The organism is Gordonia aquimaris (assembly GCF_026262595.1).
Taxonomy (GTDB): Bacteria; Actinomycetota; Actinomycetes; order Mycobacteriales; family Mycobacteriaceae; genus Gordonia; species Gordonia tangerina.
The window spans coordinates 114321-155207 of the sequence record NZ_JAPKFM010000010.1 but is presented as its reverse complement, the minus strand read 5'-3'; the positions used below and the strand labels follow the sequence as shown (position 1 = coordinate 155207).

At 67.9% G+C, this 40887-nt stretch carries 43 protein-coding genes and 3 pseudogenes (1 of these 46 cut by a window edge); 24 read left to right on the top strand and 22 right to left on the bottom strand.

The genetic code is table 11. The annotated features are described in order from the left end of the window. From OSB52_RS11910 to OSB52_RS11900, 3 genes and pseudogenes are all read right to left on the bottom strand, one after another. A partial coding sequence (locus OSB52_RS11910) for a recombinase family protein (RefSeq protein ID WP_266061815.1) occupies positions 1–211 on the bottom strand: 211 nt, incomplete at its 3' end. Between the two features lie 131 nt (positions 212–342). Continuing rightward, positions 343–768 (bottom strand): annotated as a pseudogene (locus OSB52_RS11905) (ABC transporter permease); the annotation flags it as partial. Continuing rightward, a pseudogene (locus OSB52_RS11900) lies at positions 765–1598 on the bottom strand (ABC transporter ATP-binding protein); the annotation flags it as partial. The pseudogenes OSB52_RS11900 and OSB52_RS11905, both read right to left, overlap by 4 nt. 14 nt (positions 1599–1612) lie before the next feature. Here OSB52_RS11900 and OSB52_RS11895 point away from each other — a divergent pair. After that, positions 1613–1804, top strand: a pseudogene (locus OSB52_RS11895) (response regulator transcription factor); the annotation flags it as partial. Positions 1805–1905: 101 nt separating this feature from the next. After that, positions 1906–2289, top strand: a complete 384-nt coding sequence (locus OSB52_RS11890; protein ID WP_235722396.1) for an Rv0313 family protein — start codon at positions 1906–1908, stop codon at positions 2287–2289. 43 nt (positions 2290–2332) lie between these two features. Here OSB52_RS11890 and OSB52_RS11885 read toward each other — a convergent pair whose 3' ends face one another. Both OSB52_RS11885 and OSB52_RS11880 read right to left on the bottom strand, forming a co-directional pair. Then, positions 2333–2827, bottom strand: a complete 495-nt coding sequence (locus tag OSB52_RS11885) for an acyl-CoA thioesterase (RefSeq protein WP_266061813.1) — start codon at positions 2825–2827, stop codon at positions 2333–2335. 95 nt (positions 2828–2922) lie between these two features. Further along, a complete protein-coding gene (locus tag OSB52_RS11880; RefSeq protein ID WP_266061811.1) occupies positions 2923–3690 on the bottom strand; it encodes a hypothetical protein in 768 nt (255 codons plus the stop codon). A 105-nt stretch (positions 3691–3795) separates the two neighbouring features. On the opposite strand from OSB52_RS11880, the gene OSB52_RS11875 reads away from it, so the two are divergent. Beyond that, positions 3796–4998 (top strand): cation:proton antiporter, encoded by a 1203-nt coding sequence (locus tag OSB52_RS11875; protein WP_235722773.1) that lies wholly within the window; start codon positions 3796–3798, stop codon positions 4996–4998. A 50-nt stretch (positions 4999–5048) separates the two neighbouring features. On the opposite strand, the gene OSB52_RS11870 is transcribed toward OSB52_RS11875, so the two are convergent. The 3 genes from OSB52_RS11870 to OSB52_RS11860 form a co-directional block, all read right to left on the bottom strand. After that, complete coding sequence (locus OSB52_RS11870; protein WP_235722399.1) at positions 5049–5369, bottom strand: transglycosylase family protein; 321 nt, start codon at positions 5367–5369, stop codon at positions 5049–5051. A 279-nt stretch (positions 5370–5648) separates the two neighbouring features. Further along, positions 5649–6278, bottom strand: coding sequence for an HhH-GDP family DNA glycosylase (locus tag OSB52_RS11865; RefSeq protein ID WP_266061810.1), 630 nt, complete (start codon positions 6276–6278; stop codon positions 5649–5651). 135 nt (positions 6279–6413) lie between these two features. Continuing rightward, a complete protein-coding gene (locus tag OSB52_RS11860) occupies positions 6414–7730 on the bottom strand; it encodes a cytochrome P450 (protein WP_266061808.1) in 1317 nt (438 codons plus the stop codon). A 95-nt stretch (positions 7731–7825) separates the two neighbouring features. On the opposite strand from OSB52_RS11860, the gene OSB52_RS11855 reads away from it, so the two are divergent. Then, entirely contained in the window at positions 7826–8437 is a 612-nt protein-coding gene (locus tag OSB52_RS11855; protein ID WP_266061807.1) for a TetR/AcrR family transcriptional regulator, read from the top strand. A 57-nt stretch (positions 8438–8494) separates the two neighbouring features. Here the strand turns inward: OSB52_RS11855 and OSB52_RS11850 are convergent, their stop codons facing one another. The 4 genes from OSB52_RS11850 to OSB52_RS11835 all read right to left on the bottom strand — a co-directional run bounded on the left by OSB52_RS11850 (position 8495) and on the right by OSB52_RS11835 (position 14774). Further along, positions 8495–9640, bottom strand: a complete 1146-nt coding sequence (locus tag OSB52_RS11850) for an acyl-CoA dehydrogenase family protein (RefSeq protein WP_235722403.1) — start codon at positions 9638–9640, stop codon at positions 8495–8497. Positions 9641–9690: 50 nt separating this feature from the next. Further along, a complete protein-coding gene (locus OSB52_RS11845) occupies positions 9691–10926 on the bottom strand; it encodes an acyl-CoA dehydrogenase family protein (RefSeq protein ID WP_266061805.1) in 1236 nt (411 codons plus the stop codon). Positions 10927–11114: 188 nt separating this feature from the next. Beyond that, positions 11115–12293: an AI-2E family transporter gene (locus OSB52_RS11840; RefSeq protein ID WP_235722405.1), complete on the bottom strand. Its 1179-nt coding sequence runs from the start codon at positions 12291–12293 to the stop codon at positions 11115–11117. A gap of 93 nt (positions 12294–12386) precedes the next feature. Beyond that, positions 12387–14774, bottom strand: coding sequence for an acetyl-CoA acetyltransferase (locus tag OSB52_RS11835; protein WP_266061803.1), 2388 nt, complete (start codon positions 14772–14774; stop codon positions 12387–12389). A gap of 141 nt (positions 14775–14915) precedes the next feature. Between OSB52_RS11835 and abmR the strand changes: the two genes are divergently transcribed. Beyond that, entirely contained in the window at positions 14916–15434 is a 519-nt protein-coding gene (gene abmR / locus OSB52_RS11830; protein ID WP_235722407.1) for an ATP-binding transcription factor AbmR, read from the top strand. Between the two features lie 22 nt (positions 15435–15456). Here abmR and OSB52_RS11825 read toward each other — a convergent pair whose 3' ends face one another. Beyond that, positions 15457–15747 carry a hypothetical protein gene (locus tag OSB52_RS11825; protein WP_235722408.1) on the bottom strand — a complete coding sequence of 97 codons (291 nt, stop codon included), beginning with the start codon at positions 15745–15747 and terminating at the stop codon, positions 15457–15459. Then, the gene (locus tag OSB52_RS11820; protein ID WP_235722774.1) at positions 15740–16429 is read right to left on the bottom strand and encodes an RNA polymerase sigma factor; all 690 of its coding nucleotides are present in this window, start codon (positions 16427–16429) and stop codon (positions 15740–15742) included. The genes OSB52_RS11825 and OSB52_RS11820 overlap by 8 nt, the downstream gene beginning before the upstream one ends. A 167-nt stretch (positions 16430–16596) precedes the next feature. Between OSB52_RS11820 and OSB52_RS11815 the strand changes: the two genes are divergently transcribed. From OSB52_RS11815 to OSB52_RS11785, 7 genes are read left to right on the top strand one after another with little or no spacing between them, the layout of a single operon-like run. After that, the gene (locus OSB52_RS11815) at positions 16597–17088 is read left to right on the top strand and encodes an Asp23/Gls24 family envelope stress response protein (RefSeq protein ID WP_235722409.1); all 492 of its coding nucleotides are present in this window, start codon (positions 16597–16599) and stop codon (positions 17086–17088) included. Further along, complete coding sequence (locus OSB52_RS11810) at positions 17085–17405, top strand: Asp23/Gls24 family envelope stress response protein (RefSeq protein ID WP_266061801.1); 321 nt, start codon at positions 17085–17087, stop codon at positions 17403–17405. The genes OSB52_RS11815 and OSB52_RS11810 overlap by 4 nt, the downstream gene beginning before the upstream one ends. Positions 17406–17422: 17 nt before the next feature. Continuing rightward, entirely contained in the window at positions 17423–17605 is a 183-nt protein-coding gene (locus OSB52_RS11805) for a DUF2273 domain-containing protein (protein ID WP_266061799.1), read from the top strand. After that, positions 17598–18101 carry an Asp23/Gls24 family envelope stress response protein gene (locus OSB52_RS11800; RefSeq protein ID WP_266061797.1) on the top strand — a complete coding sequence of 168 codons (504 nt, stop codon included), beginning with the start codon at positions 17598–17600 and terminating at the stop codon, positions 18099–18101. The genes OSB52_RS11805 and OSB52_RS11800 overlap by 8 nt, the downstream gene beginning before the upstream one ends. After that, positions 18098–18700: a DUF6286 domain-containing protein gene (locus OSB52_RS11795; RefSeq protein ID WP_235722413.1), complete on the top strand. Its 603-nt coding sequence runs from the start codon at positions 18098–18100 to the stop codon at positions 18698–18700. The genes OSB52_RS11800 and OSB52_RS11795 overlap by 4 nt, the downstream gene beginning before the upstream one ends. Beyond that, positions 18697–19254, top strand: a complete 558-nt coding sequence (locus OSB52_RS11790) for an Asp23/Gls24 family envelope stress response protein (RefSeq protein WP_235722414.1) — start codon at positions 18697–18699, stop codon at positions 19252–19254. Before OSB52_RS11795 ends, OSB52_RS11790 begins: the two co-directional genes overlap by 4 nt. A 28-nt stretch (positions 19255–19282) precedes the next feature. Beyond that, a complete protein-coding gene (locus OSB52_RS11785) occupies positions 19283–20635 on the top strand; it encodes a WS/DGAT domain-containing protein (protein ID WP_266061794.1) in 1353 nt (450 codons plus the stop codon). On the opposite strand, the gene OSB52_RS11780 is transcribed toward OSB52_RS11785, so the two are convergent. Both OSB52_RS11780 and OSB52_RS11775 read right to left on the bottom strand, forming a co-directional pair. Further along, positions 20602–21525, bottom strand: a complete 924-nt coding sequence (locus OSB52_RS11780) for a hypothetical protein (protein WP_235722416.1) — start codon at positions 21523–21525, stop codon at positions 20602–20604. The genes OSB52_RS11785 and OSB52_RS11780 overlap by 34 nt on opposite strands. Before the next feature lie 64 nt (positions 21526–21589). Beyond that, positions 21590–22156, bottom strand: a complete 567-nt coding sequence (locus OSB52_RS11775; RefSeq protein WP_235722417.1) for an HhH-GPD-type base excision DNA repair protein — start codon at positions 22154–22156, stop codon at positions 21590–21592. 34 nt (positions 22157–22190) lie between these two features. On the opposite strand from OSB52_RS11775, the gene OSB52_RS11770 reads away from it, so the two are divergent. Together OSB52_RS11770 and OSB52_RS11765 are read left to right on the top strand one after the other, a co-directional pair. After that, on the top strand, positions 22191–22733 hold the full coding sequence (locus OSB52_RS11770; RefSeq protein WP_266061791.1) for a hypothetical protein: 543 nt from the start codon (positions 22191–22193) through the stop codon (positions 22731–22733). Between the two features lie 121 nt (positions 22734–22854). Next, positions 22855–24375, top strand: a complete 1521-nt coding sequence (locus tag OSB52_RS11765) for a sugar porter family MFS transporter (RefSeq protein ID WP_235722419.1) — start codon at positions 22855–22857, stop codon at positions 24373–24375. Here OSB52_RS11765 and OSB52_RS11760 read toward each other — a convergent pair whose 3' ends face one another. The 4 genes from OSB52_RS11760 to OSB52_RS11745 form a co-directional block, all read right to left on the bottom strand. Then, positions 24376–25083: a lysoplasmalogenase family protein gene (locus tag OSB52_RS11760; RefSeq protein ID WP_372512403.1), complete on the bottom strand. Its 708-nt coding sequence runs from the start codon at positions 25081–25083 to the stop codon at positions 24376–24378. Continuing rightward, positions 25080–26279, bottom strand: a complete 1200-nt coding sequence (locus OSB52_RS11755) for a lipase family protein (RefSeq protein WP_266061789.1) — start codon at positions 26277–26279, stop codon at positions 25080–25082. Before OSB52_RS11755 ends, OSB52_RS11760 begins: the two co-directional genes overlap by 4 nt. Before the next feature lie 49 nt (positions 26280–26328). Further along, positions 26329–27165 (bottom strand): hypothetical protein, encoded by an 837-nt coding sequence (locus tag OSB52_RS11750; RefSeq protein WP_372474967.1) that lies wholly within the window; start codon positions 27163–27165, stop codon positions 26329–26331. 299 nt (positions 27166–27464) lie between these two features. After that, entirely contained in the window at positions 27465–28241 is a 777-nt protein-coding gene (locus OSB52_RS11745) for an Rv1157c family protein (RefSeq protein ID WP_266061787.1), read from the bottom strand. A 382-nt stretch (positions 28242–28623) separates the two neighbouring features. Between OSB52_RS11745 and OSB52_RS11740 the strand changes: the two genes are divergently transcribed. From OSB52_RS11740 to OSB52_RS11725, 4 genes are read left to right on the top strand one after another with little or no spacing between them, the layout of a single operon-like run. Then, a complete protein-coding gene (locus OSB52_RS11740; protein WP_235722425.1) occupies positions 28624–29640 on the top strand; it encodes a thiamine ABC transporter substrate-binding protein in 1017 nt (338 codons plus the stop codon). After that, positions 29616–31241, top strand: coding sequence for an ABC transporter permease (locus OSB52_RS11735; RefSeq protein ID WP_266061826.1), 1626 nt, complete (start codon positions 29616–29618; stop codon positions 31239–31241). The genes OSB52_RS11740 and OSB52_RS11735 overlap by 25 nt, the downstream gene beginning before the upstream one ends. Before the next feature lie 17 nt (positions 31242–31258). Further along, positions 31259–32275: an ABC transporter ATP-binding protein gene (locus OSB52_RS11730; RefSeq protein ID WP_235722427.1), complete on the top strand. Its 1017-nt coding sequence runs from the start codon at positions 31259–31261 to the stop codon at positions 32273–32275. Then, entirely contained in the window at positions 32272–32676 is a 405-nt protein-coding gene (locus tag OSB52_RS11725; protein ID WP_266061784.1) for a (deoxy)nucleoside triphosphate pyrophosphohydrolase, read from the top strand. Before OSB52_RS11730 ends, OSB52_RS11725 begins: the two co-directional genes overlap by 4 nt. Positions 32677–32699: 23 nt before the next feature. Here OSB52_RS11725 and OSB52_RS11720 read toward each other — a convergent pair whose 3' ends face one another. Together OSB52_RS11720 and OSB52_RS11715 are read right to left on the bottom strand one after the other, a co-directional pair. Continuing rightward, on the bottom strand, positions 32700–33137 hold the full coding sequence (locus OSB52_RS11720) for a VOC family protein (protein ID WP_266061783.1): 438 nt from the start codon (positions 33135–33137) through the stop codon (positions 32700–32702). A gap of 113 nt (positions 33138–33250) precedes the next feature. Beyond that, a complete protein-coding gene (locus OSB52_RS11715; protein ID WP_235722432.1) occupies positions 33251–33427 on the bottom strand; it encodes a hypothetical protein in 177 nt (58 codons plus the stop codon). Positions 33428–33566: 139 nt separating this feature from the next. Here OSB52_RS11715 and typA point away from each other — a divergent pair, with 139 nt between their 5' ends. From typA to OSB52_RS11685, 6 genes are all read left to right on the top strand, one after another. After that, positions 33567–35477 carry a translational GTPase TypA gene (gene typA, locus OSB52_RS11710; RefSeq protein WP_235722433.1) on the top strand — a complete coding sequence of 637 codons (1911 nt, stop codon included), beginning with the start codon at positions 33567–33569 and terminating at the stop codon, positions 35475–35477. A 44-nt stretch (positions 35478–35521) separates the two neighbouring features. Then, complete coding sequence (locus OSB52_RS11705) at positions 35522–37447, top strand: ABC transporter family substrate-binding protein (protein WP_372512402.1); 1926 nt, start codon at positions 35522–35524, stop codon at positions 37445–37447. Further along, positions 37444–38340, top strand: a complete 897-nt coding sequence (gene mshB / locus OSB52_RS11700; RefSeq protein WP_266061781.1) for an N-acetyl-1-D-myo-inositol-2-amino-2-deoxy-alpha-D-glucopyranoside deacetylase — start codon at positions 37444–37446, stop codon at positions 38338–38340. The genes OSB52_RS11705 and mshB overlap by 4 nt, the downstream gene beginning before the upstream one ends. Then, on the top strand, positions 38340–38714 hold the full coding sequence (locus OSB52_RS11695) for a facilitated glucose transporter (protein ID WP_235722437.1): 375 nt from the start codon (positions 38340–38342) through the stop codon (positions 38712–38714). The genes mshB and OSB52_RS11695 overlap by 1 nt, the downstream gene beginning before the upstream one ends. A 66-nt stretch (positions 38715–38780) precedes the next feature. Next, positions 38781–39902 (top strand): FO synthase, encoded by a 1122-nt coding sequence (locus OSB52_RS11690; RefSeq protein WP_266061779.1) that lies wholly within the window; start codon positions 38781–38783, stop codon positions 39900–39902. After that, positions 39899–40887, top strand: partial view of a flavin-containing monooxygenase gene (locus tag OSB52_RS11685; protein ID WP_266061778.1) — the 5' portion only. Its footprint extends 517 nt past the window's final position; 989 of the gene's 1506 nt are visible here — the first part of the coding sequence; the start codon lies at positions 39899–39901; its stop codon lies beyond the right edge, outside the window. The genes OSB52_RS11690 and OSB52_RS11685 overlap by 4 nt, the downstream gene beginning before the upstream one ends.

Here is a 40887-nt window from a genome sequence, read left to right as displayed (position 1 = left end):
TCAACCCGGACCCGACCTCACACACCACCTCACCAACCTCGTGGCCATTCGCAGTCGCCCACTCGGTGAGCCGGGCAACCTGACGATCCAAGTCCGCGCGCTGATCATGCGAGGACACCCGCGCATACACCACCACCCGGCCGCCACCACCGACCTCAGCAACGTCGACCCAGACCGTGCCCGACTCCAGACGACGAGCAGACACCGGCATCCGATCCTCCCGAAACCACCGATACGCAGTCTGCGGATGCACCCCCTCCGACCGCGCCCACTCAGCCAACTTCACCCACTCAACAAAACACACATTCGATCACGTTTACTCACAACGAAAGGAACAGTTCACAACCCCAGCGAGATGATCACGGCGGTGACCCCCGCGATGAGCGCTGCGGCCAATTTGGTGAGCACCACCCGTTCTCGGCGCGGTTCCATCGTGAACGTGGTCAGCGCGGTGCGTTGACTCCGTTCGCCGGTGACCAGCAGGATGGCGAGGACCGGCAGGATGATGCCGGTCGGAATGTTCATCATGCCGAAGAACTGTCCGAAGTTCAGGTTCTCGGGGCTGTTGCGGTCCGCGATCAGCATCGCGACCGCGACCACCACCGAGATGACACCGATGGATGAGGCGAGCCAGAATCCGGCGCGGGTGTCGACCAGCTTGCGTAGTTCGACGCGGGTCAATCGGGTCAGCGGGATCGCGGTGTCGCGGATCCCACCGGCGTCGTCGGGCGCTGGAGTTGTTGGGCGAGTGGGAATCTGGACGGTCATGACGGCACTCCTGACAGGGCGGGCTGTTCGCGCTGAGTCTGTTGGGTGAGTTCGAGGAACATCTCCTCGAGTTGGGCTCCGTCGGCGGGCCGCAGTTCCACCAGCGCGATGGCCGCGGTGGCCGCGACCCGACCGACGTCTTCCGGTGCGGCGTCGGTGCGCAGACCGCCGCCGTCGGCGGCCCGCACCTCGATGCCGGTGATGCCCAGCGCGGTGGCCAGCGCCGCGTCGTCGAGCGACCGGACCAGGGTTCCCTGGGCGGCCAGCAGCTCGGATGTGGTGCCTTGCGCGACGATTCGGCCGTGGCCGATGACGAGGATTTCGTCGGCGATGATCTCGATCTCGTGCAACAGATGTGAGGACAGCAGCACCGTCCCGCCACGGTCGGCGTAGTCGCGCAACAGCGTGCGCACCCAGTGGATGCCCGCGGGGTCGAGCCCGTTGGCGGGTTCATCGAGAATCAGGATGTTCGGATCGCCGAGCAGCGCGTTGGCGATGCCCAGACGTTGACGCATGCCCAGCGAGTAGTTGCGTACCCGGCGGTCGGCTTCATCGGGCGTCAGACTCACCAGCTCGAGAATCTCGTCGACGCGTGCCCGCGGGACTCCCAGGGTCATCGCGCTGAGTCGCAGGATCTCGGCCCCGGTGCGACCCGCGTGTTGCGCGGACGCGTCGAGCAACACCCCCACGTGCGTTGCCGGGTTGGGGATGTCGCGGTAGACGCGTCCGACGACCGTCGCCGAACCCGACGTCGGCGGGGTCAGCCCGGCGATGATCCGCATGGTCGTCGATTTCCCGGCACCGTTGGGTCCGAGAAAACCGGTGACCTGCTCGCGAGTCGTTGGCGGCGCTCACCGAACGAGAACATGCCGTCGCGGTGTGCGTGGCCACGGGTGCCTCGAACTCGGAGATCGCCGCGCAGCTGTTCATGAGTGTCGCGACCGTGAAGGCGCACATCTCGCACATCTTCGCCAAACTGGGCGTCACCAACCGCGTGCAGGTCGCGATTGCGCTGCATGACGCCGGCCTGGCCTGATGTCGGCGCGCCTGATCTGGGACGTGGCGTAGACGTGTGTTCCGGTGGACACTGGACAGCACACGGCCACGGCGCCGACCCGCTGCAGTAGGAGGTCTCCCATGGCGGAGAACAACGGTCCGTTCGGGATGAGTCCCGAGGACTTCGATCGCTTTGCCCGCGAGGCCACCGACGGTGTGCGCGACATGGTCGGCAAGTTCTTGTCCGGCTCCGGGGCCCAGGGCGCGGCGTGGTCGACCTTGTTCACCGACGCCGGACGCCCGCGCCGTCGTGAACCCGAGACGGCGGGGGAGACCGGCACCGGAGTCTGGGCTGTCTTCGTCGTCAGCGACGACGGCGGTGCACGGGTCGAACAGGTCTACGCCTCCGAGATCGACGCGCTGCGGGCCAACAAACACAACACCGATCCGCGGCGTAAGGTCCGGTTTCTGCCCTACGGCATCACCGTCAGCGCGCTCGACGAGGATGACGCCTCCGACGAATGAGGCGACCATCGGCGTCCCTGGGCTGATCGTCACCGGGTCACTTTCACTGGGCTGATCGAAGTGCCGCTCGGCGTTCCTCGGCCTCGGTGAACCGTCGGCGCGCGACTGCGGTGCGCGGTACCAGCTGGGGCACCGGGTGTGGTCGGCCGGCGTCATCGGTGGCGACCATCGTGAAGTAGCAGCTGTTCGTATGGCGGCGTTCGCCGGTGAGCACGTTCTCGGTGTCCACGCGGATACCGACCTCCATCGACGTCCGGCCGGTGTAGTTGATCGACGCCGAGAGGGTCAGCACTTCGCCCACCCGGATCGGTTCGCGGAAGATCACCCGGTCCACCGACAATGTCACGGCGTACCGACGGGAGTACCTGCTCGCACAGGCGTAGGCGACCTGGTCCAGCAATTTGAGCAAGGTCCCGCCGTGCACTTTGCCGGTGAAGTTGGCCATGTCCGGTGTCATCAACAACGACATCGACAAGCTGATCCGGTCGTCGTCGGCCTCGGGTTCGTCGGCGTCGGTTCGGTCGGTGACAGTCTCCATCCATGGCTCCCATCGGGCTGCGGCGTCTGACCTGACCAGCCTTTCATCTACCGGCTGGTCAGGTCGGCAACGCAGTGATATCCCGACGGGGTGCCTCAGGGATGTGCGGGTTCGGCCAGCCCCTGGGCGAGGCCCACGCCGCCGCCCATGGCTGCGCCGGCCGCAGCGAACGGCGCCGCAGTGGCGGCTGCGCCGATGGCCGCCCCGACCGGCGGTCCCACCACCAGGCCGGCGGGCAAAAATGGCACCCCCGCCACCAGTCCGGCGACACCACCGACGACCCCGCCGGCGACCGCGAGCGGGGCACCGACCGTCGCAGTGGCGACGGCTGCGCCGGTGGCCGCGCCGGCGATGGTGGTCGCCGCGACCCGGTCCGAGCGTGCGGAATCGAGGCCCACTGCGTCGCCCGCGGTGGCGATCTGCGCCTCGCCGGTCGCGGCGGCGGTATTGACCTCTTCGGTCTGCTCGGGCGGCAGCCACTGCGGCGCCGGTGCGGTGATGTCTCCGATCCGTACGGTGTCCGGTGGCGCGGTGATCGGCCGGACCGGTGCGGTGGGTGCCGGGGCGTGCAACGTGCTCGGATCGAAAGTGGGCAACGGCCGGTCGGGTAGCGCGCGACTGCCGGGCCCGGTCCGGGTACCCGCGTCGTCATCGACGATGTGGTGCGGTCCGATGTCGGCCGTGAGATGTGCGGGAGCCGGTTGGGCCGAAGCGATCGCGCCCCCGGTGAAGACGAGTATCGCCGGTGCCGATCCGGCCGCCACCCAGGCGGCGAGTCTGGCCGGGCGGCGCCGGTCGACGGCTTGCGGGGTGCGGCTGTCGCGTCGATCTAGCCGGTGCCGGCCGTGTGTGCGTGTACCCATACGAATCTCCGAAACGTCGTCGTCTGTGTTCTGGCACACGTGATTCGCCCGGTGGGAGTGTGCGGATGGGTTGGTTGCCCGGCGATGTGCCAGGATGACCGGATGATGGTGATCGCCGAGGCGTCTTCGTCAGCCGATACCTCCGCGATCGAATCATTGTTCTGGATCACCGTCGCCGCGGCAGCGTCGCCGATCCTGTCGCGGATCACGCGCGGCTACGTGCCGGATGTGGTGATCCTGTTGGTGTGCGGCATGGCGATCGGCCCCCATCTGCTGGGGTGGGCCGACGTCGACAGCGTGCAGATCCTGAGCGAACTGGGCCTGGGCATGCTGTTCCTGCTGGCCGGCTACGAACTGGATCCGAAACTGCTCGGCGGTAGGTCGGGCAGGGTGGCGCGAATGACGTGGCTGGCGGGTCTGGCGATCGCCCTGATCGCGGTCACCTTCGCGATCCCGGACGAGAACTTCAGCGCGCACATCGCGGTGGCCATCGCGCTGACCTCGACCGCATTGGGCACGCTGCTGCCCATCATCAAGCAGGACGGACTGCTCGACACCCCGCTGGGTCGGTCGGTGATGGCCCACGGGGCGGTGGGGGAGTTGGCGCCGATCATCGCGATGTCGCTACTGCTCACCAGTCGCAGCGTGGGCGGTGCGCTGGTGGTGTTGATCCTCTTCGGGGTCGCCGCGGTGCTCATCGGTGCGGTACCCCAACGCATCGTGGAGCGCATCCCAGGCGTGCGATACGCGGTGTCGGAGATGAGCGAGGGCACAGCACAGTTGCCGGTCCGGGTGGTGTTCCTGCTGCTGGTCACCCTGATGACGGTGGCCGCCGTCTTCGACCTCGATGTGGTGCTCGGCGCTTTCGCCGCCGGACTGATCCTGCAGCGGCTCATCGGGCCACAGAACCACGAGGTCGGGAAGTCGCTGGAGGTCGTCGGCTTCGGTGTGCTCATCCCCGTCTTCTTCGTCGTCTCGGGGATGAACATCGATGTGACGGCCGTGCTCGGGCAACCGGTGCTGTGGCTCGGGCTGGTCGTCGCGATCGCGGTCGCCCGCGGACTGCCGGTGTGGCTCAGCGAGCGCTACGTGCAGCATGGCAACAATCTGGTGAACCAGCGAGAACGAACTCAGCTCGCCTTGTATGCGGCCACCGGCCTGCCGATCATCGTGGCGGTCACCGGAGTGGCCACTGCGGCCGATCTGATGTCGGTGCAACTGGCATCGGTGCTCGTCGCAGCCGGCGCCACCACGGTGTTGGTGTTCCCACTCATCGCACGCCTGATCACGCCCCGAGAACGGGTGTAGCCGCCGCCCCGGTCAGGGGCGACGGCCACAACACGGTCACACGCGCGGTGTCAGAGGTAGGCACCGCAGGTCGGCCATGCGCCGGCGCCCTGAGTGGCCAGCACGTTCTCGGCCACCCGGATCTGCTCGGCCTTCGAGGCGTTGGCCGGGTTCCCGACACCGCCGTTGGCTTCCCAGGTGCTCTGCGAGAACTGCAGGCCGCCGTAGTAGCCGTTGCCGGTGTTGATTCCCCAGTTGCCGCCGCTCTCGCACTGGGCGACTGCGTCCCAGTTGTTCGCCGACGCGGTGCCGGCGACTGCAGCGAACGGGGCCAGGGACAGGGCGCCGACGATTCCGGCGCGCACAGCAAGCTTCTTCATGCTCATGGTCATCGTTCCTCCTATCGCCACCCCGTAGCTGGCTGGGCGGCTGATCTCGGACCGGTGGCGACGGTACAAGCGGATAACAGAAAGGTCACATCGACTCGGTGACCTGCAGGATTTTGATCACGCGTCGATAACGTAGAGTCGAATCCTGTGAATTCCCTGCGCATCGCGGCGTTTTGCGGGCCGCGGATCACGATCTGACATCCGCTTCACTGTGACGGATCGCACAGCCAGATTGTGGTGTCGGTCACCGACCTCGACGCGCGGAGCGGGTCCCGTGTGGCGTCAGGTCAACTCCGCCCGGAGGTCGTCGTCGAGCGATACGCGCACCAGAGCCGCTGCCAGCAGCGCCGAATGACCGTCCGCGAGCCGGTGCAGTTCGACGGGGTCGTCGGGCAACCCTAGTTCGCCGGCCGCCGACAATGCCCGCTCGTCAAAGTAAGGGGTGACCCAGTCCCACACGTCCTGTACCTCGCGTAGGAACACCGATGCGCCGGTGGGGCCGATCCCGGTGAACGTCTGCAGCTCCTTGGCGGCGCGACCGACGTCTCCGTCGGCGCGGTCGGCCAGCGTGCGTAGGTCGCCCTGGTAGTCGTCGCCGACCTTGCGTGCGGCCTCGCCCAGTCGGGTGGCGGTGCTCTCGTCGTAGCGCACGTAGTGTCCGCGCCCGAGTGCATCGACTAGGTCCTGCCAGTCGGCGTCGGCCATCTTCGCCGGCGTCCGATAGCCCGCGGCGAACAACTCGCGTGCGGCCGCGACCGCGATGTCGGCCGAGATGCGCGCGCTCAGCAACAGCGACAGGACCAGCAGTCGGAACAGGGGTGCCGGCGTGTTCTTCAGGGTGATGCCGGCCTCGTCGGCGTAGGTGCGCCCGGCGCGTTCGATGAGCGCCGAGACGACGCGCTGGTGTGACACGGTGATCCCTCTCGTCGACTCGTGAGGTCTCACGGGTCGACGGCGCCACGCGCCCGCCCCCGCGAGCTGTCGCTGAGGTGTTACCCGGACGGCGGGTCAGGTAATCGTCCATCCCGTCCCGGGGAGCATGACGCGCTACCGACGGCGGTGCAGTACGACACGTCCGCCGCGGGCGGGTGCGTACGCGACGCCGCGAGAGTGCCAGCGTTCATCCGGCGATGTCGACGGTTCGATGGTGAAATCGCGTAACAGTGCGCGCAGAACGACGTCCATCTCCATCTGTGCAAACGCGGCGCCGATGCATCGGCGCGTACCGCCGCCGAACGGCAGCCATGCGGGCCCGGCTGTGGTCCCCACGAAGCGTTCCGGATCGAACCGCTCGGGATCACGGAACTGGCGGCTGTCGTCGTGCAAGAGGGATATCGACACCATGATGTTGTGGCCCTTGGGTATTCGATACGGGCCGAGCTCGACGAGGTCGTCGATCACATGGCGGCCGGCGAGGTCGATCACCGGCCGGCTGCGCTGGATCTCGGTGATCGTGGCCGTGAGGTAATCGCTGCCACCCGCGTCCAGCTCGGCGACGAGTGTGTCGAGCGCCCTGCGATGACGCTGGAGGCGTTCGATCGCCCAGGCGAGTGTCGTCGCGGTGGTCTCGTGTCCGGCGGCCAGCAAGGTGAGCAGTTCGTCGGCGATCTCCGCATCGGTCATCGCCGAGCCGTCCTCGTGTCGGCTGAGGATCATCAGCGCCAGGATGTCGGTGCGGTGGGCGAGGTCGTGCTCGGCGCGGGCGGAGGCGATCAGCGATCCGACGACGCGGTCATAGGTCTCGCGCTGTGCAGCGAATCGGCGACGCGGATCGAGTGGGCCGAAGGTCAGCGGCAGGTCGGGAATCGTCGCCAGCCGCGATCCGGTCGTCACCATGGGCGGAATGATCTGACGCAGGACGTCGAGGTCGGCGTCGCGCGCACCGAACACCGTGCGCAGGATGACGTTGAGGGTGATCCGCATCATCGGCTCGAGGGTGGCGAACGGGCGTCCGGTCGGCCACGTGACCGCCTCGGCGGCGAACTCCTCGGCGACCACCGCCTCGTAATACCGAATCCGCTTGCCGTGCAGCGGCGGTGTCAATAGCTTCCGGCGTCGCCGATGCTCGGCGCCGTCGAGTGAGAACATCGACCCGGCGCCGAGGACGCGGCCGAGGTTGGGGCGGATGTTGGCGACGCGATCGGTCGAGGTGGTGAAGAGTTGCCGTGCCAGAGTGGGATCGGCGACCACTACCACGTCGCCGAACACGGGCAGCCCGATCGTGAACGTGGAACCGTATCGCCGCGTCAGTTGCGTCATCGTCTGGCGCCTGCGGAGGGCGAAGCCGAGACCGGTCGCGACCCTCGGCAGGCGCGGGCGCGGGGGGAGGATCGGTTCGACCTCGCTGATCTGTCCGGTCGTCATCCCGCGGTCCTCTCGTGTGCCCGGTACGCTTCCGTACCACCCGACGGTACGCGTGCGTACCGCGACTGACAAGGGCGGGGTCGTATCGTTGGGGCATGTTGCCCGAAGCTGTCGTCTCGTCGGAGGGCGCCGCATCCCCGGTGCGGGAACGGCTTCTGCAGGCCATGGCCACCTGCGTGATGGAACGCGGCTATCGGGAGACCACGGTCGCCGACGTGGTCCGGGTCGCGCGGACCTCGCGCCGTTCCTTCTATCAGGAGTTCGCCGACAAACAGGCCTGCTTCGTCGATCTCCTGCGCACCACCAACGACGCGATGATCCAGGCGATCTCCGAGGATGTCGATCCTGCCGCGGAGTGGACCATGCAGATCCGGCAGGCGGTCGAGGCGTATGTGTCGGTCACCGAACAGAACCCGGCGATCGCCTGGAGCTGGATTCGTGAACTGCCGGCACTCGGGGACTCGGCGCGCCGCGTCCAGGTGGACGCGATGGAATCGCTCATCGCGGTTCTGGTGCCGCTCACCGACTCGCCGCGTATGCAGGAAGCGGGCATCTCTCCGATGACGCATGAGACGGCGGTGATGATCTGGGGTGGTATCCGCGAACTGGCGGCGTCGGCGATGGAACAGGACCGGTCCCTCTACAGCATCGTCGAACCCGTGGTCGCGGCATGTATCGCCCTGATCGGAGCGAACATCCGGAGTTGACGACCAACGTCCCGGTGCGACGGTGCGCACCGGGATGTTGGTCGCATCGGTGGTCGCTCAGGCGTCGGCCAGTTTGGCGAAGCGCGCGAGATGAGCGTCGGCTGAGCCGAATTCGTACTCGACAGCGGTCAATCGGCGGAAGTAGTGGCCGATGGCCAGTTCCTCGGTCATACCCATGCCGCCGTGCAGTTGGACTGCATTCTGGCCGATGAACCTGGCCGCGCGGCTGGCAGTGGCCTTTGCTGCCGACACTGCAGCGGCTCGTGCTGCGGGTTCGGCGTCGAGGGTCAGGATGGCGTAATACTGTGCGGCAACCGCCTGCTCGAGTTCGATGTGCATGTCCACCATGCGGTGTTGCAGAGCCTGGAAGCTACCGATGGGCTGACCGAACTGCTGTCGCTGCTTGGCGTACTCGACGGTGTCGTCGAGCACCTTGCGCATCGCCCCGACCGCCTCGGAGACCACGGCCGCGGTCGCCTCATCCCATGCGTACTCGAGCACGGGGAGAGCCTGCCCCTCGTTGCCGATCAGTGCGTCGGCGTCGACCCGCAGGTCGGTGAAGGTCAGGTCCGCGGCTCGGCGGTCGTCGATGGTGCGCACCGCGTGCATGGTCAGGCCCTCGGGCACGGTCTCGGTGAGGTCCACCAGGAACATCGACACCCCGTCGCGTTCACGGGTCTCACCGCCGGTCCGCGCCGTGATGATCAGGTGATCGGCGAGTGGCGCGGTGGTGACAACGGCCTTGGCACCGTTGATGATCCACGAGTCGCCCGACTTCTCGGCCCGGGTGCCGACGTGGTGAAGCATGCCGCCCGAGCCGTCTTCGATCGCGGCGAGTGCGGTCAGTGCGTTGCCGCTGACGATCTGCTCACCGATGGCCAGCGCCCGCGGGTGACCGGTGCGGGCCAGCAGACGCGCGCCCAGCACCACGGTGTCGACGAACGGCTCGACGACGAGCGCATGTCCGAGGGCCTCGGTGACCACCATCAGTTCTTCGGGTCCGCCGTCGTCGCCGCCGATGGATTCGGGTAGGCAGGCGCCGATCACGCCGAGCTCCTCGGCGAACGAGCGCCAGATCTCGGGTTGCCATCCGGCGCCCACCTTGGCCACCTCGCGGCTGGCCTCCAGGTCGTAGCGTGCGCCCAGGAACTTGGTGAGTCCGTCGCGCAGCAATTGTTGTTCCGGGGTGAGGGTGAAGTCCATTGTTCTGTGTGCTCCGTTTGTGTGCCGGGTTGATGTGGGACCGCGGTTGTCTACCCGAGTCCCAGCGCGGCCTTGGCCAGGATGTTCCGCTGGATCTCGTTGCTGCCCGCATAGATCGATCCGGCACGATCGTTCATGTAGTGCAGCGGGGCGACGGCCTGCCATGCCGCGCCGCTGACATACCCGTCGGTCGGCGGGGTGTACCGGTTGATCGGACCGCCGGGGGCAGCGGCGTGCGGCTGGTACACGCGCCCGTGCACTCCTGCGGCCTCGAGGTCGAGTTCGGTGATCTTCTGGCTCAGTTCGGTGCCGAGGATCTTGAGCATCGAGGCGAGCGACCCGGCATCTCCGCCGGAACTCATCGCGGCCAGCGCACGGTACTCGAGGACCTCGAGGATCTTCGCGCGCACACGTACGTCGGCCAGCTTGGCCGCGAACGCCGGTTCCTCGATCAGGGGTACACCCGACGGCCCGGTCATCGCGGCGGCTTCGGCTGCGATGTTCTCGGCCATCACCTGCAGGGCGGGGGCCGCGGCGCCGCCACCACGTTCAAAGATCAGCAGGTACTTGGCGACGGTCCAACCCTCGTCGACCTTGCCGAGCACGTTGCGCTTCGGGACCCGGACGCCGTCGAAGAAGACCTGTGCCTGGACCTGCTCGCCGGAGGCCATCACAAGTGGCTGGACCTCGATGCCCGGTGAGTTCATGTCGATCAGCAAGAAGGTGATGCCCTGCTGCTTGCGCTCCTGGCGAGACGTCCGGACCAGGCAGAAGATCCAGTTGGCCTCCGCGGCATGCGTCGTCCAAATCTTGCTACCGGTGACCACGAAGTCGTCGCCATCGCTGACCGCGGCCATCGACAGCGACGCCAGGTCCGAACCTGCCTCGGGCTCGGAGTAGCCCTGGCAAAAGAACACGCTGCCGTCAAGGATGCCGGGCAGGTAGAAGTCCTTCTGCTCCTGCGTACCGAATGCCATGATCGCGTGGGACACCATCCGGATGCCCATCGGCGACAGCGCCGGTGCGCCGGCCAGGATCGATTCGCGGCTGAACAGGTAGTGCTGCCCGAGGGTCCAATCGCAGCCGCCGTATTCGACCGGCCACGCGGGCGCGGCCCAGCCGCGCTCGTGCAGGATCGCCTGCCACGTCATAGACGCCTCGTGATCTGCGTACACGCTGGTCCGCAGGCGGCCCGCGGCGCGCAGATCGGGGGTCAGTTTGGCCTCGAGGAACTCCCGTACCTCATCGCGGAACGCGATGTCGGCGTCCGACCATGTCATGTCCATTTCGAGTTGCCACCTCTGTCTTCACTGAAGCTGTGCGCTCACGTCGTTGCCATCTACGTATCAAATATATGTGACACGCCGAATGTACTCCGACGTCGCCGCGTGGGGAAGCAGATGCGGGTTTTGCCGGTGGCGAATTCGCGCGACGGTCGCTGTCGCGGTGTGAAGTTCGTGCGGGGTAAGTGCCCTCAGCTCGGCTGCGGGGACGCTCCGGTCTCGCCGGGGCTGTCCGGTCCGGCGTCGCCGTCGGCGTCCGGGGAGGCCTCGTCGGTGGGTGGCCCGGTGCCCGCGTCGGGTTCGGACTTCGGTGCCGACGACGACAGCAGGATGTCGGCCCACCGCGTGGACGGATCGATGTCGATGAGCAGGGCCTTGGACATCAGCGTCAGCGGCACCGCGAGGATCGCACCCAACGGTCCGATGACCCACGCCCAGAACACGAGTGAAAGGAAGGTCAACGTTGTGGACAACCCCACGGCGTCGCCGACGAATTTTGGTTGGATCACCGATTGGATCACCACGTTGATGACGCTGTAGATGGCGATCACCAACAGCATCTGACCCCAGCCGCCGTCGAGCAGGGCCAGCAGGGCCGGGGGGATCAGGCCGATGACGAACCCGATGTTCGGGATGTAGTTGGTGATGAACGAGAGCAGTCCCCAGAGGATCGGCAGAGGGATGCCGACGATCCACAGCGCCACCGAATCGAAGACGGCGACGATGAGGCCGAAGACGGTGGACACCAGCAGGTAACTGCGGGTGCCCTGGGCGAAGCTGCGGAACGCCATGGCGATGTCGGGTCGGATGCCGCGCAGCACATCGATGCGCTTGTCGAAGGACATCGCGTCGGCGGCCATGAACAGCAGGAGCGTGACCACCAGGATGAGCGCCGACGCCACCGACAACGTGCTCTCGAGGACGTCCGACATGTATCCGAGCGCCTTGCCCGGGTCGACGTGGGAGATCATGTTGTGCACGTTGTCCGGGCTCACGCCGTGACTGGTCAAGAACTCCTGGAAGTTGTCGATGAGGCCTTGGAACTTGTCGGCGTACTCGGGCAGGATCGTCGCGAGCCGGGCGATCGAGAAGGCCAGCGACCCGAAGAGTGTCAACAAGATGCCATAGACGGCCACCAGGGTGGCGACGAAGGCGAGCCACGTAGGCATTCCCTTGCGGCGCAGCCACACCGGGATCGGCTGGACGGCCACCGTGAGCATCAGGGCGAGGAAGATCGGCCCCACGAGGCCGGACACCGCCTTCATGCCGCCGACGGTGACGATCAAGCCGGTGACCGAGAGCAACACGATCGTGCCCCGCGGCATCGACCAGCCCTTCGGCTCCTCGGTGCCTGCCTGCTCCAGCGTCATGTCCGAGCCCCTCGTCGTGTGGCTGTGGCGAATGGCTCGCCGATGGTCGGACGAATGGTAACCCTCCGGCCGCCGAATTCACCGACGATGCGGTCAGCGACCGGTCCAGCGTGGTGGTCGCTTGGCGACGAACGCGGTGATCCCTTCAATCGTGTCCTGGCTGACCAGCAGGCTGTCCATGGCGGCCGAAGTCGCCTCGATGGCCTCGATCTCATCGGGGATGGCAGCCGCGGTGTCCATGGCGCGTAGCGATTCCCGCACCGACGTGGGTGACGCCGCGAGTACTTCGGCGGCCACGGTGCGCGCGAGGTCCATCACCTCGCCGGGTGGCGCGATGCGGCTGATGAGTCCTGCGGCCAGCGCCTCGGCGGCGTCGAGTCGTCGTCCGGTGAGAATCATGTCGCGGGCCAGCGCCCCACCGACGGCGGCCGGCAGGCGCACCAGCCCGCCGGCCAGCGCCGCCAGACCCACCCTGACCTCCGGGAGGCCGAAGGTGGCGCGTTCGTCGGCGACGACGATGTGACAGGCCATCGCGATCTCACAGCCGCCGCCCAGGGCGAAGCCGTTGACCGCGGCGATGACGGGTTTGGGCATCGATCGGCGGGAGGTGAGCCCGGCGAAGCCGTTGCCCGGAATCTCCAGGCCGGCACCGGTGGTCTGCGCGAGATCGTTGCCGGCGGAGAACGCCTTGTCGCCGGCACCCGTCAGGATCGCCACCCAGAGGTCTGCGTCGGCGAAGTACGCGTCGAAGATCTCATCGAGTTCGGCGTTCGCGGCAGGGTGCAGTGCGTTGCGCGCCTCGGGGCGATTGATCGTCACCTCCAACAGGTGGCCGTCGCGGCGGACCTCGACGTGCTCGTAGGAGGAACGGAAGGTGGGCGCAACCGGTGGGTGGTGACGGAGCATCGATGCCCGATCGGTGAACACGCGGTTGCCCTTCGCGCTCGACCGGACGTAGATGTCGGCGCCCACCGGGTCGTCGGTGGCCAGTAGTTCGAACATCGACTCGTCGTCGGTGGCCACTGTGGCGATGAACCGTCGACCGGAGTCGAGACGGCCGATGACGATGCCGGTTCGTGAGCCGTCGCGGCCGGGCATGACCGTGAATCCCTCGATTGTCGCCGGACCGTCGGCGTAATCCGAGGTCTGTACGCGGGGAGCGGCGTCGAGCACCTCCTGTACACCGCTCGAGTCGTCCGGCGACCATGCGGTCGGTCGGGTGCTGTAGATCCCCACCGACGTCTTGCTGAGGATGCCGCCGTTGGCCGCAACGAGTGCAAACGAGTCGCGCTCGCCACGACACCGGTCGACGGCCTCGGCGATCGCGTGCATCGAGTAGTTGTTGCCCGGGCCGCCGAAGAACGGCAGACCGCCGGTCAGGGTCAATCCGCGGGGGTCGTCGGCATCGATGCCGAGTGGATCGATCACGTTGGACACCGCGATCGGGAAGCAACTGTAGATGTCCAGGTGCGCGACGTCGTCGAGGCCGATCTGGGCCACCGCGAGCGCGTGCTGCACGGCCGCGGCGGCCGCCGGCCCGCGGCTGAGGTCTGGGCGCTGCATCAGTGGGCGCTCGCGGGTGTCGGCGTGGCCGTGCAGGAACACCCACTGTGACGGGTCGATCCCGAGTTGTCGGGCGACCCGCACGGACATCACCAGGGTGGCGGCCGCCTGGTTGACCTGGTCGCGCGCGACCATGAACCTGGTGAACGGGTCGGCCACAACGCGATTGGCCTCCGACACGGTGGCCAGTTCGGATGCAGATCGCACCGTGGGGGCTGCCGCATGCGGGTTGGCGGCCGCGACCTCCGACATCGGGGCGAACAGTTCGCCCATGGTCTCGGTATAGCGTCCGCGGGGCAGGCCGACCCGGTGGCGACGGGCGTTTTCCAGGACCGCGTACTGGGCCACCGGCGACAGCAGTCCGTGTTTGGCCTCCTGGTGGGTCGTGAGACCGGCGATCGCGAAGCCACGATCCTCGAGTTGACCTCCGACCTGCTCGGTGAAATCGGGTCGATCGCGCTCAGTGGTGGTCGACATCAGGTGGCGCACCGTCGACATCACCTCGGCGCCGAAGATCATTGCCGCCGAACGACGCCCCGCGACGATCTCGCCGGCGAACTCGGTCAGCAGGCTCTGTGGACTCTGCCCGCCGGTCACCCCGAGCACGGCGTGTTCGGGGTCCATCCCGATCCGTTTGGCCACCGCCCGCGGCATGTTGTCCGGTCTGCCCAGCGGCGAGGATGACATCGGAGTGGATTGTTCGAACGTGCGCACAGCGACGACGGTGTCGATCTCGGCGGCGACCGCAGGTGCGACCACGCCGGTGTCGGCCAGCGCCGCCTCGACGGCGCGCGATGCGAGGTCGGATTCGCAGAGGCCTCGGTAGTCGTCGTCGGTGAGGCGTTCGGACGACTGGCCGACCCCGACGATGACCGGAGTGTTCGGATCGAGCGCGTGGATAGAGACAGATCTCGGCATGTGTCCATTTATGCACTCCGGTCACCGCTCGCGCTGACCTACCCCTGATTCTTCGGGCGATGAGGCGCTGGCTCCGAACCATGGATCGAGCTACTCTGAATGCAAGTAATACTGATTACAAGTAATCACCTGGAGGTTGCCATGTCCGATACCGCGGCAGAAGTGAGCGGATGGTTGGCCGGACGCCTGCCCGACGAATTGTTCGTCGGCGCACCCGAGGTATCGGTTGATCGTGAGGAGATCACCATCGTCGGCACCATTGCTGCGCCCGATACCGAATCCGGGGCCGATCCGGCGACGGTCGCGCAGGCCGAGGCCGGCCGGATCGCGCGCTTCCGGGAAACCACGCGCGATCAACGCATAGAGGTTGCGCGGGAGGCGGAACATCGATTCGACCGCAAGGTCGCCTGGGGCGTGCGATGCGGCGAATCCGCGCAGTTGTTCACCCACCTCGCCGTGCCCGTCATGACGCGACTGCGTCAACCGCAACGCCAGGTACTCGACACACTGGTCTCGGCCGGGGTTGCACGCAGTCGCGCCGATGCGCTGGCCTGGTGTGTGAAACTCGTCGGGCAGCACACGGATTCGTGGCTCACCGAGCTTCGCACGGCGATGGACCGGGTCGACGAGGTGCGCAGCACGGGTCCCGTCGTGGACTGAGGCTGCCGACCGAACGCGCCCGTCAGGTCAGCCGGGTGTACACATCCTGCCATCGGACCGTGATGGCTTGTCGCGCAGCCGCGCTGCTCCAGTCTCCGAGGGTTGCGCTCAACACTGCTTCGGCGACGTCGCGCACCTCGTTGGACAACGCGAGGAGGTCGTCGCGGTAGCGCGCGATCAGTCCGATCCGCAGACCGGCGACGTCGATCAGACGGGTCACGTCCTCGTCGGGTTCGTCGAGGTCTCGACTCGCCTCCACCAGCCACGCGTCCGTCTCGTCGGAGTGCCCACCGTCGACGAATATGTCATTCACGGTTGCGCTCCTTCCCGGATGTTGTCGATCGGTCTGTGTTCCGTGGCGGTCTGGTTGTCGGGGGTTTCTCCGCATCGGGTGGGCCGCCGGGGCGCCAGGGTCGCAGCCGGATGGACAGATACCTCCTGCTGCGCTGCAGATGACCGCGGACGGACCCGGTGCTGGTCTGCAACACCCGGGCGATCTCGTCGAGCGACATCCCCTCGTTCTCGCGCAGCCACCACGCCGTGCGCGAGGTGGGCGGCAGGTTGCCGAGTTCGGTGCGCAATGCCTCGACCAACGAGGAGTGTTCGGCGACATCTGCGGGGAGGGGGCATGGGTCGGCGAGCGCCGCGAACTGCTCGTCGGCGGTGGGCAACTCGCGACGCCTGCGTCGGTAATCGGTGGTCCGACGGTGAGCGATGGCGAACATCCAGGTGCGAAAGGAACTGCGGAATGCGAAATCCGGCAGGCTCTTCCACGCATGCATCAAGGTCTCCTGGGCGAGATCCTCGGCGGTCTGGGGGTCGGGCACCATGCGTCTCAGATAGCGCAGCAGGCCGGGAGGGACGCGCGCCACCAACAGGCCGAAGGCCTCACGATCACCGACCGCGGCGGCTGCCGCCAACTCGTCGTCGGACATCGCCGTCAGTTCCAGCGGCGACGATGCGGGCCGGTGTGCCGTCGGCCCATGGCCATCCATGCCGGCCACTCGTGGGAACCTTGAACCATTCATGTGACCGGCATCACCAGAACTCGTGCGTGCACTTTCCGTTTCCACTGCGACTGACTCTATACACGGGCCACCGCCCGGGTACGCAGGTCGCGCACCGAAGAACGTGGTGGCCCCCGGAGAACGAAGGAGTTCGCATGTCCGACACGACCAGCCGCACCCAGTCCGCCACCATCGAGCGGGAGCGGCCGTCGGCCGCCACCGGCGGTGTCGGCACCAGCCTGGTGCACAAGGACCCGGCCGGCGATCGCGGGAGGACATCGATCTCCGACATCGTCGTGGCGAAAATCGCGGGTATCGCCACCCGCGAGATCGACGGCGTCCAAGATGTCGGCGGCGCTGCTGAGCGGGTGGTCGGCCGGGTCCGGGAAGCTTTGCCGGGCGCGACCACCAGCACCACTCAGGGGATTGCCGTGGAGGTGGGGGAACGGCAGGCAGCCGTCGACGTGTCGATCGTGGCCGACTACGGCGTGGCGATCCACCAGCTGGCCGCCGCCATTCGGCGCAACGTCATCACCGCCATCGAGCAGATGACCGGACTCGAGGTGACCGAGGTGAACGTCACGGTGCACGACATCCGCTTCGAGGACGACGACGAGGGCGTCGACGAGACCCCGCGCGTCCAGTGAGCACACCGGACGCGCAGGCGACAACCGCGGCCGGTGTGGTGGATGCCGTGACCGCCGTGCCCGGGGTCGCCGGATTGTACGGCGGGATCTTCGGCGAGATCGCCACCTATCTGCCCGGTCGACGGGTGAACGGCATTGTGCTGGAAGATGATTCGGCAGAGGTGCATATCCTTGTCGACGCGACCCACGACCTTCGTGAGGTCGCGTCGGCGGTGCGCGAGACGGTGCACGACCTGACCGGCGTCCCCACCGTCGTGACGGTCGAGGACATCAGCGTCAGGACCGAGCCGATCGATGCAGCCGATGGTGGGTTGTGATGGGGAAGGAGAACCAGATGCCACAGAACGCGGTGGTCGGCATGATCGCCGGCCTGCTGCTGGCGATAGCGGCGATCACCGGTGGTTTCGGTGGCTTCGTGCTCGCGCTGGTGCTCGGTGCGATCGGGGTGCTGGCGGGTCTGCAGCGCGACGGAGTGATCGATGTGCGGGACGTGGTACGGAGCCGCAACCGTGGTTGACCATGCCACCGCCCGCGGTGGCCTGGTCATCGCCGATCGCGTCGGTGAGAAGACCGCGGTCCGTGCGGCCCTCGGAGTCCACGGCGTCATCACCCACCGGACGACGCTCGGGTCGATGCTGTCCGGCTCGACGCCGGGCCGGGCCATCGCCGGTGGCGACTACCCGCAGGTCTCGGTGGACATGTCGGCGGCGACGCCGCGGGTGCAGGTGACGATCGCGGTGCGGTGGCCGTGCCGGCTCACCGATGTGTGCCTGATGGTGCGCGATGCGGTGACCCGCGATCTCGATCGGCTGACCGGACATCGACCGTCACGAGTGGACGTCTCCGTCGCGGCGGTGGTGAACGCCGCCGACATCGCCGCCACCGGTGACCCTCGTCGCGGCTACACCGAGCTGCCTCCGGTGCCTCCGGCGCCGAGGGAACCCGACCCGGCCCTCGACGATGCGGACGCAGACGCAAGGCCCGATGCCGAACGTCAGGAGGTACAGCGGTGACGACGCAGATGTCGGTTCCCGGCGAGCACAACCGCACGACCGCGGCCAAGACCGCCGACACTCACGACGCGAAGGTGTTCGCGCCGGCCGCGAATCCCACCGCGGTGGTGCCCGGTGTCCTGATCGGCGTCGCAATGCTCAGCCTCGCCGTGGTCGCCGTGCGCGACCTGCTCGTGGCGGCCGGCTGGATCTCCGGGCCCGGTTGGTTGACCACGGCCGCACTGTGGGTGGCCGACATCGACTGGTGGGACTGGATGTGGCCGGCGGCGGTCGCGTCGATCATCGTAGGCGGCGTGTTGCTCTGGCTCGCCGTGCGGCCCCGTCGGCGCACCCATCTGAGCGTCGCCGAGCACGAAGTGTTGTGGACCCGACGCGGTGATGTCGCACGGCGCTGCAGTGCTGCGGTCTCCGCGCTCGGCGGTGTGTCGCATGCGACGACCGTGGTGGGCCGTCGCACCGTGAAAGTGTCGGTCACGGTGCACGATTCGGTGGACCGATCGGTCATCGACCAGGTCGTGGGCGAGGTGTTGTCGACCATCGCCGCGCCGCTGCGTCGCAAGGTCAGAATCGTGAGCGCGCGCGGAGGTGATGAACGATGAACCGAAGGCCGGCGGTGTGGCACCGGCTCACAGTGGCGGTGATCGGTGCGCTGCTCGTAGCCGTCGGTGCGGGTGCGTTGCTGTGGCGAGCCGAGGTTGGTCCCGTACGGGACTGGATCGACCGGATCGATGCGGGATGGGCGGCGCGGACCGCCGAGACCGCCTGGTGGCCGGCGATCCTGGGCGCGGTGGCCATCGTCGCCGCACTGTGGGGTCTGCGGCTGCTCACGGCCACGGTCCGCCCCGGAAAGGTCGACGACCTCGTCCTCGACGGCAGCAATCGCTCCGGGGTGCTCACGGTGCCACCGAAACTGGTCGCGACCGCGGTCGGCGCCCAACTCGCCGCGAATCCGCTTCTCGACGGGGCGAAGGCCACGGCGACCGACGACCGCGGCCGAAAGATAATCCGGCTCACGGTCACGGCGCAACCGACGCGTTCCTATGACGAACTCGCCGGCGTCGTGGGCGATGCGGTGGACGAGATCCGCGACGCCCTCGAGGGTGCGCAGGTCCACGTGCAGGCCTTCATCCATCTGGAACCACACTCGAAGTGATCGGCGGCGGCCGTGAAGCTGCACGCCGATGAGCTACCGTGCGGGCATGCAGCGGATGGCACCGGCCGACGCTCGGACCTACTGGATGTCCGAGGCGATCCCCAACGATCAGTTCCTGGTGTATTCCTTTGCCGACCAGGGTGTCCCGCTCGACCGGTGGGCCGACGAGCTGCGCCGGCGATCGCGTGATGTGGCGGATCTGACCCGGCGCGTGCGCGATGTTCCGGCGGTACTGGATCGCCCGTTGTGGGTGACCTGCGGCGTGGACGACTCCCAGGTGCGACTCCATCGCGACGTCACGTCCTGGCCGGAGTGTCTGGACCGGATCGCGACCCTGATGTCGGCTCAACTGTCACCGACGAGGCATGCCTGGCGTGCCCACCTCTTGGGGCCGGTGACCACGCCGCGTGGGCGCGGTGTGGTGGTGGTCCTGCAGATCTGTCACGCGCTCGGCGATGGCAGACGTGCGGCCGACATCGCGCGAAAGTTGTTCGCTCCCGATGTTTTTCGTCCGAACGCGACGAGCCATACCGACGGTATGCCGCCTGCGGTCGCCGCCGGGGCGGCCGCCGCGATCGGTGGTGTGCTGCTGCCTGTGCGACTCGGCCGGATGATCTGGCGTGGCGGGTGCGCCTACCGGGCGGCTCGTCGTCGCCGGCCTACCGGGACGGCCGGATACCCGCCGACCGTGCTGAACCGTCCACCCGGCGACCGACGGAGCCTGCGGGTGATCGTTGTCGATCGGGATGCACTCCCGCGTGAGCACACCGTCACCGTCGGTGCCCTGACGGTGATCTCGATCGCCCTCGCGCGTCATCTCGGGATGCCCCGAGGTGGCATCGGGGCCGAACTGACCGTCGGCCGCAGCCGGCCGACGGCTGCGCGCAACAACTTCCGCAACGTCGGTGTCGACCTGCACCTCGAGATCGCGGACCCCGTCCGACGGTCGACGGCGATCGCCGCCGAGATCGCTCTCGCCCGCGACGCCGACGATGAACCCGCGCGGATCGCGCAGCGGCGCGCCGACGATGCGGTGCCGTCGATACTGACCCACTGGGGTGTCAGGCATTTCGACGTCGATCGCCGACCGGATCGGGTCACCGGGGTGACCGTGGTGTCCTCGGTCTACCGCGGCGCCGACGACCTCGCGCTCGGTGGTGGACGGGTTCAGTTCACCACCGGCTTCCCGACACTGTCCCCGGCGCAGGGACTCACCCACGGCGTGCACGGGATCGGTGACACGGTGGCCATCTCGGTCACGACCAGTCCGGAGATCATGCCCGATGTCGACGGGTACATGGGCCTGCTCGACGAGGCGCTGACCCAGGTCGGCGGTGGCCGCGCTGGTCAGGACTCGTCGGGTTCGCCGCCGCGCGAGTAGCCGTTGCGCTCTGATCCGTCGGTGATCGCCGGATCGCCGTGTGGTGTCGAACCTCGTGAACCGCGCGTCAATCGCTTCGGCAGGCGGTCGGCCAGCCCACCGAGGGGTGCGACGGTCTGATTGAGCAGATCGACGGTCTGCGCCAACTCGTGCACGGTGTCCTGCATGGCCAGCAGGTTGGGGGCGAGCTGACCGATCACTTCAGTGAGTTCGGTGATCCGGTCCAGCGGACCATCGGGCGCGATCGCGCGTTCGACCGCGCCGTTCTCGCCGACCAGTTGATCGAGCAGGCCGCCGTCGGCGGCCATCCGGTCGAGCACCCCACCGTCGGCGGTCACTTTCTCCATCACTCCGTCCGGCGCGGTCAGCTTGTCGACGATGCCGCCCTGCGATGTCAGCCGTTCGAGGATGCCCTCGTTCTCGGTGAACTGATCGACCACACCGCCGGGCCGGGTGAGTCGGTCGAGCGGTCCGTCCTTGGCGGTCAGCCGGACCAGGATGCCGCCCTCCTCGGTCATCTGCTCCAACAGACCGCCCTTGGCGGTGAGCTTCTCGAGTAACCCATCGGGGGCGGTCAGTCGGTCGATCACACCGTCGGGGTTCAACAGTCGTTCCAGGGGGCCGCCCGCGGCGAGGATCCGTCCGAACGGCCGGTCCGGCCCGAGAAGTTCGGCGAGTTGGTTGAGCAGCGCGATCGGTGTCCGTGAGCTGCCCAGTTCATCGCCGGACATCCCCAGCGCCGTGTTGACCTCGTGCTGGACGCTGTTGGCGGTCAGTCGGGCGATGGTGACAGCGGATTCAGCGGCGGTCAGTACCACGCCGGTCACGGCAAAGCCGAGTCGGAACGGCAACTCGATGACGCCGGGCGAACCGCCGTTGTTCTCAACCATGACCCTGACATTATGTGATGTCAGGTTCTGGCGGGAGGGGGCTTGGCAGATCCGGCGCGCCGATTCAGCCCTTCTTGGCTGCGGCCTTGGCTGCCTTCTTGAAATCGCGGACCTTCTGCAGCGACACCGGATCGGTGACGTCGGCCACCGATCGGAAACCGGCCTTGCCGTAGTCACCAACGACCTTGGTCCAGCCCGTCGGTTTCACGCCGAGCTGCTTGGCCAGCAGAGCGGTGAAGATCTTCGCCTTCTGATCGCCGAAACCGGGCAGGGCGCGGATGCGGTCGAACAGGTCGGCGCCCGAGGACGCCTCGGTCCAGATGCGTTCGGTGTCTGAGCCGTATTCGTCGACGACGACCTGTGCAAGGGCCTGGACGCGACCGGCCATCGACCGGCCGTAGCGGTGGATCGCTGGTGGGGTCGCACACAGATCGGCGAAGGACTCCGGGTCGGCGGCCGCGATCGCATCGGGCTCCATGGTGCCGAACCGATCGCGGATCTTGGCCGGCCCGGCGAAGGCGCGTTCCATCGGGAACTGCTGATCGAGCAACATCCCGGTCAGCAGCGCGAAGGCGTCGGTGGACAGCAGGGCATCGGCGGCCGGGTCCTGCGCAATCTGGAGATTCGCCATGGGGTCATCGTAGTTGGCCCTAGACTCTGGCCTCATGGGGATTGTGCGCAGGGGGCCGGGCAGCAGGGGTTGTGCACAGCGTGGGCGAACCCGCCGCTTCGCTGCTGCGGTGCTCGCCGTGGCCGCGGTGGTCGGCGGGGTCATCACCAACGGATCGGGAGCCGCGCGGGCGATTCCCGAATACACCGATCCCAATCTCGTGACCACCCTGCGCTGCGACAGCGCGAACCCGCTGCCGGGCCCGACCATCCCCATTCACGTCGATGTGTTCAACCAGATCCCGTTTCCGGCCGATGGTCTGCCCGGACCGGCGATCTCGCTGATCGCGTCGAACCGGGCACAGCCGGCGATCCTCGACTACACCATCGAGGTCCGGGTGTCCTGGCGCAACCTCGCCAGCGGCCGCAGCGGGACGGTCACCGTGCCGACCCGTGCGCGCACGGTCACCTGGCAGGTCGATCTCCACCCGGGTCCGGGGCCGGTCGCATTCACCATCCGGCAGAAGATCGGTGTGATGGCATTCGTGCCGATGGTCGGCGCGACCACGTCGACCTGCGCGGGCCGCGCCACGGCCTGAGAGAACGGATTTCGATACCATATAGTGCGCGTAAATGCCCCGGCGCCGCGGGCTCGGACTAGTAGCCTGACAATCGCACTCCGCCTCGACGTGGCGGAATTCGATGGTGAGGACACGGCAAATGGCGCAGTCGCACAACCCCGAGGCCGCTGAGCAACATACCGCGAAGGTCATCGGTGTCACGGTCGCCGCGGCGGTCGGCGGGTTCCTGTTCGGTTTCGACAGTTCGGTCGTCAACGGAGCGGTGGAGTCCATCGAGGACACCTTCGGCATGGCCGAACTGCTGACCGGTTTCGCCGTGGCCATCGCACTGCTCGGTTGTGCCCTCGGCGCCTGGTTCGCAGGTCGGCTCGCCGACGTGTGGGGACGCAAGCGCGTCATGCTGCTGGGATCGGCGCTGTTCATCATCAACTCGATCGGTACCGCATACACCCAGACGGTTCCGGACCTGTTGCTGTGGCGCGTCCTGGGCGGCATCGGCATCGGCATCGCCTCGGTGATCGCGCCGGCCTACATCGCCGAGATCGCACCCGCGCGCTACCGCGGCGCCCTCGGATCGCTGCAGCAACTCGCGATCACACTCGGCATCTTCGCGGCGCTGCTGTCGGACACGTTGCTGCAAAACGCCGCCGGAGGCCCGGAGAACGACCTCTGGTGGGGCCTGGAGGCGTGGCGCTGGATGTTCCTCGTCGGCGTCGTCCCGGCCGCCATCTATGGCCTGCTGGCACTGATGATTCCGGAGTCCCCGCGCTACCTCGTCGGGCGGCACCGCGACGAAGAGGCCGCGCGAATCCTCCAGGAGGTGACCGGCGAGCCCAATCCGCTCGACCGGGTCAAGGAGATCCGGATAACCGTCAAACGGGAGGCGCGGACGTCGCTGAAGGACATCCGCGGTCCGTCGTTCGGTCTGCATCCGCTTCTCTGGGTGGGTATTTGGCTGGCGATCTTCCAGCAGTTCGTCGGTATCAATGCGATCTTCTACTACTCGACCACGCTGTGGCAGTCGGTCGGCTTCAGCACCGACGAGGCATTCGTGACATCGGTGATCACCGCCGCCATCAACGTCGGGATGACGTTCGTGGCGATCCTGTTCGTCGATCGCATCGGTCGCCGCAAACTGTTGCTCAGCGGCTCGATCGGTATGTTCATCGGCCTCGTCATGGCCTGTATCGCATTCACCCAGGCGTCCTATCTCGACTCCGGCACCGTGGGTGACACGACCTGTACGCCGGGCAACACCAACGCCGATTGCCTTGCCCTGCCGGACCCGTGGGGCCCGGTCGCGCTGGTCGGGGCCAACGTGTTCGTGATCTTCTTCGCCGCCACCTGGGGACCGGTCATGTGGGTGATGCTGGGTGAGATGTTCCCCAACAGCATCCGCGGAGTCGCACTCGGTGTGTGCACCGCCGCCAACTGGTTGGCCAACTTCACGATCTCGATGCTGTTCCCGGAGATGAGCAAGACCCTTGGCCTGGGGTGGATCTACGGGTTCTTCGCCTTCTGCGCGGCGGCGTCGTTCTTCTTCGTGCGGTCCAAGGTGGAGGAGACCAAGGGGATGGAGCTCGAGGACATGGACGCGGCTGCCGCATCGCGCCTGTCCCAACTCGAGGCGATCCGGTCGGCCAAGGGCGGCGGTCGCTGATCAGTCGTCGTCGTTGTCCGGCTCGGAGCCGAGGCCGGTCAACAGCAGCCACTGTGCGGCGAAATAGCTTGCGAGCACCCAGGCCTCACCGGCTGCCGCGAGGCGCGGATTGTTGATGAGGTGACGTCGGTTGATGATCGTCAGGTCCGAGGCCAGAAAGAGCAGACCCCCGGTACGCATCGCCGATCGAGACGGGCGCATACCGGCGGCGGTCGCCGACATCAGCGCCAGGGAGTTGCCGTAACCGCCGAGTATCGGCAGCAGCCGCGGACGGTGCACCGCGAGGACGGTCGCGGATTCGGCGAGGACAGCGGTGCGGACGAGGAGCCCCCGTCCAGATGGCCGCGCGCCGCGCCGCATCATCGCTGCCGTCAGGCACAACTGCGCGCCCGCGAACAGTGAGGCACCGAGCTGCAGCCGTCGATCCTTGTCGGCCGGTTCGTCGGCGAACTCCTCGAGCAACATGGCGCGATCGCCGGCGGCGGAGAAGGCCACCGCCCCGGCGAGTAGCGCATTGTCGGTTCCCGACCGAGTGCCCGCGTGCCGAGCGACGTCGACCCCGAGAAACAGCAGGGGAAGCGGTTTGGTGAGCGCTGCCGGCCGACGACGGTGCGCTGCGCCGGCCACCGTGGCGGCGGTGGCCAGCGCCAGATAGGTGAGGGCGCGCCCGTCCGGCCGCCGAGTGCGACGCGGTTGGGAGGCCCTCACCGACCGGCCACGCGAGCGACGAACCATCGCATGTCGTTGTCGGACAACGCTTCGGACTGTTGTTGGTTGACCGCGAGATACGTGCGTGCGGTCACCCGGCGGTCGGCGTGCTGTGCGTCGTTGAGATACCGCAGCGACAGTGGCACGACGACATCCTGGTCGAACAGACTCTGCGTCATCATCACCGGCCGGGTGAATCCCTTGATCGGGATCATGTGGGTGCGGGAGACGACATCGAGCAGCTGGCCATTGCCCGACAACGGCTGGCGGAACAGCGATCCGAGGGTGGTGCCGGAGAACTCCGCGGTCAGGTCGTCGGCGCAGACCGCAGCAGCGCGATCGAGCCAGTGCCTACCGGAGTCGGTCAGGAACGCATCGAGATCGACCGATTCACGGGCGTTGCGGATCGCGCTGAGGGTGAACAGCACGGCGGACTCGACACCACTGGGCATGGTGCCGGTCTCAGGTCCGAGGCCGCCGATCAGTGTGTCGAACTCGACCGGGATGGACGACACGGCCGACCCGCGATAATCCAGCTTCGGCCCCTGCATGCGGGTGGCGGTGCGTGCGAGCTCGATGGCCGCGGCGGCGCCCTGGCCCTCACCGACCACAACCCAACGGCGACCGAGGTTCTCGGCGACATCGCGACTGGCCCGGACGGCATCGACGATGTTGCGCGAGGTGGTGTCTGTGTCGAAGTACTCCGGTGTGCCCTGCGTGCCCAATCCGGCGTAGTCCGGGGTCACCACGGCGTATCCGCGGTCGAGCCAGCGTGCGATCTCGTCGCTGTCGGCGCGGGTCGGTTGCGCTGACGGCGCACACCGGTCGGCGATGCCGCGGCTGCCGTGCGCCCACACCAGGATCGGCCAGCCGCCCGCTGGTGCTTTTCCGGCCGGCACCTCCACCGAACCGGTGGACAACCGTGGTTCCCGGTCGGTGCCGGTGCTCCAGTAGGTGAACACGGCTCCGGAACCGGCCGTCGACGTCAGTCGGTGTTTGGGCAGGTCCCGGTTGGCGAACACCGACCCGGCGGCTCCCGCGGCCGGGGTGGCGCCGGGCGCACCCGCGGCGGTCGTCGGGGTGAGGACCGACGTCGCACCCAGCAGGAGGGCGGCGGCCGCGATGGGCAGTGCGGCGCGGGCGCTGCGAGTGGATCTCCGTCGGCGGATGGCGCGGCGGGGGTGAGGCGAGGACATGATGTGGCGGCTTCTCGTTGTCAAGGGGTGTGATCGTCCGAAGGGCCCGTCAGGCCTCGACTATGCCCACGGCGGGTAGGAAGTAGCAGGTGCGCCCGGCATGGTCGGCGGTTCCGTAGACGGCCGACAAGACGGTGCCGTTGCCGGTCTGCACCGGTGCCAGGCGGACCCCGGACAGCAGTGGCAGCGCCTTGAGGATCGGTGCGTCGCTGATCGGCTCGAGATCGGCGAATCCGCCCTGCAGGGTGGCCACGTTGAACCAGGCGATCTGCATCTTGGCGTCGGTTGTGCCGGCCGATGCCGGGACAAAGGCATACGCGGTCTGACCGTCATCGACGAGGTTCAGCTTTGGCAGGGTGATCCCGAACAGTTCCTCGAGCGGGGTCAGGGGTTCGGATGCCAGGGGCCATGGCCCTGGGACCGCGCCGGCGCCGGCGGTGACCAGCCCCAGCGGGTTGTCGTCGGTGGGAGTGGTGCAGAACGGCGCCACCGACGGGGTGAGTGGCTGTATGCCGAGGGTGCGCAGCAGCGCCATGGGGTCGGAGTCGGCGACCGGTGTCGCGGCACCGCGGACGGCGATCTGGTCGCTGGAGAGCTGGCCGACACTGGTCATGATGGCCTGCGCGGCGTCGAGTGCCATCCGGTCGACCCCGGCATCCTTCAGCAACCGCACGGCCGCCGCGAGTTCACTGTCGAACGGGATGTCGGGCAGCGTCAGGGAATTCGGCTCTACCAGTGGCGCGGCTGCTGCGGGGGTCGCCAGAGCCGGTACACACAGTCCGGCAGCAGCTGCGACGGCAACGCCGAGCGCACCCGCTCGCAGACGGTACGGGCGACGACGGCGGCGTGTCCGCGCGCCGGCTCCCACCATGTCGCTGCCCACCATGTTCTCTCCTTCAACGATGCACGCCGCCGGGTCTCACCGGCGGTGTTACGAATGTGACAGATGTTGCTCAAGTTAAAAGAGAGCACGATTGACGGCGACGGAGCAAGTCGTGAGTCCGACCTGTGACATGGTCGCGATCATGGGGCGATCATCTGGCGGAGCGGATCGAACCCGCAGGTGGTGGACGTGTGGCGGTGATCACATGGTCCGCTGGGCACTGCGACGACACCCCCGAGGACGTGAGTCCCGGGGGTGTCGAATGGTCGGGGTCGGTGACTAAATGTGTCGCCGCCCGTGGGTCAGATGATGGCGAGGCCGATCGTCGGCACGATGGTGCAGCTGTTGATGCGTCCGTCGCTCTTGGTGGTGACGTCACCGTAGATCGTCGACACGATCCGACCCCTGCCGGTCTTGGCGATCCTGGTGAAGGTGCCCGGGCCGTCGGTCACATTGATCTTCGGGTTGCGCTTGAGCGGCTGCTGGCCGGTTCGGCCGTTGTCGATGTTGAGCCAGGTCACCCACAGCTTGCGATCGGGGTTGTTGATGGCCGGGCCGGTGCCGAGACTGGTGTAGACGTAACCGGCCTCACCGCGCTTGGGCCCCGGCGCGGGCGCATCCTGCGGACCGGCGGTGACCAACGCCCGGCCCAGCGAGTTGCCGCCGTCGGGACTGCCGTTGCCCTCCATGCAGCCGAATCCCAGCGTCGGATAAAGGAATTCCTGGATCTTCGGTGCATTGGGTCCCTGTGGGATCTCGGGCTCGCCGGGTTTGCGTTCCGCGGCCAGATGTCGCTGCGCTGCCACCCGTCCCGGCTCGCCGAGGAAGTCGATCACGTCCTGCCAGATCTCTTTGACCTTCGGCGGCAGACCGGGGGCGGCCGCGAGGGCTTTGGCCTGGTCGAGAAGTTGCGGGCTGATCTTGCCGTCCGGCCCCTTGGTGGCGACAGCGCCGATGATGGCGGGGGCGAAGGCGCCGAGCGAGTCGAGGACGCGCTGATCGACCTTGGGCTGTGCGGGTGCCGGCGCGGCATCGGCGACGGCGGGTACGGCCAGCGAGGTCGCCGCGACGAGGCTCATCGCCGCAACCGTGATCCGGCGTGCCGGGCGGCCGGCGTGGCTACGGGTGCGGGAGGAGCGCGGGCTCAGGAGTGCAGGCAAACGCACTGTTTCCGGTCCAATCGGTCGTCGGTGCGGGCCGGTTGTGGCCTGCACTCCGCGGTCAGTGATGGACGACGCAGATCGCGTCGCGCGTCATTCTATGCACCCGCCGACGACGGGCACCGTCCAGGGAGCCTAACGCCAAAGAATGTGACCAATGGTGTTGTTGATGCAATTGTTACTGATGGGGTTCGCTGTGGCAACGGTCGTGTAGTCGTGGAGTTACTGGTTAGATCGAGCAGTGGCCAGACGACGAGAGAGGTGGCCGTTCATCGTGATCGGTGTCCACAGACGCAGATACGTGACCAGGGCAGTCGCCGCAGTGGCAGCGGTGCTGACCGGTGCGACCGTGGTGGCCGGATGCGCCGACGACGCGGAGCCCGGCGCCGAGGTCACGTTGCTGACACACGATTCGTTCACCCTGCCGGATTCGGTGTTCGACACCTTCCGCCAGGAGACCGGATTGACCCTGAAGGTGGTCAAATCCGGAGATGCCGGCCAGCTCGCCTCGACCGTGTCGCTGACCCCCGGATCGCCCAAAGCGGATGCGGTGTTCGGCATCGACAACACCTTTGCCTCGCGTCCGATCGAGGCGGGTGCGCTCGAGCCCTACCAGTCGCCGATGGCGGCCGGCGGCGCCGCCGATTACGCGCTGCCCGATTCCGACAACGAACTGACCGCGGTGGACCGTGGCGATGTCTGCCTCAACGTCGACGACGACTGGTATGCCTCACGCGGTGAGGAACCGCCGACGAGTCTGCGTGACCTGCGTGACCCGAAATACGCGTCGCAGGCCGCCTTGCTCGATCCCGGTACCTCGTCGCCCGGACTCGCCTTCCTGCTGACCACCATCGGGGTGTTTCCGCAGGGATGGCAGGACTACTGGAAGACGGTGACCGCAGGCGGTGCGACCGTGGTCTCCGGTTGGGAGATCGCCTACAACCAGCTGTTCTCCGCCGGTGAGGCGCAAGGCGACAAACCCATCGTGCTGTCCTACGCATCGTCGCCGGCCGCCACCCCGGGGACCTCGGCGCTCCTCGACAGCTGCTGGCGGCAGGTCGAATACGTCGGAATCCTCAAAGGGACCGACAATCTCACCGGCGCGCGAAAACTGGTCGACTTCATGCTCTCGCCGACGGTGCAGGAGGCCCTGCCGTCATCGATGTATGTCTATCCGGTGCAGCAGGGGACACCGCTGCCCGACGGATGGGTCCAGCGGGCCCCGGTGCCGTCCTGGACTGTCAGCCTCCCACCTGCCTACGTCGCGCAGAATCGGGAGGCGTGGCTGCAGGAATGGCGCGACGCCGTCGGGCGGTGACGGGCCGGCGTCTGGGCGTGTTCGCGCTGAGGTTGGTGCCCGCGGCTTTCATCCTGGTGTTCTTCCTGTGGCCGCTCGGTGCGCTCGTGCGACGCGCGGTCGAGGTGCGTTCGGGCGAGGGTATCGGCGCCTTGCTGCGTCGCACCAACGCCGTGGACCTGTTGGGCTTCACCCTGTTTCAGGCTGCCGCGTCCACCGTGCTGGCGCTGGTGGTCGCTGCGCCGATGGTGTGGCTGATCGCCCGTATCGACATCCCCGGCTCGCTGTTGCTGACGGTCGTGGTGACGGTGCCCTTCGTGTTGCCGACGGTCGTCGTCGGGGTCGCGTTCCGGGCCTTGCTCGATGGCCCGCTGGCCTTCGCTGACATCTCGTCGGGACTCTGGCCGATCCTGCTCGCCCACGCCTTCCTGAACGTCGCGGTGATCGCACGGGTGGTCGGGGCGGCGTGGCGGTCGGTGGATCCCCGGCTCGCCCAGGTCGCCCAGACGCTCGGCGCCTCCCGGGCGCGCGCTTTCGTCGACGTGACCCTCCCACGCCTGCTCCCGGCGGTCGGCGCTGCCGCTGCGCTGGTCTTCCTGTTCTGTTCCACGAGCTTCGGGGTGATCATCATCCTGGGCAACGGGGAGATTCGCACTCTGGAGACCGAGATCTACACCCAGGCCGTCAGTTACTTCCGCATTCCGGAAGCGGTGACCCTGTCGATGCTGCAGATCGTCGTGGTGGTGGCCGCGCTGCTGCTGACCCGGCTGTTCACCGAGCCCGGCGGTTCGGGTCCCACCGCTGCGGCCGAGACCCGGGTACGGCCTCGGGGCAGGCAGTGGTTGCCGGTGTCCGCCGCTCTGGCGTGGGTCGCGGTGGTCCTGGTCGCGCCGCTGGCGGTCCTGGTGGTGCACTCGGTACGCCCCGGAGCCGACGGGACCTGGACGCTGGCCGGCTACCGCGCGCTCAACGAATCGGTCAACGGCGTCACCCCGCTGGAATCGCTGCGCTACTCGTTGGTCACGGCCGCGCTCGCGATGGTGATCGCGCTGGTGGTCGGTCTCCTCGCCGCCATCGCGATGCATCGATCCACCGGGGCCTGGGCGGCAGCGGGGGGCGTCATTACTACCATTCCGCTCGGAATCAGCGCGGTGACACTGGGATTCGGCTATTTGATCGTGCTCGCGGCGTTGCCCCGGGAGGTGGCCGCATCGCCACTGGTGATCCCGTGCGTTCAGGCACTGATCGCCATCCCGGTGGTGGTACGGGTGGCGGTGCCCGCGCTCGAATCGGTGTCGTGGCGACTGCGGCAGGCCGCGATGACGCTCGGCGCGTCACCGCTGCGGGTGTTCTGGACCGTCGACCTGCCGATGATCGGACGGTCTCTGGGCGCGGCCGGCGGGTTCGCCTTCGTGATGGCGCTCGGGGAGTTCGGTGCGACGAGTTTCCTGGCGCGCGCCGACACCACCACGCTGCCGGTGCTGATCGGGTCCGCCCTGAACCGACCCGGCGCGGAGAATCTGGCCACCGCCATGGCAGCGTCCGTGGTACTGGTCGCCGTGACGACCCTGGCGGTGACGATCGTGGAGGCGCTGCGGCCGCGCCAGGGGGCGCTGCTCTGAGATGGTGGATCGCTGACATGCTGGAACTCGACAATGTGGCAGTGCGGTACGGATCGACCACGGTGATCGACGAACTCACCTGGTCGACGGGCACCGGCGGATCGGTGGTGACCGCACTGCTGGGTCCCTCAGGGTGTGGCAAGTCCACGCTCATCCGGGCCATCGCCGGACTGGAGCCCCTGACAACGGGGCGGATCATGTTCGATGGCCAGGACCTGGCCGACACTCCGGCGCATCGGCGTGACTTCGGGGTGGTGTTCCAGGACGGGCAGCTCTTCGGCGGGCGCAGTGTGGCCGCCAACATCGCCTACGGGTTGCGGATGCGTCGATGGCCCCGTCCAGCAATCCGGGTGCGAGTCGAGGAGATGCTCGAACTGGTCCGTCTCAGCGGGTTCGGGGAGCGTCGCGTGGAGGAGCTCTCCGGGGGCCAGGCGCAACGTGTCGCGCTGGCCCGGGCGCTGGCACCCCGCCCGCGGCTGTTGTTGCTCGACGAGCCACTCGCCGCGCTCGACCGGTTGCTGCGTGACCGGTTGGCCACCGAGATCAGAGACATCGTCACGACCACCGCGACCCCGACGATCGTGGTCACCCACGATCACACCGAGGCCGCGCTGATGGCCGACTCGATCTCGGTGATGCGCAGTGGCGCGTTGGTGCAGACCGCCGCGCCGGCTGAGCTGTGGCTGAGCCCGAAGGACGAGTGGACGGCCCGGTTCCTCGGCGTGACCACCGTGCTGGCCGCCGAGGTCACCGACGGACGAGCGGTGACCTCGCTGGGGGAGGCCACCCTCGATCTCCCGGACGGACACGCGTCGTTGGGGCTACGGCCCGAGTCCGTGCGTGCCGTCGGTGTCGTCGGGGAGAGCCCGTCGTCCGGCGTAGTCGCGGCCGTAGCCGATCTGCCGGCCGGTCGCCGGCTGCGGGTGCAGGTGGGCCACATCGAACTCGATGCCATCACCTCGGATCGACTCGGCGTGGGCGACCGGGCCGCCCTCGAGCTGGTCGAAGAGCGGGTCGCGGTGATCGGCGAATGACCGGACACCGGATCGTGGTGGCCGGGGCGGTCCTGGACCGTGATCGATTACTGCTGGCGCAGCGGCGCTATCCACCCGACCTGGCGGGCCTCTGGGAGCTACCGGGCGGCAAGGTCGAGGCGGGGGAGAGCCCCGCGGACGCGCTGCGTCGAGAACTGCGTGAGGAGCTCGGGGTGACGATCGCGGTGGGCGCGGCGCTGCGCGAATCGGTCGCCTTGACCCGCGATCTCACGCTGGTCGCCCTGCGGGCGCGCATCGAGTGCGGCACCCCGCACCCCGCCGAACACGAGGCGCTGCGTTGGGTGGATGCGCCGGGCCTGCGACTGATGCACGACTCGGGTCGACTGGTACCCGCCGACAACGTGTGGGTGCCCGAACTGCTCGGCGACCTCGGCGGGTGAGATGACATCCATGCGGGCCAGGCTCACCCGCGGTTCAGCTCCTCGGCCAGCATCACGATGATGCCGCTGGGCCCCCGCACGTAAGTGAGCCGATAGCTGTCCCCATAGGTCCCCACGCCGCGCAGCGGGTGGCACCCGTGGCGAGCGGCGATCTGCAGTGCTTCGTCGAGGTCATCGACCGAGAACGCGACGCGGTGCATACCGATCTCGTTCGGACGCGTGGGTGCGGTCTCGATCGCGTCGGGGTGGATGTATTCGAAGAGTTCGAGACGCCCCAGGCCGTCGGGTGTCTGCAACATGGCGATCTTGGCGTGGTTGCCGTCGAGGCCGACGGCCGTGTCGGTCCATTCGCCGCTTACCGTGTCGCGACCGAGTACCTCGAGTCCGAGGTCGGTGAAGAATGCGATGGCCGCGTCGAGGTCACGTACGGCGATGGCGACGTTCTCGAGTTTGATGCCCATGCCCGGATCCTACGAGCGTCACCAGCTCGTCCCTGAAGAGCGAGCTTGCGAGCGTCTCCCGTTTGTCCCCGAGGAGCGAGCTTGCGAGCGACACGAAGGGCCCTCGCACACCCTCAGGCCGCGCGCGCCCGCTTAAGGGCCTTGGTGAGCTGCTTCTTCGTCATCTGCGCACCGTCGAGTTTGCGCATCCGATGGACCACCACCGGGCACCGTACGCACCTGGTGGACTTGCGGCAGCATTTCTTCTTCGGCTTCAGCTCGGCGATGTCCGCCGGGTGGACCTTGCCCATGCGCCGGACATTAGCATGCCCTAACTTATCGGCCGACCCGGAGATGTGATCGCGATCTCAGCTTGTCGCCCGATACCCTGTACGCGTTGACTTGTCCACCGGTGATCGACCGGTCCCCATCGCAGTGAAAGAGAGCTCAGTGAGCGCTGTCCACAACTTCCGCAACGTCGCGATCGTCGCGCACGTCGACCACGGCAAGACCACGCTGGTCGACGCGATGCTGCGCCAGTCGGGGGTCTTCGGCGAGCGCGCCGAACTCGTCGACCGCGTGATGGACTCGGGTGACCTCGAACGCGAGAAGGGCATCACCATTCTCGCGAAGAACACCGCGGTCCATCGTCGCCAGCCCGACGGCACCGAGGTCGTCATCAACGTCATCGACACGCCCGGCCACGCCGACTTCGGTGGCGAGGTCGAACGCGGCCTGTCGATGGTCGATGGTGTGGTGCTGCTCGTCGATGCCTCCGAGGGTCCGCTGCCGCAGACCCGGTTCGTGATGCGCAAAGCACTCGCCGCATCGCTGCCGGTGATCCTGGTGGTGAACAAGACCGACCGCCCGGACGCGCGCATCCAGGAGGTCGTCGACGAGAGTCAGGATCTGCTGCTCGACCTCGCCTCCGACCTGGACGACGAGGCCGCTGCCGCGGCCGAGCTCGCACTCGAGCTCCCCGTGCTCTATGCCTCCGGCCGCGCCGGCGTCGCCAGCACCGAGCAGCCCGCCGACGGCGAGGTGCCGTCGGGGGAGAATCTCGACCCGTTCTTCGATGTGCTCCTCGAGCACGTTCCCGCGCCCAAGGGCGACCCCGATGCGCCGTTGCAGGCGCATGTGACCAACCTCGACGCGTCGGCGTTCCTCGGTCGCCTGGCCCTGGTCCGTATCCACAACGGCACCCTGCGCAAGGGCCAGCAGATCTCGTGGTGTCGTGAAGTGGACGGGGAGCCGGTCGTCGAGAAGGCGAAGATCACGGAGCTGCTGGCCACCGTCGGCGTGGACCGCGCCCCGGCCGAATCGGCCGTGGCCGGTGACATCGTCGCGGTGGCCGGTATGCCGGAGATCATGATCGGTGACACCCTCGCCGACCTCGACAACCCGGAGCCGCTACCGCGGATCACCGTCGACGAGCCGGCGATCTCGGTGACCATCGGCACCAACTCCTCGCCGCTCGCCGGCCGGGTGTCGGGCCACAAACTGACCGCCCGGATGGTGAAGTCGCGCCTGGACTCCGAACTCGTGGGCAACGTGTCGCTGCGGGTGCTCGACATCGGCCGTCCCGACGCCTGGGAGGTCCAGGGCCGCGGCGAGCTTGCACTGGCCATCCTGGTCGAGCAGATGCGACGCGAGGGCTTCGAACTCACCGTTGGCAAACCTCAGGTGGTGACCCGCAAGGTCGACGGCAAGGTGCAGGAGCCGTTCGAGCACCTGACCGTCGACGTCCCTGAGGAGTACCTCGGTGCGGTCACCCAATTGCTTGCCGCCCGCAAGGGCCGCATGGAGCACATGAACAATCACGGCACCGGCTGGGTCCGGATGGAGTTCATCGTGCCCTCGCGAGGCCTGATCGGGTTCCGCACCGACTTCCTCACCGAGACCCGGGGAACCGGCATCGCCAACGCCGTGTTCGACGGATACGACGCGTGGGCCGGCGAGATCCGCGCACGCCACACCGGATCGCTGGTCAGTGACCGCACCGGCAGCGTCACCCCGTTCGCGATGATCCAGCTCGCCGACCGCGGCACCTTCTTCGTCGAGCCGGGTGCCGACACCTACGAGGGCATGGTCGTCGGGATCAATCCGCGTGCCGAGGATCTCGACATCAATGTCACGCGCGAGAAGAAGCTGACCAACATGCGCCAGTCGTCGGCCGACGTGATGGAGACCCTCGCCAAGCCGATGCAACTCGACCTCGAGGGCGCGATGGAGTTCTGCGCCGCCGATGAGTGTGTCGAGGTGACGCCCGAGGTCGTGCGGGTGCGTAAGGTGCATCTCGACTCCTCGACGCGCGCCCGCGAGCGCTCGCGAGCGAAGTCGCGTGACCAGGCGGCCGGATAGCCGGCGCGTGTGCGCCCGGAGTCGATTCGCGCCGTGACGAGCTTGTGGGGGTGTTGTCGGTGAGTCGTTGGCAGGCGCGCCGCGTGAGACAGTCGGTCTCCGGTGGACGCAGGGTCCGGCTGCTGGCACTACTCGGCGCTCTCGCGCTGCTGGCGACGGCGTGTATGTCCAACCCGCCGCCGCCGGTGCGAGAAACCGCTCCACCGCCCACTCCGACCGAGTACCCGACCGAGAAGACGGTCTATGTCGCGACCGATTCGGTCGGTGGCGGCTTCAACCCGCACATCGGTGCCGATCAGGGCACTGTCACCACCGCGGTCGCGGCGATGACCCTGCCGAGCGCATTCCGGCCGGTCGCAACGCCGGAGGGAGTGGTGTGGCAACGCCAGGAGGCGTTGATCACCTCGGCCGAGGTCACCTCACGTGACCCGTTCACCGTGACCTATCAGATCCACACCGATGCCCAGTGGTCGGACGGGCTGCCGGTCACCGGTGACGATTTCTCGTATCTCTGGCAACAGATGTCGCGCCAGCCCAATGTGGTGGCGCCCGCGGGATACCGGCTCATCGACTCCGTGCAGTCGCGCGCAGGCGGTAAAGAGGTGCAGGTGACCTTCGCCCAGCCCTATCCGGCGTGGCGGCAATTGTTCACCGATCTGCTGCCCAGTCACGTGTTGCGGGGTGCTCCGGCCGGTTTCCAGACCGGTATGGACAGCGGGAAACCGGTGTCGGCGGGCCCGTTTGCGATCGTCTCCATCGACCAGACCCGCGACGAGGTGCGGTTGGCTCGCAACGACCGATACTGGATGGAACCGCCCAGTCTCGATCAGGTGGTGCTGCGACGTGCCGGCACCGCATCGCAGATGGTCGAGTCGGTGCGGACGGGCGACTCGGCGATCGCCGCGGTGCGGACCAGCCCGGCGACCACCGCCGAACTGTCGGCCGTCCCCGGTCTGATGACCCGCCGCAGCCCCACGTCGCGGGCTCTGTCGATCAGCGTCAACGCCCGCACCTCGACGATGCGTGCACTACCGATACGGCGTGCCGTGCTGGGAATGATCGACCCGGATCTGGTGACCCTGGCCGGTGCCGGGGACGACATCGTCACGCCGTTCGCCAACACCGTTTTCGCACCCACCGATCCCGGATACTTCCCGGTGGATCGTGTCCGGCCGACGGCCGATGAGATCGCCGGTCTGCTCGCCGACGAGGGTTACCAACGGGCAGCGCCCGACGAGGAGACCACTAATCCTTCCGGTGCTCCGTCGGCCTCGATGGGTGCGTCGAGCGCGCCCGCATCGCCCGCCGAGTCGGGTTCCGACGGCCCCAGCGCGTCCGACGGTGGCACCGAGGTGGAGCCGCTACCGGCCGGAATCGCCCCATACCGCAAGGACGGCGACGACCTGGTGATCCGGGTGGGCGCCATCAGCGGGGATCCACGATCCACCTCGGCGGCGGCCAACATCGTCGACCAGTTGCGCGGCCAAGGCGTCCGGGCAACGGTGCTCGCGCTGCCCAATAGTGAGCTCTACGGTGTCGCGCTGACCAACGCGCGTGTCGATCTCGTGGTGGGCTGGCAGGGCCTCGGCGTGCCGGCCGCGGCATCGCTGGCCTCCCAGGTCGACTGCGATCAACCCAAGCCGGGGACCGCGCCGTCACTGTCGACGCCGCCTACCCCGGCCAGTGTGTCGCCGGGTCGCGAGGGCGCGGCCGACGACAGCTATGCGAGTAATGTCTCCGGGATCTGCGATCCGCAGCTCATCGGTCTGGCCCGCGAAGCGCTGTCCGCGCCGAACCCGATCCCACTGCTCACCGAGGCCGAGCCGTTGCTCGCCGCACAGTCGGTTTATGTGCCGCTGTATCAGGACAGCTTGTTCGTCGGCCTCACCGACCAGGTCGTCGGGGTTCCGCTGTCCGGACCGATCCAGGTCGCCATCTTCGGCGACACGGTCGCCTGGGAGCAACGATGACCACCGACACCTCGCGGCGTTTGCTGCTGCTGCACGCGCATCCCGACGACGAGACGATCATGACCGGCGGCACCATCGCCCGTTACCTCGCCGAGGGCGTCGACGTGCGCGTGCTGACCTTCACCCTCGGTGAAGAGGGCGAGGTCATCGGCGACGAATGGGCGCAGCTGGCCGCCGACGGTGGAGCCGATCAACTGGGCGGATACCGAATTGCGGAACTGAGCAGCGCGCTGGCCGCGCTGAGTCCGGCTGGGCGACCGGCGCTGCGGCCGAGATTTCTCGGCGGAGCGGGGCATTGGCGGGACTCCGGCATGGCCGGCGCACCGTCTGCGCAGCATCCGCGCGCGTTGGTCCGGGCCGGGTTCGACGATCTCGTCGACACCCTCGTCGACGAGATCGTGTCGTTTGCACCGCAGGTCGTCGTCACCTACGACAACGCGGGCACCTACGGCCACCCCGACCACAAACTGGTCCACGCGTCGACCGTGGCGGCCCTGCCACGGGTGCATGCTCGGATGGCCGGCGGGTCGCTGCCCGAGCCGGTGAAGGTCTACGAGTCGATCACCGAACGCTCCGCGCTGCGTTCCGGGTTGTCGGCGGCGGCCGGCCGGGTGCCGGACGGCTGGCGACTACCGGCAGCCGACGAGTTGCCCAGCCACCCCGACCACACCATCACCACCGAGATCGACGTCGGCGACGTCGTCGATCGCAAGGTTGCCGGACTGCGCGCACATGCGACTCAGGTGACCGTGGCGCCGTCCGGATCCGAATACGCGCTGTCCAACAACATCTTGCAGCCCGTCTTCGACCGGGAGCACTTCGTGCTGATCTCCGCGCGCCACCGGCCCGAGCCGGGGCGACGGGAGACCGACCTGTTCGCCGGGATCGACTGATGCGTCCCGTCGACCGCGCATTGCTGGCCTTGCTGGTGGTGAACGGCTTCGTCGTCGGTGTGTTGTCGGTGGCGTTCGTCTACCTGCGTTTCGGCGGCATCGCGATCCCGGTGGCGGCGGTGCTCGCCGGGATCGTCAACGCGGTGCTGCTCTGGCTGGCTGCGGCCATCACCGACGGACCGTTGCGTTTCCTCCCGCTGCTGGCCTGGTTGCTGGTGCTGGTCGCCGGCGCGCTGCCCGGCCCGGGCGGTGATCTCGTGCTGGTGCCGGACGGAACGTTGGTGCTGCCCACCCTCGGTCTGCTCGCCATTGGCGCAGGCGTGCCCTTTCTGCTTGCCTGGACCCGGCGGTTGCCCGATCCCGACGACCGCTGAGCAGCGCCGGTCCCGGGCCCGTCGGGGCGTCGAGGCCGGTTCGCCGGGTGCGGTTAGAGTGAGGGAATGGTCCTGCGGGAGTGGGCTCGGGACGCGCACGCCACTGTGCAGGCCGTCCGGGCAGCTGTGCGTCACGTCGCCGACGATCCGTCGTCGCTCGGCGACGACGAGTGGCTGGCGTTGCTCGGTGCCTCCGGCGCCGAACTCGACGAGCTCTGCGCGCTGGCCGACGACGCCCGCCGGACGATCACCGGAGACGAGCTCACCTTCGTCGTCAACCGCAACCTCGACACCTCGGTCGTCGGCTCGGGTCGGCCCGACGTTCCCGATGTCAGCGATCTGGTCGTCGAGGCATGGGAATTGGGTGCCACCGAGATCTGCCTGCAGGGACCGCTGTCCGTCGACGCTCCCACCGACGGGTACCTGCGCCTGGTCGACACCATTCACGCGGCGGCCCCGCAAATGCATCTGCACGCCTTCCGCCCGCCCGAGGTGCGCGACGCCGCCACTCGGATGGGGGTGTCGGTGACCGAGTTCCTGCGCCGTGCACACGCGGCCGGACTCGGCTCCGTGCCCGGCACGGCCGCCCAGATTCTCGACGACGATGTCCGTGCGCATCTTGCCGGTGGCGCCGCCCCACCTGTGGCCGAGTGGGTGTCGACCATCGAGGCGGCCCACCAGGTGGGAATGTTCTCGACGGCGACGATGCTGTATGGACACGTGGAGACCCCGCAGCATCAGCTCGACCATCTGCGTGCGCTGTGCGAGATGCAACGCCGCACGCGAGGGTTCAGTGAGCTCATCTTGATGCCACTGCTGCCCGAGAACGCCCCACCGCATCTGCGGGAGGTGGCCACCACGCCGGTCTCCCGGCGCGAGACCCGAGCCGTGCATGCGGTGGCCCGGCTGCTCACCCTGGGCACCTTCGACCACATTCAGGTCGCCTGGACCAAACACGACGCCGACACCACCGAGGCGTTGCTGGGCGGCGGAGCCGACGACATCGGGGGCCTGCTCATCGACGGCGACCTGATGCCGGACGCCGGCCAGGAGGCCGGACGGGTACTGGGCGTCGACGCGATCGCCGACCTCGGCGCACGGCTGGGACGCAATCCTCGCCAGCGAACCACCGGCTATGCGGATCCGCCGGCGCAGCGATTGACACCGATACCCCAGGTTCGTCGGTGAGCAGGACGTCTACTGCCGAGCCGCTGGTGATCGACGTGGCCATCGTCGGTGCCGGATTCGCCGGCATCGGCATGGCCACGCAATTGGCGCGGCGCGGACGAGACTCGTTCGTCGTCCTCGAACGGGCCGGTGGCGTGGGCGGCACCTGGCGGGACAACACCTATCCCGGCATCGCCTGCGACATCCCGGCACATCTGTACTCCTTCTCCTTCCGGCCTCCGTGGGACTGGGCGACGCTGTATCCGCAGGGTGCCGAGATCCGCCGCTATCTCGAACAGACGGTTGTTGACGAGGGGCTGACACCGCACATCCGGCTCGGCTGTGAACTCCGCGATGCGCGATGGTCGGACGCCGAATCTCGTTGGGAGATCGAGACCAGCGCGGGTGCCGTGTGCGCGCGGGTGTTGGTGATGGCCGTCGGGCGACTGTCTGAACCGCACATACCCGACATCGACGGACTCGAATCCTTTACCGGCACAGTCGTTCACACAGCGCAATGGCGTGACGACCTGCTCGCCGGAGGCGAGCGGATCGGGGTCGTGGGTACCGGTGCCTCCGCGGTTCAGGTGATTCCGCACCTCGCTGCGGACGCCGAGGAGCTCGTCGTGTTCTCCCGCACACCACCGTATGTCGTGCCGCGTGACGATCGCCGGTTCACCGTCGAGGAACGAGCCGAACTCGCGGTGCCTGAACGTGCGCAGGCAGTCCGGCAGGACATGCTCGCCGACGCCGACCGGGCCTTCCGGCAGCGCCTGGGGTTGCGGCCCGACATCGATGCCATCCGCGAGCGCGCCTCGAGTCATCTCCGCCGGCAGGTCGCCGCCCCGGGCCTGCGCGCGGCGCTGACCCCGGACTACGAGATCGGCTGCAAACGCATCCTGCTCAGCGATGATTTCTACCCGGCGCTGCAACGGCCGAATGTGGTGTTCGAACCGAGCGCGCTCGACTCGGTCGTCGAGTGCAAGGCGCGCGCGGTCAGTGGACA

What these genes read in the sequence shown, in the direction of transcription:
- OSB52_RS11820 (WP_235722774.1), bottom strand. Translation starts at nt 16,429, where the DNA reads ATGGATGGCCATGGGCCGACGGCACACCGGCCCGCATCGTCGCCGCTG.
- OSB52_RS11855 (WP_266061807.1), top strand. Translation starts at nt 7,826, where the DNA reads ATGTTGCCCGAAGCTGTCGTCTCGTCGGAGGGCGCCGCATCCCCGGTG.
- OSB52_RS11695 (WP_235722437.1), top strand. Translation starts at nt 38,340, where the DNA reads ATGCGTCCCGTCGACCGCGCATTGCTGGCCTTGCTGGTGGTGAACGGC.
- OSB52_RS11805 (WP_266061799.1), top strand. Translation starts at nt 17,423, where the DNA reads ATGCCACAGAACGCGGTGGTCGGCATGATCGCCGGCCTGCTGCTGGCG.
- OSB52_RS11785 (WP_266061794.1), top strand. Translation starts at nt 19,283, where the DNA reads ATGAGCTACCGTGCGGGCATGCAGCGGATGGCACCGGCCGACGCTCGG.
- OSB52_RS11755 (WP_266061789.1), bottom strand. Translation starts at nt 26,279, where the DNA reads ATGTCCTCGCCTCACCCCCGCCGCGCCATCCGCCGACGGAGATCCACT.
- OSB52_RS11860 (WP_266061808.1), bottom strand. Translation starts at nt 7,730, where the DNA reads ATGACGACCGGACAGATCAGCGAGGTCGAACCGATCCTCCCCCCGCGC.
- mshB (WP_266061781.1), top strand. Translation starts at nt 37,444, where the DNA reads ATGACCACCGACACCTCGCGGCGTTTGCTGCTGCTGCACGCGCATCCC.
- OSB52_RS11780 (WP_235722416.1), bottom strand. Translation starts at nt 21,525, where the DNA reads ATGGTTGAGAACAACGGCGGTTCGCCCGGCGTCATCGAGTTGCCGTTC.
- OSB52_RS11880 (WP_266061811.1), bottom strand. Translation starts at nt 3,690, where the DNA reads ATGGGTACACGCACACACGGCCGGCACCGGCTAGATCGACGCGACAGC.
- abmR (WP_235722407.1), top strand. Translation starts at nt 14,916, where the DNA reads ATGTCCGATACCGCGGCAGAAGTGAGCGGATGGTTGGCCGGACGCCTG.
- OSB52_RS11835 (WP_266061803.1), bottom strand. Translation starts at nt 14,774, where the DNA reads ATGCCGAGATCTGTCTCTATCCACGCGCTCGATCCGAACACTCCGGTC.
- OSB52_RS11885 (WP_266061813.1), bottom strand. Translation starts at nt 2,827, where the DNA reads ATGGAGACTGTCACCGACCGAACCGACGCCGACGAACCCGAGGCCGAC.
- OSB52_RS11765 (WP_235722419.1), top strand. Translation starts at nt 22,855, where the DNA reads ATGGCGCAGTCGCACAACCCCGAGGCCGCTGAGCAACATACCGCGAAG.
- OSB52_RS11715 (WP_235722432.1), bottom strand. Translation starts at nt 33,427, where the DNA reads ATGGGCAAGGTCCACCCGGCGGACATCGCCGAGCTGAAGCCGAAGAAG.
- OSB52_RS11870 (WP_235722399.1), bottom strand. Translation starts at nt 5,369, where the DNA reads ATGACCATGAGCATGAAGAAGCTTGCTGTGCGCGCCGGAATCGTCGGC.
- OSB52_RS11850 (WP_235722403.1), bottom strand. Translation starts at nt 9,640, where the DNA reads ATGGACTTCACCCTCACCCCGGAACAACAATTGCTGCGCGACGGACTC.
- OSB52_RS11840 (WP_235722405.1), bottom strand. Translation starts at nt 12,293, where the DNA reads ATGACGCTGGAGCAGGCAGGCACCGAGGAGCCGAAGGGCTGGTCGATG.
- OSB52_RS11745 (WP_266061787.1), bottom strand. Translation starts at nt 28,241, where the DNA reads ATGAGCCTCGTCGCGGCGACCTCGCTGGCCGTACCCGCCGTCGCCGAT.
- OSB52_RS11730 (WP_235722427.1), top strand. Translation starts at nt 31,259, where the DNA reads ATGCTGGAACTCGACAATGTGGCAGTGCGGTACGGATCGACCACGGTG.
- OSB52_RS11845 (WP_266061805.1), bottom strand. Translation starts at nt 10,926, where the DNA reads ATGGACATGACATGGTCGGACGCCGACATCGCGTTCCGCGATGAGGTA.
- OSB52_RS11890 (WP_235722396.1), top strand. Translation starts at nt 1,906, where the DNA reads ATGGCGGAGAACAACGGTCCGTTCGGGATGAGTCCCGAGGACTTCGAT.
- OSB52_RS11690 (WP_266061779.1), top strand. Translation starts at nt 38,781, where the DNA reads ATGGTCCTGCGGGAGTGGGCTCGGGACGCGCACGCCACTGTGCAGGCC.
- OSB52_RS11775 (WP_235722417.1), bottom strand. Translation starts at nt 22,156, where the DNA reads ATGGCGAATCTCCAGATTGCGCAGGACCCGGCCGCCGATGCCCTGCTG.
- OSB52_RS11720 (WP_266061783.1), bottom strand. Translation starts at nt 33,137, where the DNA reads ATGGGCATCAAACTCGAGAACGTCGCCATCGCCGTACGTGACCTCGAC.
- OSB52_RS11735 (WP_266061826.1), top strand. Translation starts at nt 29,616, where the DNA reads ATGGCGCGACGCCGTCGGGCGGTGACGGGCCGGCGTCTGGGCGTGTTC.
- OSB52_RS11750 (WP_372474967.1), bottom strand. Translation starts at nt 27,165, where the DNA reads ATGGTGGGCAGCGACATGGTGGGAGCCGGCGCGCGGACACGCCGCCGT.
- OSB52_RS11815 (WP_235722409.1), top strand. Translation starts at nt 16,597, where the DNA reads ATGTCCGACACGACCAGCCGCACCCAGTCCGCCACCATCGAGCGGGAG.
- OSB52_RS11875 (WP_235722773.1), top strand. Translation starts at nt 3,796, where the DNA reads ATGGTGATCGCCGAGGCGTCTTCGTCAGCCGATACCTCCGCGATCGAA.
- OSB52_RS11725 (WP_266061784.1), top strand. Translation starts at nt 32,272, where the DNA reads ATGACCGGACACCGGATCGTGGTGGCCGGGGCGGTCCTGGACCGTGAT.
- OSB52_RS11770 (WP_266061791.1), top strand. Translation starts at nt 22,191, where the DNA reads ATGGGGATTGTGCGCAGGGGGCCGGGCAGCAGGGGTTGTGCACAGCGT.
- OSB52_RS11790 (WP_235722414.1), top strand. Translation starts at nt 18,697, where the DNA reads ATGAACCGAAGGCCGGCGGTGTGGCACCGGCTCACAGTGGCGGTGATC.